46 protein-coding genes and 1 other RNA gene (1 of these 47 only partly in view) are annotated in these 57671 nt (G+C 60.6%); 23 read left to right on the forward strand and 24 right to left on the reverse strand.

Annotation, left to right across the window (positions count from 1 at the left end; genetic code table 11):
• Positions 1-39: 39 nt before the first annotated feature.
• Both otsB and U1A53_RS16780 read right to left on the reverse strand, forming a co-directional pair.
• Complete coding sequence (gene otsB / locus U1A53_RS16775) at positions 40-846, reverse strand: trehalose-phosphatase (protein WP_322282714.1); 807 nt, start codon at positions 844-846, stop codon at positions 40-42.
• Positions 827-2353 carry a trehalose-6-phosphate synthase gene (locus U1A53_RS16780; protein WP_322282715.1) on the reverse strand — a complete coding sequence of 509 codons (1527 nt, stop codon included), beginning with the start codon at positions 2351-2353 and terminating at the stop codon, positions 827-829. Before U1A53_RS16780 ends, otsB begins: the two co-directional genes overlap by 20 nt.
• Before the next feature lie 77 nt (positions 2354-2430).
• Between U1A53_RS16780 and U1A53_RS16785 the strand changes: the two genes are divergently transcribed.
• The 5 genes from U1A53_RS16785 (at position 2431) to U1A53_RS16805 (ending at position 8336) form a co-directional block, all read left to right on the forward strand.
• The gene (locus U1A53_RS16785; RefSeq protein WP_322282717.1) at positions 2431-4071 is read left to right on the forward strand and encodes a trehalase family glycosidase; all 1641 of its coding nucleotides are present in this window, start codon (positions 2431-2433) and stop codon (positions 4069-4071) included.
• A 186-nt stretch (positions 4072-4257) separates the two neighbouring features.
• On the forward strand, positions 4258-4749 hold the full coding sequence (locus U1A53_RS16790) for an N-acetyltransferase family protein (RefSeq protein ID WP_322282719.1): 492 nt from the start codon (positions 4258-4260) through the stop codon (positions 4747-4749).
• 81 nt (positions 4750-4830) lie between these two features.
• Positions 4831-6204, forward strand: coding sequence for a DUF1501 domain-containing protein (locus U1A53_RS16795; RefSeq protein WP_322282721.1), 1374 nt, complete (start codon positions 4831-4833; stop codon positions 6202-6204).
• On the forward strand, positions 6201-7910 hold the full coding sequence (locus U1A53_RS16800) for a DUF1549 and DUF1553 domain-containing protein (protein WP_322282723.1): 1710 nt from the start codon (positions 6201-6203) through the stop codon (positions 7908-7910). Before U1A53_RS16795 ends, U1A53_RS16800 begins: the two co-directional genes overlap by 4 nt.
• Before the next feature lie 3 nt (positions 7911-7913).
• Positions 7914-8336 carry a hypothetical protein gene (locus tag U1A53_RS16805; RefSeq protein ID WP_322282725.1) on the forward strand — a complete coding sequence of 141 codons (423 nt, stop codon included), beginning with the start codon at positions 7914-7916 and terminating at the stop codon, positions 8334-8336.
• A gap of 144 nt (positions 8337-8480) precedes the next feature.
• Here U1A53_RS16805 and rnpB read toward each other — a convergent pair.
• The 7 genes from rnpB to gcvT all read right to left on the reverse strand — a co-directional run bounded on the left by rnpB (position 8481) and on the right by gcvT (position 16344).
• An RNA gene (gene rnpB / locus U1A53_RS16810) (RNase P RNA component class A) lies at positions 8481-8916 on the reverse strand.
• A 37-nt stretch (positions 8917-8953) separates the two neighbouring features.
• Positions 8954-9424, reverse strand: coding sequence for a DUF3828 domain-containing protein (locus U1A53_RS16815; protein WP_322282727.1), 471 nt, complete (start codon positions 9422-9424; stop codon positions 8954-8956).
• A 44-nt stretch (positions 9425-9468) separates the two neighbouring features.
• Entirely contained in the window at positions 9469-10992 is a 1524-nt protein-coding gene (locus tag U1A53_RS16820; protein WP_322282729.1) for a sulfatase, read from the reverse strand.
• A gap of 25 nt (positions 10993-11017) precedes the next feature.
• Positions 11018-13846 (reverse strand): aminomethyl-transferring glycine dehydrogenase, encoded by a 2829-nt coding sequence (gene gcvP, locus U1A53_RS16825; protein WP_322282731.1) that lies wholly within the window; start codon positions 13844-13846, stop codon positions 11018-11020.
• Positions 13847-13899: 53 nt separating this feature from the next.
• Positions 13900-14724, reverse strand: a complete 825-nt coding sequence (locus tag U1A53_RS16830) for an aspartyl/asparaginyl beta-hydroxylase domain-containing protein (protein WP_322282733.1) — start codon at positions 14722-14724, stop codon at positions 13900-13902.
• 105 nt (positions 14725-14829) lie between these two features.
• A complete protein-coding gene (gene gcvH, locus U1A53_RS16835; RefSeq protein WP_322282736.1) occupies positions 14830-15210 on the reverse strand; it encodes a glycine cleavage system protein GcvH in 381 nt (126 codons plus the stop codon).
• A gap of 18 nt (positions 15211-15228) precedes the next feature.
• Positions 15229-16344, reverse strand: a complete 1116-nt coding sequence (gene gcvT / locus U1A53_RS16840) for a glycine cleavage system aminomethyltransferase GcvT (protein WP_322282737.1) — start codon at positions 16342-16344, stop codon at positions 15229-15231.
• Positions 16345-16471: 127 nt separating this feature from the next.
• Between gcvT and U1A53_RS16845 the strand changes: the two genes are divergently transcribed.
• Positions 16472-18592, forward strand: coding sequence for a M3 family metallopeptidase (locus U1A53_RS16845; protein ID WP_322282738.1), 2121 nt, complete (start codon positions 16472-16474; stop codon positions 18590-18592).
• Here U1A53_RS16845 and U1A53_RS16850 read toward each other — a convergent pair whose 3' ends face one another.
• The gene (locus U1A53_RS16850) at positions 18593-19801 is read right to left on the reverse strand and encodes an MFS transporter (protein ID WP_322282740.1); all 1209 of its coding nucleotides are present in this window, start codon (positions 19799-19801) and stop codon (positions 18593-18595) included. It lies immediately after the preceding gene.
• Between the two features lie 123 nt (positions 19802-19924).
• Here U1A53_RS16850 and trxB point away from each other — a divergent pair, with 123 nt between their 5' ends.
• The 5 genes from trxB (at position 19925) to U1A53_RS16875 (ending at position 23940) form a co-directional block, all read left to right on the forward strand.
• Positions 19925-20857 (forward strand): thioredoxin-disulfide reductase, encoded by a 933-nt coding sequence (trxB, locus tag U1A53_RS16855; protein WP_322282742.1) that lies wholly within the window; start codon positions 19925-19927, stop codon positions 20855-20857.
• Between the two features lie 70 nt (positions 20858-20927).
• The gene (locus tag U1A53_RS16860) at positions 20928-21542 is read left to right on the forward strand and encodes a L,D-transpeptidase family protein (RefSeq protein WP_322282743.1); all 615 of its coding nucleotides are present in this window, start codon (positions 20928-20930) and stop codon (positions 21540-21542) included.
• A 17-nt stretch (positions 21543-21559) separates the two neighbouring features.
• Complete coding sequence (locus tag U1A53_RS16865) at positions 21560-21904, forward strand: rhodanese-like domain-containing protein (protein ID WP_322282744.1); 345 nt, start codon at positions 21560-21562, stop codon at positions 21902-21904.
• Between the two features lie 76 nt (positions 21905-21980).
• Complete coding sequence (locus U1A53_RS16870) at positions 21981-22955, forward strand: magnesium transporter CorA family protein (RefSeq protein WP_322282746.1); 975 nt, start codon at positions 21981-21983, stop codon at positions 22953-22955.
• Between the two features lie 256 nt (positions 22956-23211).
• Positions 23212-23940, forward strand: coding sequence for a transposase (locus tag U1A53_RS16875; protein ID WP_322282748.1), 729 nt, complete (start codon positions 23212-23214; stop codon positions 23938-23940).
• 163 nt (positions 23941-24103) lie between these two features.
• On the opposite strand, the gene U1A53_RS16880 is transcribed toward U1A53_RS16875, so the two are convergent.
• The gene (locus U1A53_RS16880; RefSeq protein WP_322282749.1) at positions 24104-25612 is read right to left on the reverse strand and encodes an arylsulfatase; all 1509 of its coding nucleotides are present in this window, start codon (positions 25610-25612) and stop codon (positions 24104-24106) included.
• Positions 25609-25764, reverse strand: a complete 156-nt coding sequence (locus U1A53_RS16885; protein WP_322282750.1) for a hypothetical protein — start codon at positions 25762-25764, stop codon at positions 25609-25611. The genes U1A53_RS16880 and U1A53_RS16885 overlap by 4 nt, the downstream gene beginning before the upstream one ends.
• A gap of 70 nt (positions 25765-25834) precedes the next feature.
• On the opposite strand from U1A53_RS16885, the gene U1A53_RS16890 reads away from it, so the two are divergent.
• Positions 25835-27007 carry a right-handed parallel beta-helix repeat-containing protein gene (locus tag U1A53_RS16890; protein ID WP_322282751.1) on the forward strand — a complete coding sequence of 391 codons (1173 nt, stop codon included), beginning with the start codon at positions 25835-25837 and terminating at the stop codon, positions 27005-27007.
• On the opposite strand, the gene U1A53_RS16895 is transcribed toward U1A53_RS16890, so the two are convergent.
• The 5 genes from U1A53_RS16895 to U1A53_RS16915 form a co-directional block, all read right to left on the reverse strand.
• Positions 27008-28183 (reverse strand): serine hydrolase domain-containing protein, encoded by a 1176-nt coding sequence (locus U1A53_RS16895; RefSeq protein ID WP_322282753.1) that lies wholly within the window; start codon positions 28181-28183, stop codon positions 27008-27010.
• Positions 28180-28665 carry a tetratricopeptide repeat protein gene (locus tag U1A53_RS16900; protein WP_322282755.1) on the reverse strand — a complete coding sequence of 162 codons (486 nt, stop codon included), beginning with the start codon at positions 28663-28665 and terminating at the stop codon, positions 28180-28182. Before U1A53_RS16900 ends, U1A53_RS16895 begins: the two co-directional genes overlap by 4 nt.
• Positions 28666-28779: 114 nt before the next feature.
• Complete coding sequence (locus U1A53_RS16905; RefSeq protein ID WP_322282757.1) at positions 28780-29349, reverse strand: DUF2062 domain-containing protein; 570 nt, start codon at positions 29347-29349, stop codon at positions 28780-28782.
• Position 29350: 1 nt separating this feature from the next.
• Positions 29351-30154: an undecaprenyl-diphosphate phosphatase gene (locus U1A53_RS16910; RefSeq protein ID WP_322282759.1), complete on the reverse strand. Its 804-nt coding sequence runs from the start codon at positions 30152-30154 to the stop codon at positions 29351-29353.
• Positions 30155-30230: 76 nt separating this feature from the next.
• A complete protein-coding gene (locus tag U1A53_RS16915; protein ID WP_322282761.1) occupies positions 30231-30413 on the reverse strand; it encodes a hypothetical protein in 183 nt (60 codons plus the stop codon).
• Between U1A53_RS16915 and U1A53_RS16920 the strand changes: the two genes are divergently transcribed.
• The 4 genes from U1A53_RS16920 to U1A53_RS16935 all read left to right on the forward strand — a co-directional run bounded on the left by U1A53_RS16920 (position 30412) and on the right by U1A53_RS16935 (position 36300).
• The gene (locus U1A53_RS16920; protein ID WP_322282763.1) at positions 30412-31206 is read left to right on the forward strand and encodes a M23 family metallopeptidase; all 795 of its coding nucleotides are present in this window, start codon (positions 30412-30414) and stop codon (positions 31204-31206) included. The genes U1A53_RS16915 and U1A53_RS16920 overlap by 2 nt on opposite strands.
• Before the next feature lie 86 nt (positions 31207-31292).
• A complete protein-coding gene (locus U1A53_RS16925; protein WP_322282765.1) occupies positions 31293-32786 on the forward strand; it encodes an OmpA family protein in 1494 nt (497 codons plus the stop codon).
• 139 nt (positions 32787-32925) lie between these two features.
• On the forward strand, positions 32926-33675 hold the full coding sequence (locus U1A53_RS16930) for a hypothetical protein (protein WP_322282767.1): 750 nt from the start codon (positions 32926-32928) through the stop codon (positions 33673-33675).
• A 309-nt stretch (positions 33676-33984) separates the two neighbouring features.
• The gene (locus U1A53_RS16935; protein ID WP_322282769.1) at positions 33985-36300 is read left to right on the forward strand and encodes a tetratricopeptide repeat protein; all 2316 of its coding nucleotides are present in this window, start codon (positions 33985-33987) and stop codon (positions 36298-36300) included.
• A 6-nt stretch (positions 36301-36306) separates the two neighbouring features.
• Here the strand turns inward: U1A53_RS16935 and U1A53_RS16940 are convergent, their stop codons facing one another.
• Together U1A53_RS16940 and U1A53_RS16945 are read right to left on the reverse strand one after the other, a co-directional pair.
• Complete coding sequence (locus tag U1A53_RS16940) at positions 36307-36945, reverse strand: bifunctional nuclease family protein (RefSeq protein ID WP_322282770.1); 639 nt, start codon at positions 36943-36945, stop codon at positions 36307-36309.
• Positions 36946-37004: 59 nt separating this feature from the next.
• Positions 37005-37574 carry a gamma carbonic anhydrase family protein gene (locus U1A53_RS16945; protein WP_322282772.1) on the reverse strand — a complete coding sequence of 190 codons (570 nt, stop codon included), beginning with the start codon at positions 37572-37574 and terminating at the stop codon, positions 37005-37007.
• 134 nt (positions 37575-37708) lie between these two features.
• Here U1A53_RS16945 and U1A53_RS16950 point away from each other — a divergent pair, with 134 nt between their 5' ends.
• On the forward strand, positions 37709-37981 hold the full coding sequence (locus U1A53_RS16950; RefSeq protein ID WP_322282773.1) for an HU family DNA-binding protein: 273 nt from the start codon (positions 37709-37711) through the stop codon (positions 37979-37981).
• A gap of 56 nt (positions 37982-38037) precedes the next feature.
• On the opposite strand, the gene U1A53_RS16955 is transcribed toward U1A53_RS16950, so the two are convergent.
• Genes U1A53_RS16955 through U1A53_RS16965 form a run of 3 tightly spaced genes read right to left on the reverse strand, consistent with a single transcriptional unit; the run spans position 38038 to position 39022 of the window.
• Positions 38038-38328 (reverse strand): CopG family antitoxin, encoded by a 291-nt coding sequence (locus tag U1A53_RS16955; RefSeq protein WP_322282775.1) that lies wholly within the window; start codon positions 38326-38328, stop codon positions 38038-38040.
• 17 nt (positions 38329-38345) lie between these two features.
• The gene (locus U1A53_RS16960; protein WP_322282776.1) at positions 38346-38624 is read right to left on the reverse strand and encodes a BrnT family toxin; all 279 of its coding nucleotides are present in this window, start codon (positions 38622-38624) and stop codon (positions 38346-38348) included.
• Between the two features lie 20 nt (positions 38625-38644).
• Entirely contained in the window at positions 38645-39022 is a 378-nt protein-coding gene (locus tag U1A53_RS16965) for a VOC family protein (RefSeq protein ID WP_322282778.1), read from the reverse strand.
• Between the two features lie 98 nt (positions 39023-39120).
• Here U1A53_RS16965 and U1A53_RS16970 point away from each other — a divergent pair, with 98 nt between their 5' ends.
• The 6 genes from U1A53_RS16970 to U1A53_RS16995 all read left to right on the forward strand — a co-directional run bounded on the left by U1A53_RS16970 (position 39121) and on the right by U1A53_RS16995 (position 51671).
• Positions 39121-39879, forward strand: a complete 759-nt coding sequence (locus U1A53_RS16970; protein ID WP_322282780.1) for an SDR family NAD(P)-dependent oxidoreductase — start codon at positions 39121-39123, stop codon at positions 39877-39879.
• 100 nt (positions 39880-39979) lie between these two features.
• The gene (locus tag U1A53_RS16975) at positions 39980-45841 is read left to right on the forward strand and encodes an alpha-2-macroglobulin (RefSeq protein WP_322282782.1); all 5862 of its coding nucleotides are present in this window, start codon (positions 39980-39982) and stop codon (positions 45839-45841) included.
• Complete coding sequence (gene pbpC / locus U1A53_RS16980) at positions 45838-48099, forward strand: penicillin-binding protein 1C (protein ID WP_322282784.1); 2262 nt, start codon at positions 45838-45840, stop codon at positions 48097-48099. Before U1A53_RS16975 ends, pbpC begins: the two co-directional genes overlap by 4 nt.
• A gap of 125 nt (positions 48100-48224) precedes the next feature.
• Entirely contained in the window at positions 48225-48929 is a 705-nt protein-coding gene (locus U1A53_RS16985; RefSeq protein ID WP_322282786.1) for a succinate dehydrogenase cytochrome b subunit, read from the forward strand.
• A gap of 18 nt (positions 48930-48947) precedes the next feature.
• Positions 48948-50864 (forward strand): fumarate reductase/succinate dehydrogenase flavoprotein subunit, encoded by a 1917-nt coding sequence (locus tag U1A53_RS16990; RefSeq protein WP_322282789.1) that lies wholly within the window; start codon positions 48948-48950, stop codon positions 50862-50864.
• Between the two features lie 18 nt (positions 50865-50882).
• Positions 50883-51671: a succinate dehydrogenase/fumarate reductase iron-sulfur subunit gene (locus U1A53_RS16995; protein WP_322282791.1), complete on the forward strand. Its 789-nt coding sequence runs from the start codon at positions 50883-50885 to the stop codon at positions 51669-51671.
• Positions 51672-51699: 28 nt separating this feature from the next.
• Here the strand turns inward: U1A53_RS16995 and U1A53_RS17000 are convergent, their stop codons facing one another.
• Together U1A53_RS17000 and U1A53_RS17005 are read right to left on the reverse strand one after the other, a co-directional pair.
• On the reverse strand, positions 51700-55788 hold the full coding sequence (locus tag U1A53_RS17000) for a hypothetical protein (protein WP_322282793.1): 4089 nt from the start codon (positions 55786-55788) through the stop codon (positions 51700-51702).
• 1514 nt (positions 55789-57302) lie between these two features.
• On the reverse strand, positions 57303-57671 hold the 3' portion of the coding sequence (locus U1A53_RS17005; RefSeq protein ID WP_322282794.1) for a hypothetical protein. Its footprint extends 447 nt past the window's final position; the window shows 369 of its 816 coding nt (coding positions 448-816); its start codon lies beyond the right edge, outside the window; the stop codon is at positions 57303-57305.

Raw genomic sequence — 57671 nt, forward strand, 5'->3', positions numbered from 1 at the left:
ACGACAATCAAGGGATCAACTTGATGCGACGCAGCGGCATCAGGCGAACGCGTTTCCGAACCGCGCCGCAGTCCTCACCGTCGCCATCCAGTCCAACAAAGCCGCGCTGTCGCTCGGATCATGCAACCTGACACGGGCGGCTGAACCCAGGCCGTCACCGACAATGAACGTCCAGCCGCCCGGCAGTTCGCGAAACGCGTCGAGATCTGACGCGTCATCGCCCATGAAGGCGGTGGTGCCTGCGGTCACGCAACACTGCTCCATGAACCGGCGCAGCGCGGTTCCTTTGTCCCAGTCAATGGCGGGGCGGATCTCCCAGATGCGTTTGGCGGGCCGCACGACCAAGGGCGCGACAGCCTGCACGGCTGATTTCACCAGATGCTGCACCTCGGCGTGGCAGGATTCAGCCGCCTGCCGGTAGTGGACGGAGAGGGTCAGATGTTTATCCTCAATCCACACGCCGGGGAGGTGCGCCAAGACGGGAGAAAGCTCTGCCAGCACTTCGCGCAGGGCTGGCCCGGCGGCAGCGGCACCGGGAGCCAGAACCGTTGTGCCATCGGACCCTGACATCTCCAGCCCGTGATTGCCCGCATAGAGCACGCCGGCCAGATCAAGCCGCTGCTGCACATCCGCCAGGGAGCGGCCAGAGATCACGGCGAGAGTGACGCCCGGCTGCGAGACGAGGCGCTGCAGGATGGTCTTGGTGGAAGCCGGGAGACGCACTTCATCCGCATGAGACGCCAAGGGTGCGAGCGTGCCATCGAAGTCGCAGCCGATCAGAATCCGCAGACTGGCAAGCAGCCACTCTCGCAAGGCGTCGCGTTGTTCAGTCCAGTGAGGTGACATCGTTCAGGGCGGTCTCGGGAATGTCGAGTTTCATGAGCTGCGAGAGGATGCTGCCAGCCCAGCGATAGACATTGTTGTGGGCCACCTTCTCGCGCATGGCCTTCATGCGGCGCTCGCGCTCCTCCGGTTCCATGGTGAGCGCCTGATGAATGGCCTGGGTCGTCTCATGAATGGCAAAGGGGTTCACTCCCAGCGAGGTGTCCAGCTCGCGAAAGGCGCCGGTGAACTTGCTCAAGATGAGGACGCCGTCGTTGTCAGTTCGGCTCGCGACAAACTCCTTGGCCACGAGGTTCATGCCGTCGTGCAGCGAGTTCACAATGAAAAAGCGGCACAGCCGGTGCAGCGCCACCATGTCCGCCGCGCCATACTGCTGTTTCAGAAACACCACCGGCTGCCAGCCCAGGCGGCCCCAACGCCAGTTGATGTGATCAACGAGGCCCTCGATCTCATCCTCCTCCGCCTGATACTCCGGCAGATGCGAGCGGCTGGGGGCGGCGATCTGCACAAAGGAAAATTTCGCGCGCCACTCGGGATACGTCTCGATGAAGTAGTCCAGCGCGCGCAGCCGGTCAGGAATGCCCTTCGTATAGTCGAGCCGTTCAATGCCCGCACCCAGCAGACGGTCGCCCAGACGGAGTTTCCGGCGCCATTTTGCCATGGCGGCTTCAACCTCGGGGCTGGCCACCTGCGACGCAGCGGCCTCGAAATCGATGCTGATCGGGAATGGACACACGCTCGTGATGTGACCACCACGGGTGATCTGCCAGCGTTCGCGGTCCACCATCGCTTCGAGCGAGCGGTCCACGGTCTCAAAAAAGTTCTGGCAGTGATTTCGGATGTGGAAACCTAACAGATCGTTGCCCAGCATGCCATCCACCAGCTCCTGCGACCAAGGGCAGGTGCGAAACATCTCGGGGTTCGGCCAGGGAATGTGCCAGAACTGTGCGACGACAAGATTTTCGCCGCCCATCTCCTTCACCATGCGCGGCAGCAGGCAAAAATGGTAGTCCTGGATGAAGATGATGGCGGGGCCTGCGCCCGCCTCTTCGATCACCGCTTTGGCAAACAACCGATTTACTTCCTGATAGCTCTCCCAGTTTGCAATTCTGAAGATGGGACGCTTGAAAGCGATGTGGCACAGCGGCCACAGCCCTTCATTGGCAAAACCATAGTAGTAGCCTTCCTCCTGCTCCGGTGTCAGCCACACACGACGCAGCGTGTAGCTCGGATTCTGGGGTGGCACGGCCAGGCGGTCATGCTCATCCACGGTGTCGCGGTCGGCATTGCCCGCGCCGTGGGCGATCCAGGTGCCCTTGGTGGCGGCCAGGATGGGACGCAGGGCCGTGGCCAGACCGCCGGTGGTTTCGACACACTCAAGATCACCGCCGTCCCCATAACGGTGCATATGCGGCTCACGATTGGAAACCACGATGAACTTTACGCCGCCGAGACGTGTCTGGATCAGTTCACGCAGCAGTTCCTTGGTCCAAGTTCGGCTGGATATCATGGTGCGGCCCAGGTTGACTGGTGGAAGGATTTTTGTTGAAATTCACATCTGTCATCTGCTTGTGAATCGTTCATAGGATGAAACGTCCGCCACATGGCAAAGGGCGGCATAAAAACCTTCAGGCCGGCACACGCGTGAACAAGGAAGAACAACCATTCCCCTACACGGGTGACATCGCCCGGCTCGTGCATCACATCCAGTCGGAATGGCACGGCCTGAGCCGCGGGCTGCGCCAGGTGGCGCAGGCGATTTGCGATGTGAAACTTGGAGCGGAGCATGCATACACCTGCCCGATCTACATCTCGCCTTCCGAAGATCTCCCGCGCGTGCAGCGCATCTTTGAAAAATCGCTTGGCGACGATCAGATGACCACGCTTCGGCTCAAGGTGCTGCCGCCTGATCCTGCGCGCATCGAGGAACACGGCCTGCTGTTCCTGCCGGGACGCTATGTCGTGCCCGGCGGTCGTTTTAACGAAATGTACGGCTGGGACAGCTACTTCATGGCGCTTGGCCTGCTGCGGCAGGGACGCGTGCCCATGGCGCGGGCGATCGCGGATCAGTGCCTGTATCAAGTCGAGCACTACGGCACCGTCCTCACGGCCAACCGCACCTACTATCTCACGCGCTCACATCCGCCACTGCTGGGGCGGCTGGTGCTCGCGGTGTATCGCGCCACCGGTGATCTCACCTGGCTGCGACGCGCGCTGCCGCTGTTGGAAAAGTTTTACTACTATTGGACGGTGCCGCCACACCTCGTGTCTGGCCTCAATCTTTCCCGCTACTATGATTTTGCCCGCGGACCTGCACCGGAGGTGGAACGGGGCGAAGTCGATGAGCACGGCCGCAATCACTATGAGCGGTTGCGCATGAATCTCGCCGCAGGCGGTGAGTATGTGCAGGACGCCAGTGCCTTTCTCGATCCCGTGACCGGCATGCTAACCGCCCATGCGTACCACTCGGACCGCAGCATGCGCGAGTCAGGTTTTGACGTGAGCGGCCGTTTTGGTTTCGCGAATCTCGACGTGCTCGACATCCTGCCCGTCTGCCTCAACACACTGCTCTGGCGGCTGGAGGTCGATATTGCCAAAGTTCGTGCGTTTCTCGACGCCACCACCGAGCTCGACGTCTGGCATGATCGCGCCAGTCAGCGCGCCGCAGCCATCAACGAACGTTTCTGGGACGAGGAAGCGGGCTTGTTCTTTGATTATGACGGACGGGCAGGCCGTCGCCGTTCGTATCCGTTTGCCACCACGTTCTGGCCAATGTGGGCCGGGCTGGCGAGCAGGGAGCAGGCGGCGCGCATCGTTGCGAGTCTGCCGGAATTCGAAGCCGCCGGCGGCCTGCTCACCAGCCTGCACCTCAGCGGCTGTCAGTGGGACAAGCCCTTTGGCTGGGCGCCACTGAACTACATGGCCGTCATGGGGCTGCACCGGTATGGCTATCGCAACGAGGCACGGCGAATCGCGCGGCGTTTTGTGACACTGGTGACTTCCGAGTTCTGCCGCACCGGCTTGTTGTTTGAGAAGTATGATGTTGAGAACATGACCAGCGATGTGGAGGGCAAGATCCAGTTCGGCTATCCCACCAATGAAACTGGTTTTGGCTGGACCAATGCCTGCACGATGGAGTTGCTCGATTATCTGGGCTGTCTGGGCGATCTCGATACAGAGCAGACCTTCACCGCGAGGATTCAACTGCCACCGCAGGCACCGAAGTAGCCCAGGCAGTTTCGTGACATGAAGCAACGGTAAAGACGCCTTGAGGGAGATGCGCGCCTTGCCTCGCGACTCTCTCCCTGTAGGCGGCCTGCGGCGACCCGTGGCGCTGCACCCGGCTCGTCATTCGGATTTCGACATTCGTCATTTCAAAGCTTCTATTCCTGCCGAATCCCCGTTTCTTGTCCCATGCCCGTCATCACTCGCCCAGCCTCCGCAGCCGATCTCGACGCCATCAACGCGATCTACAATCACTACGTCGAGCACAGCACCTGCACCTACCAAACCGTGCCCAGCACCGCGCAGGAACGCCTCGTCTGGTTTGACGCGCACGGACCCGAGCATCCCGTGATCGTCGCCGAGGAAAACGGCCAGATCATCGGCTGGGGATCGCTCAGCCGCTTTCATCCACGTGAGGCCTACTGCCACAGCGTCGAAGACTCGGTTTATCTGCATCACGAGCATCGGGGCAAAGGCCTCGGCTCTCTCTTGCTCGCCGAACTGCTGCGTCTGGCGAAGGAAATCGGCCACCACACCGTCCTTGGAGGCGCTGATTCAGAACAAACCGCCAGCATCGCCCTCCACGTCAAATTTGGCTTCGAACAAGTCTCCCGTCTCAAGGAAGTCGGCTACAAGCACGGCCGCTGGCTCGATGTGATCTGGATGCAGAAGATGCTTTAGCGGATGGGGCCGGCTTTGGGACAGCATTGACGTTTGCTACCCAACCCGCTAGAACCGACCCACATCCAACGTCTTCACGCCATGCCCCGCGACCTTGCCCCGCTCTCCCGCCGCCGCCTCCTTGGCACGACGGCGATGGGCCTGTCCAGCGTGGCGCTTTCGTCCCTCATGGCCGAGTCGCGCTCGCACTTCCCGGCGAAGGCGAAGCGCGTGATCTGGCTCTTCATGCACGGCGGGCCGAGCCATGTCGATTTGTTCGATCCGAAGCCCGAACTCATCCGTCACGCGGGCAAACCGCTGCCGGAGAGCTACGGCACCGTCGAAACGCGGCGCAAGGTCGCGCAGAACCCGCTGCTGGCTCCAGTGAAGCCGTTTCGAAAGCACGGGCAGAGCGGCATCGAGATCAGCGACTTCCTGCCGCACATGGCGGGTATCGCCGATGAGATGTGCGTCATCAGGAGTTGCCATGGCGACAGCGTGAATCATCCGCAGTCGGTTTATCAGATGAACACCGGCTCCATCCAGATGGGCAAGCCGAGCCTGGGAAGCTGGGTGTCGTATGGCCTCGGCTCCGAGAACGCGGACATGCCCGCGTTCGTCGTGCTGCCCGATCCAGGCGGTGGTTTGAAAGGCGGCCCGCCCGCCTGGGGCAGCGGCTTTCTGCCCGCGACGTATCAAGGCACCACCATGCGTGCCGGAGACAATCCCATCTTGCATCTGCAAAGCCCGCAGAGCAGCGCCCGCCAGCGTGCCACGCTCGATCTCATCCAGCAGATGAACGCGCAGCATCAGGCCAAGCGCGAGGCCGACAGCGAACTCGACGCCCGCATCCGCGCCTACGAGCTGGCCTTCCGCATGCAAAGCGCCGCGCCGGAAGCCGTGGACATTTCGCGCGAAACCGAGGCCACGAAGCACCTCTACGGCATCGACGACCCGACGACGAAGGAGTTCGGCACGCGCTGCCTGCTCGCGCGGCGCATGATTGAGCGAGGAGTGCGTTTCGTGCAGCTCTACTCCGGCGACACCAACGGTTGGGACGCGCACGAGAACGTGATGAAGAACCACACCGAGTATTGCGCCCGCACCGACAAGCCCGTGGCCGGTTTGATTCGCGATTTGAAGCAACGCGGCCTGCTGGAGGACACGCTCGTCATCTGGGGCGGCGAATTCGGCCGCATGCCGATGAGCGAAAAGGGCGTGGGCCGCGATCACAACCCCTGGGGCTACACGACCGTGCTGTTCGGCGCAGGCGTGAAGCACGGCCACATCCACGGTGCCACCGACGACTTCGGCCTGCGTGCCGCTAAGGACAAAGTCCACATTCACGACCTGCACGCCACGATCCTGCACACCCTCGGCCTGGATCACGACCGCCTCACCTTCCGCCTCAACGGTCTCGACCAGAAGCTCACCGGCGTGGAAGAATGCCATGTCGTGAAAAGCATCCTCGCATGAAACCGGCCTGCATCGCCTTCACCCTGCTGCTGATCGCGAATCACGCGCACGGTGTCGCGATTCATGCTTCCGCCGATCCGGTGAAGGATGAACCGAAGATCTCCGCGAAGGATCGCGAGCACTGGGCCTTCAAACCGCTGCAAATCACGTCTGGCAAAACAGGCATCGACGATTTCATCCAGCCGCAGCCCAAAGCTGATCCTGCCACGCTTATCCGCCGCCTCACATTCGATCTCACCGGCCTGCCGCCCACACCGGAGGAGGTTTCATCCTTCATCCTTCAACCTTCATCTTTCGAGTCCGTCGTGGACAAACTGCTCGCGAGTCCACGCTACGGCGAACACTGGGCTCAATGGTGGCTCGATCTCGCCCGCTTCGCCGAAACCGACGGCTTTGAATACGACGCCGATCGCGGCCGCGCCTGGCAGTATCGCGACTGGGTCGTCGACGCGATGAACCGCGACATGCCGTTCGACGAATTCGTGCAGAAACAGATCGCGGGAGATTTGATGGGCGATGAAACGGCCACGGGATTCCTCTTTGCCTGCCCGGACATGCCCGACCTCAACAAACAAGACGAGCGCCGGCATGTGCTGCTCAACGACATCACCACCACCGTCGGCTCCGTTTACCTCGGCCTCACCGTCGGCTGTGCGCAGTGTCACGATCATGCGTATGATCCCATCAGCCAGGCCGATTTCTACCGACTGCGCGCCTTCTTTGACAACACGGTGCTGCCCAAGGAGCGCAAACCGCTCGGCCCGTTTGTGCGCGTCTTCACCGAAGGCGTGCCTGCCAGCACTGTCTTCGTGCGTGGCGACTTCAAACGGCCCGGTCCCGCCATTCAGCCCGCGTTTCCACGCCTTTTCGGCGAAACACCGCCGAATGCGGATCGTGCCGTGCTCGCAAAGTGGCTCGCAAGCAAGGACAACGCGATCTTCCTGCGCACGATGGCGAATCGAATCTGGCAGCAGCACTTCGGCAAGCCACTCGCCGCCATCCCCGGCGATCTTGGTCATCAAGGCGAAGCCCCAAGCGAACCCGCGCTGCTCGATTGGCTTGCTGCCGAGTTACCGCGTCAAAATTGGAGTCTCAAAAAGCTGCACAAGGTCATCGTGATGTCGAAACACTACCAGCAGGCCGCTCTGCCGCGCAAACGTCTCACCGGCGAGATGCTGCGCGATGCCATGCTGAGTGTCAGCGGCCAGCTCAATCTCAAAACGGGCGGTCCCGGCGTGAAACTGCCGCTGCCGAAGGAAATCAGCGACACCCTGCTCAAAAAGCAGCACGAGGTGAACCCCGATGCCACCGAGCACAACCGCCGCAGCATCTACACCTTCGCCCGCCGCAATTTACGAAATCCGTTGTTCGAGTTGTTCGACCGCCCCGACGCCCAAATCAGCTGTGCCCGCCGCAACGAGTCCACCACCGCCCCGCAGGCCCTCATGCTGCTGAATTCCGAGTTCGCCCACGGCATCGCCACCAAACTCGCCACCGATTTGAATGCAGCACACGGCTCCGATGCCGCCGCGCTCATCACTGATGCCACACAGCGTTGTCTCGCACGCCAGCCAACCAAGGCGGAGATCGAAGCCGGGCAAAAATTCCTCCAAAAGCAGACCGCGCTGACATCCAACTTCCAAGCCGCTCTTGCCGACTACTGCCTGGCCTTGCTGAACTCGAACGAGTTCGTGTATATCGACTGAATCATGGAAACACCCCTTCCTCCGCAGCGCGGAGCCTTCATCGCCAAACTCGGCGCGTGGCTGCAACTCGTACAATTGTATGGCGTCGCAATCGTGGTGGCGAGCATGAACAGGGCTTTTCGAGAACTCGGCAGCAATGGCGGTGCGGATCCAACCAAGTTAAGCGCTGCCATTGGTGAAATTCTAATCGGTGTTTTTAGCGGGATAATCATAGCCTTGCCTGGTTTGCTGTTGATCATCATTGCCATCACAGCACTCCGCTATCGTGCAGTGTGGATGTTCTGGTTCCTTTGCATCTACGGCGGCCTGATGACTTTCAGTTACCTTTTTCCTGTCGGCCTGTTCTTCCTGATCTACGCGTTGGTGAAGAAGGATGAGTTTCTGCGTCTGCAGCAACCGTCAGCGCCATCCATTCAATTCCCTTGAATAGCGAAGACCGTCGCGAAACGAACGCGAGTGTGTCGAAGACCACTCGCCACTTGCTGGTGAAGCGTTGGCGGTAGGAAAGTCAGGCGAGTAGAATACTCGCGCTCCAAAGGCGAAGGCGCCGGGGTTTCCCCCGACGCCTCCATGTGGATCGGCCCTCATAAGCCGGATTCTGTGTCCCCGACATCTTGCGACGCCTGGCTGTGATCATTTATCTGTCGGGCTGAGCGACCAGCCCGCCCTCGCTTGCGCGATGGTGCGACTATTACCCGGAGTCATCCATCCCTTGCGGGACTTGCGGCCAGGCGGGCCTTTCTCCTGTTCTGTCTTGCACCGCATGAGGTTTGTCGTGCCCCCTTCCTCGCGGTTGGGGCGGTGGGCTCTTACCCCGCCGTTTCACCCTTACCCTTCGTAGCTCGTGAGAGCGAAGAAGGGCGGTTTGTTTTCTGTGACACTGTCTGTGACCGCGGCTTGCACCGCAGCCCCCACGCTTTCACGTGGCATGCTGCCCTGTGGTGTCCGGACTTTCCTCTGGCATCCCGCCTTGCAGCAAAACACCAGCGATCACTCCGACCGACCCGCTGCCAGATTAGTGTTCGCTGCCACAAAGTCCAACCTCAATTCCCGGCGGCGTCTCTGTAAAGGCGGCTCAGCGTATGACCGGCCGTGTAGCGAAGATCACTGATCTTCCACACGCCGCCCTGCTGGACAAAAGTGAACGTGTTGCGCTTTTTCTGACCGGCATTTTCAAAAGTGACCAGCACGCTGGTCCGGCCTTTCACGGTGGCGGCCTGGTGAATGACAAAATCTTTGAGCAGCAAGTCCTGGGCGTCATAGAGAGGATCGGCACCAAGGGCACCAAGTTCTCCCTGCGATGCCACGGCATCCTTCCAGATCATATCAGCCAGCTCTTTGGCGAAGAAGCGATCCACCAGGGCACGATCCTGGTCCTGGAAGAACGGCGACTTCTGCGCGTCATGCGTCTTGTAAAGCTGTGCCACCAAAGCCTCGGGCGTCACCGCTTTGTCGGCGGCTGAGAGGTTCAGACTGAAGGAAACGAGCAGCAGAAAGAGCGAAAAGTGGCGCATGCGGTTGTTATCGCCGCAAAGCCGCCGAAGTCGAGATTCTCTGCTCAGTCTTCACACTTTTTCTTCTTTTTCGGCTCCTCCGGCAGCGGCTGACCTTTCTGTGCGGCCTCCCATTCGGCGTAGCCCTTGTTCTTGCGGTTGCCGAGATACTTGTAGGTGTCGAAGATCGCCGCATTACCGAGCACACGCGGGTCTTTCTCCTCCTTCAAGATGGACTCCATCTTCTCGCGCAATTCCTTCTTAGTGGCGGCGAATTTGGGATCAGCGGCGAGGTTCTTCAGGCACTCGGGATCGTTGGCGATGTCAAACAGCTCCTCCTCGGCGCGGTAGGCGAAGGCGAGATCGTAGAACGGCCCCTTGTTCTCGACGATCCACGCTTTGGTGGGGCCATCGTCACAGTTGCGGTAGCCGGTTTCAGGATTGCACGCAGGCCAGCGCTCGGGGTGGTAGTTGTGGCTGTAAAAGAACTCCGGCGTGCGAATGGCGCGCACGGGATAGCCCCAGTCGTTCGGACGACCGATGTCGTGACGCTCCTTCCCGGCGAGCATGATTTTGCGATCCTCAACGAAGCCGCTCTTGTCGCTGCGCAGAATGTTCACGAGGCTTTTGCCGCTCATCTGCTCGTGAACGGGCAATCCGGCGAGTTCGAGGTAGGTCGGCGCGAGATCGCGCACGTTGATAAAATCCTCGACGACGCGATCCGGCTTGATGCCCTTCCCCCAACGCATCGCCAGCGGCAGATGATAGCCGTCTTCGTAAATCTGGCCCTTCACGCGTGGGAACGGCATGCCGTGGTCGGAGGTGACGATGATCAGCGTGTCTTCGAGCAGGCCCTGCTTCTCCAGCATCTCCATCGCCCGGCCGATGTAGGCGTCGGCATATTCGACCTCGATGGCGTAATCGGCGAGATCACCGCGCACGGTGTCATTGTCGGGCAGATAGCCGGGCACCTTCACATCGCTGAGTTTTTTGCCCATGCGCACGCCGGAATCGAGCTCGTAGCCACGATGCGGCTCCTGGAAACCCATCCAGAAGCAGAAGGGCTTCTTAGCATCGCGTTGTTCGAGGAATTTGGCGAAGTTGGCCGTGTAGTCATTCTTGCCAATGCCAGAGGCTGGCGGCGTGGCTTTCACCTCATCAAAACTCGGCCCGGCAGGATTGCGCGTGCGGCCATTGAGCTTGAAATCGCCCGGTCCCCAGCCTTTGCCGGTCAAACCGATGTCGTAGCCGCCTTTCTCGATCAGATCAGGATACACGGCGAACTTCGGCGGGAAGATGCCGCCATGGCAGACGGCTTCCTCAAGCTGCCATGAGTTGCGACCGGTCAGAATCGTCGCACGGCAGGGACTGCACTTAGGATTGGAGGTGAAGGCGTTCTTGAACAGCACGCCCTCTTTCGCCACGCGGTCGAAGTTCGGCGTTTTGACCCAGTCACAGCCATAAGCCCCCGCATGCTGCCAGCCCCAGTCATCGAAGATGATGAACAGGATGTTCGGACGCGGCGCATCGGCGGCATGGGTGGCCGGAAGGAACGTGAAGATGACGAGAGCGAGCAGGAGGAGCTTCATGCGCGGTGAAACGCGCATGAGGAGATCAACTTGCAGCCGCTTCTTCCACACTCACACAGGTGCAGATGAGGTGGCGGTCACCATAGACGTTGTCGATGCGTGAAACGGGCGGCCAGTATTTGTCGTCCTGGACCCAGGGCAGCGGGAAGGCGGCGGCTTCGCGGGTGTAGGCGTGAGGCCAGTCACTTTTCATGACGAAGGCGGCGGTGTGCGGAGCCTGCTTGAGCGTGTTGTCGGTGGCGTGATACTGGCTGCTTTCGACTCCGATCATCTCGGCATGGATGCACTGCATCGCATCACAGAAGCGGTCCAGCTCGGCTTTGCTCTCGCTTTCCGTGGGTTCGATCATGAGCGTTCCAGCGACGGGCCAGCTCATCGTGGGCGCGTGATAGCCGAAGTCCATGAGACGCTTCGCCACATCTTCCACGGTGACTTTGTGGAAATGACTGAAGTCGAGGATGCACTCGTGCGCGACGAGGCCATTCGTGCCTTTGTAGAGCGTGGGGAAGTTCGCCTCGAGCTTCTTGGCGACGTAGTTGGCGTTCAGGATGGCGACCTTCGTCGCCTCGGTGAGGCGCGGCCCCATCATGGCGACATACATCCACGAAATCGTGCAGATGCTGGCGCTGCCCCACGGAGCGGAGCACACGGCGCCTTCGCGGCGGCCTTCCGCCCATGTGTGATGCCCTGGCAGATGCGGGCGAAGGTGAGCCACCACAGCAATGGGCCCGACGCCCGGTCCGCCGCCGCCATGCGGAATGCAGAAGGTTTTGTGCAAATTGAGATGGCAGACATCCGCGCCAATACGCCCGGGCGAGGTCAGCCCGACCTGCGCGTTCATGTTCGCCCCGTCCATATAAACCTGGCCGCCGTAATCATGCACGAGGCGGCAGATTTCGACGATGGACTCCTCGAACACGCCGTGTGTCGAAGGATAGGTGACCATCAACGCAGCCACCTTGTCTTTGTTGGCCTCCAGCTTCGCTTTGAGATCACCCAGAGCGACGTTGCCATGGTCATCGCACAAGACAGGCACCACTTTGAAGCCGCACATCACGGCACTGGCGGGATTCGTGCCGTGCGCGGAGGTTGGGATGAGGCAGACATCGCGATGATCCTCGCCGCGCGAGGCGTGGAAGCGTTTGATTGCGAGAAGACCCGCGTATTCGCCCTGCGAACCCGCGTTTGGCTGAAGCGAGACGGCATCGAAGCCGGTGCATTCGGCCAGCCATGCCTCCAGATCGCCAGACATCGTGCGATAGCCCTCGGACTGGTCGTGCGGGCAGAAGGGATGCAACCCGTTCACCTCCGGCCAGCTCAGCGGCATCATCTCCGCAGCGGCGTTGAGTTTCATCGTGCATGAACCGAGCGGGATCATGCTGCGATTGAGCGCGATGTCTTTGGACTCCAGACGATGCAGGTAACGCATCATCTCCGTTTCGGAGTGATACGAGTTGAACACCGGATGCGTCAGGTAGGCGGAACTGCGGTGATGCAGAGCGGAGCAATGCAGAGGACGTTCGTCATCGAGCGCTGGAGGCTGCTGCGGCTTGGAAATGCCGAAGGCTGTGAGCAGGTTGAGCAGTTCTTCCGCACGCACGCATTCGTCGAGCGCCACACCGACGATGGTGTCGTTGATCTTGCGCAGGTTGATGCCGAAAAGGAGGGCACGCTTGAGCACGTCGTCGGCATTGCGCACTCGCACGCTGATGGTGTCGAAAAAATCGTCGCTGAGCACGTCGAGGCCCGCGTGCAGGAGTTCTCCCGCGAGCCATGCCGCGGCGCCATGCACGCGCTGGGCGATGGTCTTGAGACCCTGCGGGCCGTGATACACCGCATACATCGACGCCATGACCGCGAGCAAGACCTGAGCCGTGCAGATGTTGCTGGTGGCCTTTTCACGGCGGATGTGCTGCTCACGCGTTTGCAGTGAAAGGCGATAGGCGGGCTTCCCTGACGCATCCTTCGAGACACCGATCAATCTGCCCGGCAGGCGGCGCTTCAGCGCATCTTTGACGGCCATGAACGCCGCGTGCGGACCGCCAAAACCGAGCGGCACGCCGAAACGCTGGCTGTTGCCGACGCAGATGTCCGCACCGAATTCACCCGGCGGGCGCAGCACGGTGAGCGCGAGCAAATCGGCGCTGACAACGAGCAAAGCGCCCGCCTCATGCACCTCGGTGGCAAGCTCTGAGTAATCATGGATGACCCCCTGGGTGTCGGGATACTGCACCAGCACGGCAGCGAGCCCCTTGGTGCCGTCGTGCTTCCATTGGAGCACGTCACCGACTTCCACTCGGATGCCATGCGCATCCATGCGCGTGCGCACGACTTCGATGGAATGAGGGTGGCATTTGTCCGAGACAAACACGCGGGATGAGCCGGCGACTTGAGCCACGGCAAGGCCCAGCGCCTCGGCGCAGGCGGTGCCTTCATCAAGCAGCGATGCGTTCGCGACATCCAGCGCGGTCAGATCGCGGATCATCGTCTGGAAATTGATCAGCGCCTCCAGCCGGCCTTGCGCAATCTCGGCCTGGTAGGGCGTGTAGGCCGTGTACCAGCCGGGATTTTCGAGGATGTTCCGCTGAATGACCGGCGGCGTGAAGGTGTCGTGATAACCGAGGCCAATAAACGAGCGCAGCACCTTGTTCCGGCTCATGATCTGACGCATGCGGCGCAACGCCTTTTCCTCGCTCAACGGCGGCGGCAGATTCAGCTTCTCACGGACGCGGATGCCTTCCGGCACCACTTTGTCGATGAGATCGTCGAGTGTTTTGAAACCGAGCGTTTGCAGCATGCTCTCAGCCTCGGCGGCTGAGGGACCAATATGACGGCGGGAGAAGTTCGTGGGCATTCGAAGGCAGGGCTTTTTCGGAAGCCCGGAAACTAACAAGCCGGAGGCCGGTGTCACTTGCCAAACAACGCCCAAAACTTTTTCTCCGAGGCTTTTTGCTTGCCCTTGGCTTCACGCAAAAAGGGAGCCAGCGCTGCCAGGTTCATGATCCAGTGGTTCAGCCAGTTCAGCGGCCAGCGCAGCGGACGGGCGAAATCAACGAACAGCACGACGCGGTAGCCGTCGGTGTCATTCCAGACCTCGTGATTGTAGGTGTCGTCAAAAATCACCGCCTTGCCCTCCTGCCAGGCATAAACTTGGTCGGCGATGCGAATGCGGCACTCATGACGAGGTTCCGGCACCATCAGGCCGAGGTGCAAGCGTAAAACACCCGCCCACGGACCGCGATGATGCGGGATGTGCTTCCGGGGCGACAGGATCGAGAAGAAGCCAGTCGTGCAGCCGGGAATCATGCCCAGCACCTTCATCGTCTCCGGGCAGTTGCGGGCGTTTTGCTCGCAGTCCATGCCAATCCCCTTCAGGAAGAAAGTCTTCCACTGGTCATCGCCCTGGATCATGCCGACTTCTTTGACAATGTCCTGGAAGCTCGGCATCGCGTCGCGGTATTGCATCACCGCATCGAGTTCCGCGCGCACCTTGGTCCAGTCGGCCTCGATCTGCGTCACCCACGGAAACTGCCGGGAGTCATAGATCGGCGGATCGCCATGGAGCGAACAGTGCGCGATGACGGTCTCGACGATGTCTTGCAGCCAGTTGGTGATCCGCTCCAGCAGGCCCCTGGCCGGAAAGGTGCGATGGCGACGGTGGTAGGCATCGATCGGCTTGAGTTCAAAACCGACGGGAACAGCAGCGACAGGAAATGAAGCTTCGGGTGGCATGGCTCAGATGTCCGTCATGAGTAACGAATCCGTCACCCAATGCAGCCAAAAATTGTATGCCGATTTTGCGAGCGGGCTTCTCCCAGCTTGCAGGCAGAAGCGTGCTTAGCCGATGTGCTTGCGATACGCCTCGGCGTTCATCAAAGCATCTGCCTCGGCAGAGTTCGAGGGCTTGATCTTGAAGATCCAGCCGCCGAGGTAAGGGTCGCGATTGAGGAGGCCGGGATCGTTGCTGAGCGTCTCGTTGACCGCCACGATTTCGCCCGAAACCGGAGCATAAATGTCACTGGCAGCCTTCACGGACTCAATCACACAGACCTGCTGGCCGGCGCTGACCTGGGTGCCCAGTTTCGGCGGATCAACGAAGACCACATCGGTCAGTTCGGCCTGCGCGTGATCGGTGATGCCGACAGGAGCCGGATCTTGCATGGGGTCGATCCATTCGTGGGAGTCGCGGTAGCGGAGGTTGTCAGGGACGTTGCTCATGAGGATGTCAGTTGAGAATTAAAGAGAAGGCTTGCGGTAAAACGGCTTTTTCACCACCTCGGCAGGAAAGCGGCGGCCACGGATTTCGATTTCGAGGGTGGTGCCGATCGCCGCAGCATTCAAAGGCACATAAGCCATGCCGATTCCGGCTGAGAGACTGGGCGATTGCGTGCCGCTGCACACTTCGCCGACGATCTGACCGGCATGCGCCACGGGGTAATGCGGACGCGGCGGCGGCGCGACACCGGTCATGCGGAAGGCGGCGAGTTTGTCTGGCAATCCGGCGGCTTTTTGAGCCACCAAGGCTTCACGGCCCGTGAAATCGCCCTTGTCGAGATCGACGAAGAACCCAAGCCCGGCCTGCAACGGCGTGCGATCTTCGGAGAGATCGTTGCCATTGAGAGGATAGCCCATTTCAAGACGCAGGGTGTCGCGTGCGCCGAGTCCGCAAGGCACGCCGCCTGCGGCTTTCACAGCATCCACGATTTTGCGGAACCACGTTTCGGCAATTTCGGCGGGCATGAAAAACTCAAATCCCTCCTCGCCCGTGTAGCCGGTGCCGCACAGCCACATCGGACCGTTGTCGGTCATCGTGACGAGAATCGTGTTGTGCTCAGGAAACGAACCGGCACTGCCAAAAACCGCAGCCGCCACCTCGCGGGCTTTCGGTCCCTGGATGGCCAGACCGGCGGTGAAGTCACTCGCGTTGGCCATCATCACATCATCATCCTTTGTGAGCTGGGATTCGAGGTGCTCCCAGTCCGCGTCGATGCGCGAGGCATTCACCACGAGGAAAAACTCGCGCTCGCTGGTGCGGTAGGCGATCAGATCGTCGATCACACCGCCCTTTTTGTTGAGGAGCAGTGTGTACTGGCCCTGGCCTGGTTGGAGTGAGTTGATGTTGTTGGTCAGTACCCGGTTCAGGAAGGCTTCCGCGCCTTTCCCGCTCACGATGAACTGGCCCATATGCGAGATGTCGAACACGCCGACGCTCTGCCGCACGACCTTGTGCTCTTCGACGATGCCTGTGTATTGAACCGGCATGTCCCAGCCGGCAAAGGGCACCATGCGCGCGCCCATTTCGACATGCACGGCGTGCAATGGGGTGCGGCGGAGCGGGGCGGGGTCGGACATCGTCCGCGCATGGTGTGAAGCGCCGCCGGTTTGTCAATCTGCGCGGCATTTTGAGCAAAGAACAACATGGCAATGTCGTTTGCCTCGCCCCGCAAACACTCCATACTCCGCCCGCCAAAACCCCACCATGGCAGCACCCTTCCTCACCCAGGATTTCCACATCCGCTGGTCCACGCTGACCCCCGAACACATCGAAGCCGACATCCGCGCCGCCTTGGAAAAGGCCCAGGCGAATCTTGACGCGCTCATCGATCAGGACCGCGGCAAGATGAAATTCGACACCGTCGTGCTCGGCCTCGACGAAACCACCCGCGATCTGAACGAAGCCTGGGGCCTCGTCACACATCTCGACGCATTGTGCAACTCCCCCGCCCTGCGCGAGGCTCACAACAAGATGCTGGCGGAGGTAAGCTCCTTCTTCGCCAAGATTCCGCTCAACGAGCATCTCTGGGACCTGCTCGTCACCTACAGCAAGACCGAAGAGGCGAAAAAACTCACGCCGGTGCGCCAGCGCGCGCTGCAAGAGGCGATGGAAGGTTTCATTCAGGCTGGCGCCGACCTGCCGCCGGAGAAGAAAAAACGCGTCGAGGAGATCGAGTCCGAGCTCTCCCAGCTCACGCAGAAGTATTCCGAGAACGTGCTCGATTCGACGAACAAGTGGGAACTCGTCATCGACGATGTGAACCGCCTCAAAGGCATGCCCCCTTCCGCCATCGACGCCGCCCGCGCCGACGCCGCCGCGAAAAATCTCGGCACACCGGAGAAACCGGCCTACCGCCTGACCTTGAAAGCCCCCTCGATGATTCCAGTCATGGAGTATCTCGAGGATGACAGCATCCGCCGCCAGATGTGGGAGGGCTCCAGCGCCATCGGACGCGGCGGCGAGCACGACAACACCGAGCAGGTGTGGAAAATCCTGCGCCTGCGCCACGAGAAGGCGCTGATCATGGGCAAGGCGAACTTCGCCGATCATGTGCTGGCTCATCGCATGGCCAAGACAGGCCAGAGCGCGACGCGGTTCATTGAAGATTTGTATTCACGCGTGCGTGAGGCCTTCGAGCGTGAAACGATCGCGCTGCAGGAATACCGTGCCGACAGCGCGCATCAGGCCACCAACTTGTTCCAACCCTGGGAAGTCGCCTTCTGGGCCGAAAAGCAGCGCAAGGCGAAGTACGACTTCGATGAGGAGGAACTGCGACCCTACTTCCCGCTCGACAGGGTTCTCGGCGGCATGTTCCGCCTCGCGGAGATGGTTTTTGACCTGCGTTTCGTCGGACGCGAGGTGATTTATGTCGAGCCAGGCAAAGAAGCCCCCGCCAACATCAGCACGCAGCCTGGCAAGCAGGGCCCCGTCGAAGTCTGGCACCCGGAGGTGAAGTTTTACGAGGTGCGCAATGAAAAAGGCGCCCACATCGGCTCCTTCTATGCCGACTGGCATCCGCGTGACTCGAAACGCGGCGGCGCGTGGATGAACTATCTCAAAATGGGCGTGCCTCCCAGCGGTGACCGTGACCGCCGTCTGCACCTGGGCCTCATCTGCGGCAACATGACGCCGCCCGTCGATGGCAAGCCCGCGCTCCTCACGCACGACGAGGTCTGCACCGTTTTCCACGAATTCGGCCACCTGCTGCACCAGCTCTGCGGCAACGTTGAAATTCCCGCGCTCAACGGCGTCAGTGTTTACTGGGATTTCGTCGAGCTGCCCTCGCAGCTCATGGAGAACTTCTGCTGGGAGCGCGAGAGCCTCGATCTCTTCGCCCGACATCATGAAACAGGCGAAGCCATCCCGCCGAGACTGTTCAAGAAGATGCAGGCCGCGAAAAACTACCGCAGCGCCAGCGACATCATGCGCCAGCTCGCCTTTGGCAAGCTCGACCTCGAACTGCACATGCGCCACGCCACCACCGAAGGCGCAGATCTCGACCAACTGGCCCGCAAGATTCTCGACGGCTATCTGATGCCGTTGAAGACCGAACAGCCCACCATCGCGCGTCGTTTCGGCCATCTGTTCAGCAGCCCCGTCGGTTACGCCGCCGGTTATTACAGCTACAAATGGGCCGAAGTGCTCGATGCGGATGCGTTCACGCGTTTCCAGAAGGAAGGCGTGCTCAATCCCGCCGTCGGTCGCGAGTTTCGTGAGCTGATCTTGAGCAAAGGCAACTCCGAGGATCCCGCGAAGCTCTTCCATGATTTCATGGGCCGCGATCCTGACGCGATGGCGCTGCTGGTGCGTGCCGGGCTGGCCTGATCACGCCGGAGTGCGCACTCGTCCGCGATACGCGACGGCAAAGAACACGCAAACCACGGCGGTGAGCGCCGTCTCACCCCACCAGAAGCGGGACCAGTCGGTGATGCCCAGCCTTGTGCAGGCGTTGTACCACCAGCCGCCGCCGAGGAAACCGATGAGACTGCCCACACCGCTCATGAGCAGCGCGAGCAGTGCCTGGGCACGCACACGCCATTTCGGGTCGATGCGCTCTTCGAGATAGATCTGCGTGGTGATGAAATAAAGCGTGAAGGCGAAACCATGCAGCAGCGTCCCGGCCATGAGCCAGGGCAGCGTGCCGAACGCATTGAATGAGTAGCGCACCACGCAGATGGCGATGCCGGAGAGGAAGACCCACTTCAACCGCACGCGGGCCAGAACGCCCGCCAGCAGCAGCATGACGAGGATTTCCGTGGTCTGGCCGAGCGAAAGCACGGCGGAGATGTTTTTCACGCCCAGATCGCTGAGATGGCGCGAGGTGTAGGGATAAAACGCGGCGAGTGGAATGCAGTAGAGCGCCGCTGTGATGAAGACGACGCGGTGATCGCGATGCTTGAGCAGTTCGAGGGCATCAAGGCCGAGAATCTGCCGCCAGGTGCGGTGCTGCATCACTTCGCCGGGCGGAATCATCGGCAGCCGCCAAGTCAGCGTCATCACGACCAGCCACAGTCCCGACGCCGTGACACCGGCCACCAGCGAAGCGTCCGCGCGCAACACGAAACTCACGATCCAGCAGCCGACCATCCATCCCATGGTGGCCCAGGCGCGCAGCGGGCCGAACTGGCTCTTCGCATCATGAAGCTGTGAAAAAACGATGCTGCTGGCCACGCTCCACACCGGCGTGGCCACGAGTGCCTGCGCCTGCGCGCAGGCCAGCACCGCCGCATCACTCCAGCCCCAGGCCAGCGAGCCACAGGTGATGAGCAGGGCCAGGCTGGTAAGCGCCGTGAGCCAGCGCAGCAGCAGCACCGGCGCGTGCTTTTGATCCGCCAGCGCCGCCACAAACAGCGGCGAGATGAAGGCGGCGATGGATGTCGTGGAAAACACCCACGGCACCAGATGGCCGCGGCCATGCGCGGTGAACACATTCGCCAGTGGCACGCTCCACATGCCCATCGGCATCGCCGTGCAGAAAAACAACGTCGCAAGCGAGGTGCGGCTGGCTTTGGCATCCGTGGCGGGGGCGGGCATCGTTGGGGAATAAACCGGGTTCGGCCAAACTCCAACGGCGAGACTGGAAAAAGCGCTCCTTGCGCCCCCGGCCCGCCTTTCCATCTTCCGCGACCTTCCCCCCTCCCCCACCCACTTTCTCTCATGGAAAATGTCATCATCATCGGCACCGGCTGCGCCGGCTACACTGCGGCGATCTACACCGGACGCGCGAATTTGAAGCCCCTGATCCTCTCCGGCAACATGCCCGGCGGCCAGCTCACCACGACGACCGAGGTGGAAAACTTCCCCGGCTTCCCCAACGGCATCATGGGACCGGAGTTGATGATGAACATGCAGACACAGGCGGAGAAATTCGGCGCACGCATCGAGTACTCGCTGGTCAGCAGCGTCAAAAAGACCGCCGCAGGCCATTTTGAAGTCACCACCGAAGGCGGCACGGTCTATGAGGCGCACAGCGTCATCATCGCCACCGGCGCCTCGCCGAAGCACCTCGGCATGCCCAACGAAAAATCCCTCATCGGCCACGGTTTGACCAGTTGCGCCACCTGCGACGGCGCTTTCTACCGCAACGTGCCTGTCTGCGTCATCGGCGGCGGCGACAGCGCCTGCGAGGAGGCCATGTTCCTCACGAAATTCGCCAGCACCGTCTATTTGATCCATCGCCGCGACACGTTGCGCGCCTCGAAGATCATGGCGGACCGCACGCTGGCCAATCCGAAGATCAAGCCCGTCTGGAACAGCACCATCAGTGAATACCTGACCGATGAAAAAGGCGAGATGCGCGCCGTGACCCTGCAAAACCTCGTCACCGGCGAAAAATCCGAGCTCGAGCTGAAGTGCGTCTTCGTCGCCATCGGCCACATTCCGAACGGCCAGTTCCTCGGTGACCTCGTCGATACCGACGAGAATGGCTACATCCTGCAGACGCAGGGCACCCGCACCAAGACGGAAGGCCTCTTCGCCGCCGGTGACGTGGCCGACCACGTCTATCGCCAGGCCGTCACCGCCGCCGGCCAGGGCTGTGCCGCCGCTCTGGAGGCCGAGCGTTATCTTGCCGAGCACGACGTGCATTGATTGACGCTGGACAGACACCCTGCGGCACGGCATACGTCGAGGTGAAAAACGCCCCCACGTATCCCCACGCATGAGCCAACTGGAGCCCTCCGCAATCATCCGCCTCACCCTTCTTTCCGCCCTCGCCCTGCTGGTATCCTGCCAAAGTGGCAGCACCAGCGGACAGACGCAGTACCTGGAAGCCTTCAATCCTGGCAGCGTGCCACATTCCTCCCTGTACAACGCCGACCAGGTGTCCTACTGGGATGGCGACGGCATGGGGGGCTCGCCGAGCATCACCATCGACCTCAGCGACCAGAAGGCCTACTTCTACAAAGGCGGAGCGCTGGCGGGAGTCTCCGCGCTTTCCACCGGCGACGAAAAGCACGCCACCAAGACCGGCAGCTTCAAAGTCATCCAGAAGGACCAGTGGCATAAATCCAACCTGTACGGCGACTTCGTCGATGGCGCGGGCAACGTGGTCATGGCAAACATTGATGTGACAAAGGACAAGGCGCCGCCCGGCACGCGCTTTGAAGGCTCGAAGATGCATCACTTCATGCGCTTCGTCGGCGGCATCGGCATGCACGAAGGATTTTTGCCGGGTTACGCCGCTTCGCACGGCTGCGTGCGCATGCCCGCCCACATGGCGGCCACTTTCTACAACAACGTCACCACCGGCACGCCGGTGACGGTGCGTCCCTGACCTTCCCCGCTGATGTCATGACACCGGAATCACCGCTCGAAATCGGCCCCACGGATGTCAGCTACTTGATGGGCCGTCCGGGCGAACGCGCCTTCCGGCTCATCGACTGCCGGGAAGAGAGTGAATGGCATGTCTGCCACCTGCCGGAAGCACAGCTCGTCCCATTGTCCCGCTTCGGCGAGCTGGCACCGCAGGTCTTCACGAACACACAGGAGCATCTCATCATCTACTGCCATCATGGCATGCGCAGCCTGCGCGCGGCGCAATGGCTGCGACAGCATGGCTTCGCTCATGCGCAGAGCATGCGTGGCGGCGTCGATGCGTGGGCGGACATGGTGGACCCGGACCTGCCGCGTTACTAAATCGGCCATCCGGCACTTTTGCTCTGGCGCGGCCGTGTGCCGCAGCTACCATTCGCGCCCTTCCCCCCCCGCACGCATGGTTCGACTCCTCACCCAGCAAGGACAGCTCATCGACTGGAACGACGAAAAGACGCATCCGTTCCCGGACAATCTCGTCTTTCTCGATCTGCTGAATCCAGCGCGCGCCGAGGAGCTGGAGGCCGAAAAGTGGCTCGAATACCAGCTCCCCACACGCGAGGAGATGCAGGAGATCGAGGAGTCCAGCCGGCTCTACATGGAAAAAGGCGCGCTCTACATGACCGCGTGGCTGCCCGTCGGCCTGGACACGCCGGAGCCGGACAGCACCTCCATCTCCTTCGTCATCGCGCCCGACTGCCTCACCACCGTGCGCTACGCGGACCCCATGGCCTTCCGTGTCCTCGTGGATCAGGCCAGGCGCCAGTGCAGCACGCCGCTGAGCAGCGATGCCGTGTTCCTCTTGCTGCTGGAATTGATCGTCGCCCGCATCGCCGACGCGCTCCAGGGCATCGAAGGCGACATGAAGAAAATCTGCCGCGACATCTTCAGCCTCGATCCGCACAAGGCACATGCCACCGTGGAGAAAGATCTCAGCGACGTGGTGAAGCTGCTCGGCCGCCGCAGCGCCCTCGTGGCGAACTTGCGTGAGAGCCTGCTCAGCCTCAGCCGTATGCTGCAATACTTCCTCAACAACGCCGCCACCTGGATGCGCGGTGATCTCGCAGCGCAGTTCCGCAGCGTCATGCGCGACATCAAGAGCCTGGACGAATACACCAACCAGCAAACGCAGGAGATGACCTTCCTGCTCGAGTCCACCCTCGGCCTCATCAACATCCAGCAGAACCAGATCATCAAAATCTTCACCGTGGCCAGCGTGCTCTTCATGCCGCCCACGCTCATCGCCAGCATCTACGGCATGAACGTGAAACTGCCTGTCCAGGACAGCATCTGGGCCTTCGGCTTGGTCATGATCATGATCGTGCTTTCCGCCATCGTCCCGATCATGTACTTCAAGAGCAAGCGGCTGCTGTGATCCCGCCGTGGCCCTCCGAACGTAGGCCGGATGTGTTGGGCGAAATCAAACACCGTTACGCCCACCATTCCCTTCGCCCAACTATCCGGCTCAGGACGCTCTCGATGGCCCCACAGCACGCGAACACCTCCAAACCCGCCGGATAGTTCGGCGAAGGAAACGGTGAAGGTGGCGATGTCAAACGCGCCGAACACATCCGGCCTACGGGCCTGCATTTCACGCTTGCCTCGCCGCGTTCTCCGCATCCACTCCGCGCATGGCCTGGCTGATTCCCACCCGCATCCCGCTGCCTGATGACTTCGTGGGCTTCGATCCCGACAGTCCGCTCACGCAGGATTTCGATGCCTATCAGCGCCATCTACCGCACTGGCGTGCTCCGGGCCGCTGCTACTTCCTCACCTTCCGCCTGCGCGACTCCATTCCCGCCGACGTGATGGCGGCGATGCAGACCGAGGAGCAGGTGTGGCAGAAACGCCTGGCCGCTGCGGCGCTTCAGCATGGTGGCAAGCTACCACCAGATGAGTGGGAAGCGTGGCAGGACTTCCAGCAGGTGCAGCTCCGCAAGCTCGAAATCGTGCTCGACGAAGGCCGTGGTGAATGCCTCCTGCGAACACCGGAGCACCAGCAGCCGCTTGTCGAGGCTCTGCATCACTTCGAGGGCGCCCGCTGTGAGATGCTGGCCTACGCCATCATGCCCAATCATGCGCATGTGCTGTGCCGCCCGCTCGGCGATCACACCTTGGAAAGCCTCACGCGCTCCTGGAAGCGTCACAGTGGTGATCGCATCCATCGTCGGCTGGGTCGCTCGGGATCACTCTGGCAGGAGGAAAGCTTCGACCGCATCATCCGGGATGCGGTGCATTACCGGCAGGCCGTTCGCTACATCGCCAAGAATCCGCTGAAGGCCCGCCTCCAGCCGCCCCAAGCCGTCGTGTGGTTGCATCCTCTCATCGTCGAAACGAATGCACCCGCAGCCGTAACGTAGGGCGGAAGTGACGGTGCCACGTCTGTCGTGTGCTTCGCCCAACTATCCGGATGCAAGGCGTATGCGGAGGCTGCACGGACCACTAACGCTCCGAAGCCAGCCGGATAGTTCGGCGAAGGAAACGGTGAAGGTGGCGATGTCAAACGCGCCGAACACATCCGGCCTACTGATCCAGCGCCGCCATCGGAAAATCCGCGCTGCGCGTGTGTTGCGCGGCCATGATCGCTTTCATCTTGGTGATGAGGTCAGGATGCTCGGCGGCCACGTTCTTGGTTTCAGCGGGATCGGTGGCGATATTGAAGAGCTCTTCAGTTGCGGTTGCGGATTTGGCCTTCGGCTTGCCTTTGCCGGTCATGTTCATGCGCACGAGTTTCCAGTCGCCCATGCGCAGGATCTGCTGGCCGCCGTAGCTGGGAAATTCGCGATACAAGAACTCGCGCTCCTGCTGTTTTTGGCCCAACAGCGTCGGCGCGAAGCTGATGCCGTCTGTTTTCGGTGTTTTGTCTTTGGAGCCGATAAGTTCGGCCAGCGTGGGCATCCAGTCTTCAAAGCCGGTGACTAGGTCACTGGTGGTGCCGGCTTTGATCTTGCCCTTCCAACGGACAATGCCGGGAGAACGGAAACCGCCGTCGTAGAGCGTGCCTTTGCCATCGCGGCGGCCTTCGTTGGAGTTGAAGAAGGCGCAGTCGGTGCCGGCGAGTCCTTGATGCGTGCCGCTGACGGGGCCGTTGTCGCTGGCGAAGATGAAGATCGTGTCGTCATCGAGGCCGAGTTCGGCGATGAGCCCCATCATTTTGCCGATTTCGCGGTCCATGCGCGTGATCATCGCTGCGTAGGCGGCCTTGGGCTTGAAGTGCGGCAGGTAACCTTTGCCGCCGGGATAGGGCGGGTCGTCAAACTTGCCGAGGTATTCCTGCAACGAATCGTCCGGCACCTGAAGCGCGACGTGCGGCACGGTGGTAGGCCAGTAGAGGAAGAAGGGCTTGTCCTTGTTGTCGCGGGCGAATTTGAGCGCCTGCTCCGCGATGAGATCGGCGGAGTATTCGCTGCCTTGGAAGCGCTTGTAGCTCTCGGGCTTCGCCGGATCTTCGTCGGGCTTGAGCTTGTCGTTGGAAGGGAACGGCGGGTTCTTGAGGTCGATGGTCTTGTCGTTGTCCCAAAGGTAGGTGGGATAGAAATTGTGGGCGACGCCCTGGCAGTTGTAACCGAACCAGCGGTCGAACCCTTGCTTCAACGGCTCGCCGGTCGATCCCGGACCACCGAGGCCCCATTTGCCGAAACCGCCGGTGGTGTGGCCGGTTGATTGGAAGACCTCGGCCAATGTGACGGTTTCCGGCGGGATCGGATGCTGGCCTTCATGCTCCGGTTTGCCCATGCGCGGCAGACCTTTGGCGTTGTCAGCCTGGCGGTTGTCACGAATAAACGCATGGCCGGGATGCAGGCCGGTCATGAGCACGCAACGTGAGGGAGCGCAGACGGCGTTGCCGGAATAGTGCTGCGTGAGACGCATGCCTTCCGCCGCCATGCGGTCGAGATTCGGCGTCTTGATGTACTTCTGCCCGTAGCAGCCGAGATCGCCGGGGCCGAGGTCGTCGGCGAGGATGAAGATGACGTTCGGCTGGCGTGCGTGGGCTGTGAGTGCCAGGGCGAGGAGGATCAGCAAGTGCTTCATGGTCGGCTTGAAACGTCGGCAGGGGCCTTTTCTTGTGCCGCAGGTCGTTTTGGGAGCGAATCGAGTTTCCACTGCATCCACAGCGTGAGCAGCAGCATCGCGGCAATGAGCAGGGCAATGATGTAGAAGCCGGGGCGGGAGGAAATCTTCATGCGCAGAGATGGGATGGCCGAAAGAAGGCGAAAAAAGCGAGTTTCACAGCGATTGAATCACTTCTTCACCATGAAACAGCTTTTGTGCCTCCTTCTGCTTCTGTCGGCCACTCAACCGGCCAGCGCGCTCCCCGAAGCAGAGATTCAGCGTTTCATTGATGACGCGATCAAGGCGGGTGGCGGCGAGGTGATCATTCCACCGGGTGTGCATCTCATCGAACGCGGCCTGATGCTGAAGGACGCGAAGAAGCTGCGCCTCATCGGCCTGGATGCGGAGGAAACCGTGCTCAAGCTGCCGCCAGTGGCCTATGCCATTGCTTCCGGTGTCACAGAGGGCGGTGCCACACGCATCGCGGTGAAAACGCAGCGTGGCTTCAAGCCTGGCATGCGGTTGAAAATTGAGGCCGATGGCGAAACGGATTCGTTCACGAAGAAACCGAAACCCTACCATCTCGCCATCGTCAAAGCGGTGGAGAGAGACGTGATCCTGCTCGAAACGCCGCTGAAATTCCCGGTTCCCGACGGCACCATGATCCGCCACGAGGATGCGCCGAACCTGATCGAGATCCGTGGTGCCAGCGAGGAGGTGCGCATCGAGAAGCTCACGCTCGATGGCGGAAGGATGGAAAGCGACCCGCCCATTCGCGGCCATGCGCAGCTCTGCGGCATCTTTGCTGCGGGAGCCTACAGCTATGAAAAAGGTCCGACGGGGCCACAGGTGAAAAAACTGCACATCTCACGCTGCTTCATCCAGAACTGCCACGGGCGCGGCATCGCGCTTTATTCGGTGGAGAGCGCGGAGATCGACGGCTGCACGATTCGTGACACCTCGGACGAGGCGATCGACTTTGATCACTTCACGGTCAAATCCATCGCCACGCACAATCACATCGCCCGCAGCTTGATCGGCGTGGAATTGAACGACGCCACGAACTGCCTCGTGGCCGGCAACGACTTCCGCGAATGCGCCACCGGAATCAATCTCTGGCGCTGGTGCAAACAACCAGGCCTGAACGAGGGTAATCTGATCGTGCAGAACGTGTTTGAGCGCACCAAGGGCAATGCCGTCCAGATCGCCACCGGCACCAGGGGCAACACCATCGCCCAAAACGAGATCAGCGGCAGCGGCAAGAACGGCATCGTCCTCTCAGGCGAAGGCCAGATCGTGAAGGCGAATCAAATCACCGGCAGCGGCATGAAGGCAATCGCGATCAACGAGGGGAAGCACGAGATAGTGGAGTGATCAGCTTCCGTACAGTGCCTTCACCAGCCCCTGTGCGCGCTCTCCCGGCAATGCACCGATCTCCATCTGGTTCATGACGTAGGCGAAGCCGATGCCGTTTTCAGGATCGGCAAAGGCGAGGCTGCCACCGGCGCCGGGATGGCCGTAGGCGAGACGGCTGGGGCCAAACAACTGGCGCAGCTTGCCGCCGTCGGACTCGGGGTCTTCGTTCATGGGATCCTGCATCATGCCGGCGGAAAAGGCGATGGGCGCAAGGAGCACGGAGTCATTTTCCTGCGTGAGCGTCTGCTCAAGACGACGCACGACGGACTCGGGAGCGATCTGCGCACCGTTCCAGCGCCCGCCTTGCGCGAGCATGGCATAGAACTTGGCCAGCCCCTGCGCACTGCCGACGCCGCCCATGCTGGCATAGCCGCGCGACCACATTTCACTTTGATTGAAGTCGCTGACGGCGTTCAGACCGAAAGGCGATGTGAACGTGCGCTGCGTGAGCGTGCCTGAAGTGTTGAAGGCTTTGATGAAGGCCTGGTCGCTGTTGGAGATGCTGATCTTGCCGGGATACACCGGCGAGACGCGGTCCCACTGCGCGCTGGGCAGGCCGATCCAGAAATCGAGCACCATAGGACTGCCAAAGACTTCGCGGAAGTATTCGCCAAGCGACTCGGTTTCGGCGAGACGGCGCACCACTTCATCGAGCAGGAAACCGAAGGTGCGCGCGTGGTAGCCCTGCCGCGTGCCAGGCTCCCACAGCGGGTGCTGACGTTCGAGCGACTCGACGACGGCGTCGTAGTTGTAGATGGGGACACGTTCACTCAGCGCGCACAGACCGGCGGTATGCGTGAGCAGGTGGATGAAGGCGACGTTGGATTTGCCACCACCGACAAATTCAGGCCACACTTCAGACACGGGACAATCCAGCGGGATGCCTGCCTCCTCAAGCGCGAGCAAGCAGCAGACAGCCGCAGGGCCTTTGGTGGCTGACCAGACGGGGACGAGGGTGTTTTCATTCCACACACGGGTACGAGCTCGATCGCAGTGGCCGTTGGAGAGGTTCAGGATTTCCTGACCGTGCTGCCAGATCGAAACCGAAGCGCCCATTTCCCAACGTGTGCGGAAACTTTCCTCGAACCAAGCGCGCACGGCCTGGAGGTTCGCGGGACTGGCGGGGGTGCTCATGCGGGATGGGACTCCAATTGGGCGCGCAGGCAGTCGAGATCGCGGTCCTTTTTGGCATGCTGGCGCAGTTCGCCATCCATCTCGAAGGCCCGCTCCAGATAGGTCATGGATTTGTCGTAATGACCGAGTCGGGCGTGGTAGCAGCCCATGTTATAGTAATAGACCGGCTTCGTGCGCAGCGTGGCGGGTCCACGAGAAAGAACATCCACCGCCTCAGCAGTGCGGCCGAGTTCATGCAGACAGAACGCGGCATGGATGAAGCCGCCTGGCTCCGCAGGCTCCTGCTGGCAGAGCCGATTGGCCAAAGCGAGCGCCTCACTCCAGCGATGCCCGCCCATCAGGCAGAGCAGGGTGATCTCGAGGACATCCACACGATCATTCATCTCCGCCGGCAGCGGAGACAGCTCCTCACGGGCCTCCTCATAGAGACCCAACTCCACGTAGCCCTGGGCGGCGATGATCCTGCGTTCGGCTTCGGTCATTTTCAGTGTGATGTGCGAATGAGAACGCAAAGCGCGCGTGGGAACAAGGTTTTTCATGACTTCGCAGCAGCCGGGGAGACAAATATCCAGGATTCGCCCCGTGCCGTCTCACCATCAAGCCGCCTTGGCCTCGCGCAGACGCTTTGCCACCTCAAGACGCGAGGTGACCTCCCAGATGCCCCAGGTGGCGACGTAGCTGACGAGGGCACCGATGGCACCGAGGATGATGCCTCCCACAAGCATAACTGGAGCGTGCTCTTTGAGAACCATCCAGGCGTCCACCATTGACTCAGGCAGATGATTGGGAAACGGCGTGGCGGGAACCGTCGTGTAGAGCGCCAGAAACCATTTGCCGATGGCATACTCCAGCCAGGCGATGAAGGGGATGGTGAACGGGTTGCTCAGCCAGCACAACGCGATGGCGATGGGGATGTTCACGCGGAAGATGGCGGACAGAATCGTGGCCGTGGGCATCTGGATGGGCAGCAGCTGCAGCGTGATGAACATGCCGACGGCCGTGCCACCGGAGAGTGTGTGCTGCGTGGGCTTCCACACGCGTTTGTCGAGGAAATGACGCGCGAACCAGCGCATGACCGGACGCTGGCGCAGCTTCCTCGGGTGCTTGAGGAAGCGGATGGTTTTGAAAACCGAGCGCCGGAACCAGCCTTGGAGCATCGCCATCATCTCAGTGCCCTCCTCCGGTGGACGCCCATGCGAGCAGCGCACCGCCGAGGGCGATGCGATACCACGCGAAACCGTTGAACGTGTGCCCCTGCACGAAGCGGATGAGCCACTTCACCACGATGAATGCGGAAATGGCGGAAACCAGCGTGCCGAGAACGACCATCGACCAGTCTTCATGACCTGCCTCACCCTCTTTAATCGCAGAGAGGATTTTGAACCCGCCGGCGGCCATCAGGGTAGGAATGCCCAGCAAGAACGAAAACTCCGTGGCCGCAGGCCGTGCCACGCCGAAGGCCATCGCCATCAGGATGCTGGCACCGGAACGCGAAGTGCCGGGAAACACCGCTGCAAGCAATTGCGCCAGCGCCACGGCGATCACAATGGTCCAGGTGATGTCAGGTGTGCCTGGCTTGCCTTTGTGCAGAAACTCCAGCACGAGAATGATCACGCCACCGATCAATGTGGCCCAAGCAACGGGCGGAATCGTTTCCGGCAGCTTGATGCCGAACTTTTTGACGGCCAGGCCGCCCACCGCCGTGATGATGAAGGAGACGAGCAGTTTTGCCAGATAATCACGCGTGGTGGCATCGCCCAGCGTGGTGGCCAGATATTTCACCCGCTGGGTGAACACCGCCAGCACGGCGATCACCGCGCCGCTTTGAATCACCACATTGAACAGATCGCTCTTTTTGGGCAGCCATTCCAGATTCTGCGGGATGAGGAGATGCCCGGTGGAGGAGATGGGCAGAAATTCAGTGACACCTTCGATGATGCCGAGGAGGATGATCGCGAGCCAGTCGGGCATGGGCGGGTTGGGAGAAGGTTCGAACAGGAAAGGTTGACTGTCGGGAGTGTGAAGCGGTTTGCAAGCACGCTGCACTTCACTCGATGCATTGAATCTGGAAATTTCGCGGCAAGACGGCCATCTCTTGCATGCCGGAGCTTTTCAAGCTGGCCTTTGCGACGATTTCGGCTACCATCGCGCCCCCTTTCGGCATGCCAGCCAGTGCCTCCAACCCAACCTCGACGCTTCTGTGCGGCCACCCTTCCTGGTGGGCGGTCATGATCTGTGCATGCAGCGCCTTGATGCTGCTGGCAACAAATGCCCCCGCACAGTCCGGATCGACGATGCGCGTGCGTCTGGCCGATGGGTTTGATTTCCCCGTGGGCAAACCGGATGCCGACGGCTACTACAAAGCACGCGGCTACTGGCCCAACGGCCACCTCGGCGAAGACTGGAACGGCCGCGGCGGCGGCGACAGCGACCTCGGTGTGCCTATTTACGCCATTGGCCGCGGCGTGGTGATTTTCTCACAAAACATCGGCGTCGGCTGGGGTAACTGCATCCTGGTGCGCCACATCTTCCGCGAGGCCGACGGCAGGATCGCCATGGTGGACTCTCTCTATGCCCACCTGAATGAGCGCAAAGTGAAGCTGCATGAGTTCGTGGAGAAGGGCCAGCTCGTCGGCACGATGGGCGGGAACAACGGCATGTATCCGGTGCATCTGCACCTGGAGGTGCGCAAAAACCTGCACATCGGCATGAACCGGTCCCAGTTCGCCCGCGACTCGTCGAACTACTACAGCCCGACCTCGTTCATCAACGCACACCGCGTGCTTTCCTCCAGCACCCAGAAATACGACGTGCCGGTGAACAACTTCGCGCCTTATGGCCGGGCGCTTGCTGACGTGCGCAGCGATGGTTCGAGCACGGCGAGTGTGGACGTGCCCTCATTTCAGAGCGGCGGCTCCGGCACGGTCAAGGATGAGCCCAAGCAGGGCGATGACTTCTGGTCGCGGTTGAAGGCGAAGATGCGCAACGGCCAGGCCACTCCCGGCACCGAGGAGAAACGCTGAGCAGGACGAGGCGCATAATAAGCCTTGATTCATCACCGCCCGTGGTGGCATCTTTACTGCTGTCAAAGGACAGCCTCCTCCCGGCCATGCAATCTTCGTCCCGTCCCCTCCCAGTCCGCTTCGCTTATGGCGGCAGCCTCGTGCCTGTTCTCATCGTTGTTGCCGCCCTCGCGCTCAGCACCGTCATCTTCTTCCTTTTCACCAAAAAGAAGATGATCGGGCAGGAGTCCGATCCTGCCACCACGGCGGGCGAGGTTAACCCCTCCAGCGCCTCTGCCAAAACAACCGCCGATGCCGCCAAAGCAGGCGCTCCGGCAGCACCGTCTCCCACCACGCCGGCGAAGACAGATCCCCCGCCTGTTCCACCTTCTGCGCCGACAGCCTTTGCCTTCGCCCGTCCGCTCGATCTGGGCAGGCAGCTCGTGCGCAGTCTCACCGCAGGTGATTTCGCCTCCGCTGGCAGGCTCGCCGCCGCCGCAGATGCTGTGCAATCCGACAGCGCGACGATGCTCTTCCAAAAACTCGCTGAAATGGGCTACAAGCCAGGGACCGAGGACCAGGTGGAGCTGCTCGGTCTGGTCGAAAACCGCACCCGCATCGCAATCCCTTTCATCAAGCCCGGCACCAATGAAACCGTGCGCATCCAGCTCGATCTCGAACGCGACGAGCGCATGGGCTGGAAGATCGCCAAAGCCACGCTGCCCAAGGCCATGAGCAGCGCCATCGTGGCCATGCCTGCCACGTCCGCTGCCAGTGTGGCCGCAGGGACACCCGGCGCACCGCCACCCGCCCCCGGCACACTCGCCCCGATGAAGCAGCTTTTCAGCGTGGAGGACGGCACGGACGCGCTGGCCTTTGCCAGTGATTTCGTCCGCCATCTCCTAAAGCACGACTTCATTGCCGCCCGGACGTTCGTGGATGACAAGAAGGTGCCGGTAGAGCGCCTCGTCGGCCTTTGCATCGTGTTTGAAGAAGGCCAGTATGCCCTGAATCCCGGCAAGCCTCTCATCATCACCATCGCCAATCCCGAGGTGTCCTGGGTCATTGCCCAGGTGCAATCGGAAGCACTCCAACAGAACACCGAATTTGGCGTGGAACTCAAACGCGCCGACATCGCGCAGCCGTGGAAAATTGTCGGTCTCAATCTCTCCGACATCCTCGGCTCCTTCGCCAAAAGCGCCTCGAAGCTCGGCGTGCCCTACACGCCCATCGTGAAGAACCCCAAAGGCGGCGAATCTCTCGCCCTCTACTTTGAATACGACCGCGCCGAGTTGCACCCACGCGCCCAAAAACAGATCGAGGTCATCGCAGCCCTCATGAAGGCCGATCCTTCCAAAAAACTGCGCATCGCCGGCCACACCGACGAAAAAGGCGAGGACCACTACAACATCAACCTCTCCCGCAATCGTGCCGAGACCGTGAAAAAGCAGCTCGTCGCCCTCGGCGTGCCCGCCACTCAGGTGGAAACCGCCGGCATGGGCAAGGCGCAGCCGCTCAGCCCGAATAAAAAATCCGACGGCACCGACGATCCTGAAGGCCGCAGCCACAATCGCCGCGCCGAAATCTATCTCGATTTCTGAGACCTCTCCGAGCGAGACTGCCCAAGTCGATGAAACGCTTCGGACTGAGTCCGCATCTCGTGTGTGCTGAACAACAACCAACTGTCAACCAGTTGCAGCCTGCCCCCCGTTCCCATCGAGAACTCAAATGATCCCGTCTATGAAATCGGATGTTACTCAGCATACGGCTTTAGCATGTAGATGTTTCAGCATCGTGTGCATAGCTTGGAGTTCGGCGTTTGGTCAGATGGCCTCATTGAATCACCCCTTGCAATCACATGTCATTCGCGCGGTGGAGACCAAGATTGAAATGGTTCCCAATTCAAAAACAATAAGAGTGACCATCACAAACCATGTGAAAGAGTCTCGGTACTTGTTGATGCCTCTTGATCTCATGTCGTATCGTATCAAACTGACCACGTCTGATGGAAAGGAACTGGAAATGACCTCTAAAGGTCGAAAGGAGCTGGTTGATCCATACCCAATTGGGAGTATGCGCTTGGCGACTCTAAAAACGGATGTCCCATGGAACGAAAGCATTAACCTCGAGCCTTTGTTCCAGTTCCCTGAGCAAGGAGAGGTTCGATGTGAGGTGAGCCGCCATATTCTTTTCACGCATCCAAACGATAAACCCCGTGATGCTGAATGGATTTCCTTTCCTCCCATAATGTTGCCGTCTGGAAACCCCGCCCCGAAATCCGTGGACCAAGCGAAGACGATATTATCCCCTGTGAGAAAAACCACAGAACCTCTGAGTACCAAGTCTTCCTTTACAAAACACGATACTCCAGAATCAACTCCTGCGGCTGCTAGTGAGAAACTGACCTCATCAATGCGGTGGAGAATCATCATTGTCTTGATCGTGGCGGCAACTGGTCTGCTGTGGTTGATGCTCAAGAAGCGGAAGTGACCGGCCTGCAACGTCATGGACACCCACGTGTCGCTCTTGATCACCATAAGCGGTGGCACGCCCACCAGCAGCGGTAGCTATGAGGTGAGCTTCAGCGCCACGGACAGCGCCGATCCGCCGTGAAAAAAGATGCCAGGCGTACAGTACATCATGCTCGCGGCAAAGCACTGAGGTCCAAGGCTTTGACAGGAGGTTCTCGAAGACTGACGCAGCGCGCAGGGAGCAGGTCAGTTTCATTCGCCACACCTTTGCGGGACGGGAATCCTCGCGTCTTGCGTGATCCGCGCGTCCGCCTATTCTGGCGCACGCATGAAGAAGTCCGTCCCGCCAGCTCCCGAACCGCCCGCATCATCGTGGCAGGCCGGGATCATCCTCGGTGGAGGAGCATTGGCTCTTGTGGCATTGATCGCGTGGGCCTTCTGGCCGCAGAAAAAATACACGCCGCTGCCCGTTTCGGCGGTTGTTTCCCTCGCCAAGGCCGAGCCGTTTGTCATGCCGGATGAAAAAGCCGCCTTCGCCCAATATGCAGGCTCGGAAAGCTGCAAGGAGTGCCACGCCGATCAATTCACCAAGTGGCTCGGTTCGCATCACGGCCTCGCGGAACGCAAACCGGACCCGAAACTCGACGATCCAGCGTTTGTTCCCACGCGCAGCTTCAAACACGGTTCGCAAACGACGGAAACACGCAAGACCGGCAGCGACTATGAACTCATCACCCTCGGCTTTGGCGACAAGATCACGCCTTATCGAGTCGAACACGTGATCGGCCACGACCCGCTGCGCCAGTATTTGGTTGATGGAGGAAATGGCCGTCTTCAGGCCATGGAAGCCTGCCTCGATCCGCACAAAAACGAATGGTTCAATGTGTACGGCAACGAAGACCGCAAACCCGGTGAATGGGGTCACTGGACGGGCCGCGGCATGGTGTGGAATCAAATGTGCGCCACCTGCCACAACACCCGCCTGCGCAAAAACTACGACGCTGCCACCGACAGCTACAAGACCACCATGGCCGAGATGTCCGTGAGCTGCGAGTCCTGCCACGGCCCGATGAAGCACCACAACGAGTGGCAGCACGCCAATCGTGGCGTTAAAGGCGATCCCACCATCGTGAAATGGTCCCGCGACCAGCACATCGAGAACTGTGCTGGCTGTCACGCGCGACGCGGCGAGATCACCGGCGACTTCGTGCCCGGCGAATCCTTCTGGGACCACTACCACCTCACCATCACCGACCAGAGCGACACGTTTTATCCTGACGGCCAGATTCGCGACGAAAACTACGAGTTCAGCAGCTTCTTCAGCAGCCGCATGCACCACGCCGGAGTGCGCTGCATGGACTGCCATGACATGCACAGCATGAAGACCATTCTGCCCGGCAACCAGCTCTGCATGCGCTGCCACACGCCTGGCGGCTTCCCCAACGCACCGGTCATCATGCCCGAGGCGCACAGCTTCCACCAAACCGCCAGCACTGGAAACCAGTGCGTGAACTGCCACATGCCGCAGACCGTGTACATGCAGCGCCACCCGCGCCACGACCACGGCTTCACCATTCCTGACCCGCTGCTCACGAAGCAGTTCAACGTGCCGAACGCCTGCAACAAATGCCACACCGACAAAACCACCGACTGGGCGCTCGAAGCCACGCAAAAATGGTGGGGGCCAAAGATGGAGCGCAAAACCCGCCAGCGGGCCGTTTTGATCGCCAAAGCGCGTCAGGGAGACGCCGAGGCACGCGATGGGCTCATCGATCTGCTCGGCAGCGATGAAATTCCGCACTGGAAAGCCAGCGCCACGCTGCTGCTTGACCGCTGGATTGATCAACCCGCCGTTCAAACCTCCATCAGCGCCCAGTTGCAGCACGCGCACCCGCTCGTGCGTCAAAGCGCCATCCGCACACTCGAACCTGTGCTGCAAAACGGCTCCATTCGCTCCACCATCGAGCCGTTGCTCAACGATCCGGTGCGTGGCGTGCGTGTGTCCGCCGCCTGGGCCTTGCGCGAGTCATTGAATCTCGATTCCGCCGCCGGAAAAGACCTCCAGCACATGTTGAACTGGAATGCCGACCAGCCCAGCGGCCAGATGCAGCTCGCCCAGTTCCATTTTGCCCGGGGCAACAACTCCGATGCCATCAAGAGCATGGAAACCGCGATCCGCTGGGATCCCAATTCCCCACCTTTCCACCACGATCTCGCGATGCTGTACAGCACCACCGGCCAGACCCCGCTTGCCATCACCAAACTACGCGACGCCATCAAACTCGCGCCCAACCACGCCGAGTATCACTACGAACTCGGCCTCGCCCTCAGCGAAACCGGCGACATGCAGGCCGTGATCAGTTCCCTTCAAGAAGCCGTGCGCCTTGATCCATCCCTTGCACGCGCCTGGTACAATCTGGGCCTTGCCAGGAACGGTTTGGGCGACATACCCGGTGCTCTGGAAGCCCTGCAACGCGGTGAACTCGCCAATGCGCGCGATCCCGGCATTCCCTATGCCCGCGCCACGATTCTCGCGCAGCAGAACCGCAAACCGGAAGCCATCGCCGCGCTAGATCGAGCCTTGAGTATCGCTCCAGGTTATGGAGAGGCGCTGCAACTGCGCGCGGCCTTGATGCAGCGTTGAGCTGGCTCAGCCATCCGCCTTCTTCCACTCCTCGCCCTCTTCGTCATCGTCATCGCCGAAGCCGTCGTCATACTCGTCGTCATCCTCGCCTTCACTGATGCCGGCGATAGTGTTGATGTCCTCATCACTGAGCTCTTCAACCTCGTCATCGTCATCATCCCCTTCTTCCTTCGGAGCCTCGGACGCCTGCTGGGCCTCCAGCCCCTTCTTTTCGATCTGGGCGAGCGTGTCGCTCACATCCTCGACCGACTCCCACACCTTCTTTGCCACGAAGATCGGCGCGCTCTGCTGCACCGCCATCGCAATGCTGTCGCTCGGCCGCGCATCAAGCTCGATCATCTTTCGCGTCGTATGCAGCTCGTTCTCGGCGGAGATGATCAGGCGCGCGTGGAAGACACTGCCATTGATGTTGTTAATGATGACGCGCTCCACCTTGGCGCCGAAGGCCATGAGCAGGTGCCCGACGAGATCGTGCGTCAGCGGACGCTCCTTCGACACGCCGCGCATGAACATGGAGATCGCCGTGCCGACGGACTCGTCGATGTAGATCACGAAGACCTTCGATTCATTGCCAAGAAACACCGCGAAGCTGCCTTCCAGCGGCAGCACCGCGCGCACCTGCACTTCGATGACATCCTTGTTCATGCGCCAATTTAAAACCGCGTGCGTGCCGATGGCAACACGCGCCGTGGATTATTCTGCGTCTAAATTGGCCTTCCTGTCACCCGGATGACTTCGCCGCCGAGTCCCAGCGCGAGATAGCGCCGTGACACCTCGACATACTTCAACGCGAGCCTGGCATTCGCCTGCCGCTCTTCGGATGACAGCGCGCGCACCACACGTGCCGGTGATCCAACGACCAGCGAACCCTCGGGAATAATCATGTTTTTCGTCACCAGCGCGCCGGCGGCGATGACGCTGCGCGCACCGATTTGGGCGCCGTCCAGAATGATCGCCCCCATGCCCACGAGCACCTCGTCACCCACGGTACAGGCATGCACCACGGCACGGTGGCCCACGGTCACACGTTCTCCCAACACGCAGGCACAATCATCACTCACATGCAGCACGCTGCCGTCCTGCACGTTGCTTTGCGCACCCACGATGATGCGGTTGATGTCGCCTCGCAAGACGGTGCCGTACCACACGCTGGACTCGGCATGCAGCTCCACCGCGCCAATCACAATGGCGCCGGGCGCGATGAAAACACCGTTCGCAACGGACGGATTCGCCTCAGGAAGCAAGAACTTTTTGAGGGATTGATGGCCTTCCATGCCTAGTAGAATCTGGGGTTGAGGGATTTTTGTGTTTGAGTAATAAAGGCGTAGCGCCATAAAATCAGGCCGCTTCGCCTTGTCATTCTGGCGCGGTCCACAGTCAATCCAACAACGAATCCACTCACAATCTCATGAACAAAGCTCAACTAATCGAAGCCGTGCAGAAAAATCTCGGTGGCGACACCTCCAAACGCGCCGCCAGCGACGCCTTGGATGCCGTCCTTACCGCCATCGCCAAGGGCGTGAAGGCAGGCAACGTGCAGCTCATCGGCTTCGGTACCTTCAAGGTCGCCAAGCGTGCCGCCCGCACTGGCCGCAACCCAAAGACCGGCGCAGCGATGAAGATCAAGGCCTCGAAGACCGTGCGCTTCGTCGCCTCCTCGGCGCTCAAGAACTCGCTATGATCCAGCATTCCCCTTTCACCCGCGCTTCGTCCCAAGGAGCGCGGGTTTTTCATGCCTCAATCCTTCAGCTCCTGCTCCATCCGCTCGCTCAGCCACTGCTTGATCATGCTCTGGTAGTTCAGGTAGCGGCGGCGGGCCACGCGCTTGATACGGCTCAGCATGCGCGGGTCAAAGCGCAGCGTGATCGTGGTGGACTCACGCACATCCGCGCGATGGATCGAGGACTGCATCAGCCGCGCATCAAGCTGGTGCGCCGCCCAGAACTTCACCTCCGCCTCCTCGGAATCAAAGGCGGGAACGTCCTTCCAGGCGCGGATCAGTTTCAAATCAGGTGATGCGGTGTCCATGGTCGTGATGGGTGAACTCAAATATCCTCCGCCTTCTTGCGCTCGAAGAAATCATGCTCTCCCGGAGTCATCAGCCGCGCGAAGACGACGCGGTAACGCTTCCCGTCCGTCCAGAACACGCTGAACACCGGCTTGCCTTGCAGCGACTTGCCCAGGTGGTAGTAACGGGCCTCCGCGTCCTCACTCTGGCCGTCTGGCAGAAATTTGAGCGCGAACGGATCTTCAAACGACTCCTCGATGTCCTTCGGCGGAAGTTGGGTGAGGTCAAAAGCAGCGCCGAGCCAGTCGAAGTCCATGAGTTGGGTTGGGAGGAGGTTTATTTCCGGTATTCGATCAGTTCTATCTCATAACCTTCCGGCGCGTCAATAAAGGCGAATACGCCACTGGAACTCGGTGTCGGTCCATCGGAGAGCGGATGGCCAAGGGACGCGGCATGTTTCGCAAAGGCCTCAATGCTCTCCACCTCGAAGGCCAGATGCGTCAGGTCGCTGCAAAACGTCACCGGCCCGCTGGCGGGATAGCTGCAGATCTCGATGAGCTCATCGCTGTTCGGCGTCTGCAGGAACACCAGCTCTGAGCCACGCGGCGACTTGTGGCGGCGTACTTCCTTCAAGCCGAGCACCTGGGTGTAAAAGTTGATCGTCTTTTCGAGATCATTCACCCGGTAGCGGGTGTGGAGGAGTTTTTTGACCATGACTGCACTTTAATGCCACAGTCTGCCAGACGTGGCAAACGATCCTCCATAAGGCAGAAAGCTTGATCCATTGAAGCCCGTCTCGTAAAACCTCACACATGATTCCAATCGACCTCACAGGCAAAGTCGCCCTCATTACCGGCGCATCGCAGGGCATCGGCTCACAGGTGGCTCGCACTTTTCATCAGGCAGGCGCCACTGTCGTCCTCAACCACCTCGGCAGCCCTGGCACCACGGTGAACGCTCAAACCCTCGCCGATGAGCTCAACCTCGCCCGCACCGACAGCGCCAGCATCATCGCCGCCGATGTCTCGCAGCCTGATCAGGTCCAGACGATGATGGGAGACATCCAGGCACGCCACGGAGGCCTTGATTACCTCATCAACAACGCCGCCATCATCAAGGATCGCACCATCGCCAAGATGGGTCTCGATGAATGGGACGCCGTCATCGACGTGAACCTCTCCGGCGTCTTCTACTGCTGCAAATACGCCCTCGAAATCATGCGTGAACACGGCGCCATAGTCAGCTTTGGCAGCATCGCCGCCATCCAGGGCTTCTTTGGCCAAGCCAACTACGCCGCCGCCAAATCCGGCGTGCAGGCCATGATGCGCGTCCTCAGCCGCGAAGCCGCCCGCAAACAAATCCGCGCCAACGCCATCGCCCCCGGCGTCATCGACACCGCCATGGCCGCCACCATTCCCGAAAACGTCCGCGCCGAGATGCTCAAAAACGTCCCCCTCGCCCGCTTCGGCACCACCGAGGAAGTCGCCAACGTCGTCCTCTTCCTCTGCTCGCCGCTGGCGAGTTATGTGACCGGTCAAACCATCGAAATCAACGGCGGCTGGAGAGGCTGATGCGTTCCCCGCCCTCATAAATCAAGGCCGCCAGCACAATCTGCGTGGTCGATTTGCTTTGTGCGGGCTTGCCCATACAATCCGGGCACTGCTCACCACCATGAATCTTCGTCGTCTTGCGGCGTTACCGCGTGCTATCGGCCAACTAGGCAGCGCGGTGTTTGGAAATTTTCAATGGAGGCCGCCGGGATGGGCGCGGAGGCTTTGTGGCAGTCTCAAGGCACATCCACGCGGCTATGCTTTCGCGCTGATCATCCTCGGTGCGCTCACCTTCGCGGGGATGAAGGGCTGGAACTGGTGGGAGGCACACCGTGCGCGGCCGCGTGAACTCACCGCGATGCGTGAGGCCACGGTGAAGCTCGTCGCGCCAGGATTGGCGACGATCGTGAACGATCAGCGCGTGCCAACAAAGCTGCGGCTCGACTTCAGTGTCTCCGTCGCGCCGTTGAAGGCCGTCGGAGAGCCAAATCCTCCAGGGCTTTCGCTCTCACCGGATCATCCAGGCAAGTGGCGCTGGGTGAATGACAAGTCACTGCTGTTTGAGCCGACGAACGACTGGCCCGCCGATACGGAGTTCGCGGTGACCTTCAAATCGGACGCGGTGGCGAAGGAAGTCATCCTCAAGCAGACGGAGTGGAACTTCACCACACCGAAACTCGATGTCTCGTTGCCGAGCGTGGCCTTCTACACCGATCCGCAAGACCCCACCGTGCATCAAATCGTCGCGGAGGTGAAAACGAGTCATCCCGTGGCACTCGCCGAGTTGGAGCAGCGCGTGAAGGTCGAAGTGCTCGGCGGCACGCCCGTGTTCGCATGGAAGGGGCAGACACCAGCTTCGCTCTTCAAAATCACCGAGGGCAAGCACCAACAGCAGTTCTGGATTCGCAGCACGCGCATCGCGGTGCCGGAGAAGGAAGATTTTGTCAAAGTCACGGTGCAAAGCGGCCTGCCGACTCTCAACGGCGGCAAGGCGCTCCTCGCCGATCAATCGGACAAGGCGCGTGTGCCAGACACCTTCAGCGGCCTGCGCATTCAAGCGGCGCGCACCGAAATCATCCGCACGGAAGAAGGCGAGCCCGAACAGTTCCTCTTCATCGACACCACCGGCTATGCGGCGAGCAGCAAGCTGGCTGAGCACGTCGAAATGTGGCTGCTGCCGAAGGACAAACCGGCGGAAGGCAAAAAACCGGTCAGTCCCGATCACGACTGGCAGGCCGGCGAGGTTTCGCCCGCGATCATCGCCGCGTCGAAGAAGGTCACGCTGACTTCCGTCGAGTCCGCTGCGCCGTTCACCGAGATGCACGCGTTCAAGTTCCTGCTCGAAGACAGCGGCAGACTCTATGTGCGCGTGCGCGGCGGCTTGGAAGGTCTGGGCGGCTTCAAAGTGGCCGACGATGTGAAACTACTCGTCAACGTGCCCGATTTTCCGCAGGAGATCGATGTGCTGGGGCGCGGTGCGGTGCTCTCGCTCAATGGTGAGCGCAAACTGTCGGTGAAATCGCGTGGGCACAGACATCTGCGCTACACCTTGGCTCGTGTGCCCGCAGGACAGGTCAATCATCTCATCACGCTGACGGAGGGAGATTTCGAAGCACCGCAGTTCCTCGACAAGTGGGCCTTCAACGAAGAAAATATCGCCCGCATCCGCCGCGAGGTGCTGCCCGTGGCGATGAAGAACAGCTACCAGGCCAACTACAGCATCTTCGACTTCACGCCGGAGATCGGCCGCACCGACATCTCCGATCCCGATGCTTCACGCGGCTTGTTTTTCCTCACCGCCGAAGGCGTGCGCCCGCGCACCGACGACGATGGCGAGGCGGAGGAAGATGACGACGACCCGAAGTGGATTCGCGAAGGCAACGATGAGGAAGGCGTGACGAGACGCTTCGTGCTCGTGACCGACCTCGGTTTGCTCGTGAAGCAAAACGCGGACGGCTCGCGCGAGGTTTTCGTGCAGTCGATTCAAAACGGCGGCCCCGTGAATGGCGCGCGCGTCATCATCGTGGCCAAGAATGGCGAATACCTCGCCGAATCGACCACAGCAGACGGTCACGCGCATTTTGACGATGTCTCGAAGCTCAAGCGTGAGAAGCAGCCCGTCGCCATCCTCGCGCGTCTCGGCAACGATCTGGCCTTCATTCCCTTCGAGCGCGTGGATCGTGCGCTGGACTTCTCGCGCTTCGACACAGAAGGCGTGCTCGCTTCCGAAAAAGAACGCCTCGACGCCTTCGTCTTCACCGAGCGCGGCGTGTATCGCCCTGGTGACACGGTGCATGTTGGCGCGATCGTGCGCAGGCTCGACTGGCAGGGCGCGCTGGCCGGTTTGCCCGTGGAAATCGAAGTCACCGATGCGCAAGATCGTGTAATCGACACGGAGCGCCTCTCGCTGCCGCAGGATGGTTATCTGAACTGGGATTTCGACACCAACGAAGCCGATCCCACCGGCGTGTATCGCGTCTCGCTCTACTTGATGAAGAAGAATCGCGAGGAGGAGTATCGCGAACGCATTGGCCGCACGGTCTTCCGTGTGGAGGACTTCCAACCGGATCGCATGAAACTCGCCACCGAGTTGAGCAAGCCTGCGGGCGCGGGCTGGGTGCAACCGGGTGATTTGAATGTGAAGGTGAACTTGCAGACACTCTTCGGCTTCCCGGCGGAAGGCCGCCGCATCGTGTCAAAGATGGATTTGTCGCCTGCGGACTTCTTTTTCGAGCAGCATCCCGGTTTCACCTTCCACAATCGTCTGCGCGATGAATCGAAGAACGTCGCGGGCAAAACCATCGAGCTCGGCGAGACCAAAACCAACGCCGAAGGCCATACCGAGGTCGATTTGAGCCTCGAACGCTTCGGCAACACCTGCTTCCGCATGAACCTGCTCGTCGAGGCCTTCGAGGCCGATGGTGGTCGCAGCATGCGCGGCGGCTTGTCCGCGCTCGTTTCGCCGTTTGCGCATGTGATCGGTTACAAAGCGGATGGTGATCTCGGCTACATCGGCAAGGACAGCGCGCGCAATGTGAAGCTGCTGGCCGTCGATATGGCCCTGAAGCCCGTGGCGGTGCCGCAGGTAAGCTGGCGCGTGATTCGCATCCGGCATGTGTCCGTGCTCACGAAGCAGGAAAGCGGCAGCTATGCCTATGTCTCGACCGCACGCGAAGAAACCGCCTCCGAAGGCCCGCTGACGCTCACGGAGACTGGTGCGGACTTTGCGTTGCCCACGACAGACGCAGGCGAGTTTCGCCTCGAAGTGCGCGATGGCGAAAACCGTGTCGTTTGTGCCTGTCCCTTCAGTGTGGTGGGCAAAGGCGAGGCGGATCGCAGCCTGGAACGCGAGGCGGAGCTCGAAATGAAACTCGCCCGCGACACCTGGAACGATGGCGAGAGCATCGAGCTGAGCTTGAAAGCCCCCTACACCGGCGCTGGCCTCATCACCATCGAGCGCGAAAAGGTGCTGGCCTGGCAGTGGTTCACCAGCAGCACGACGAGCAGCGTGCAGCACATCACGCTGCCGCCGGGGCAGGAAGGTACGGCTTATGTGAATGCCGCGTTCGTGCGTGCGCTGGATTCGCCGGAGGTTTTCATCAGTCCGTTGAGCTACGCCGTCGCGCCCTTCACCGCCAATCCTGATCGCCGCCGCATGACGGTGGAACTGGACGCGCCCAAGATCGTCAAACCGGGCGAGGTGCTGAAAATCGGTCATCGCAGCGCCGAAGCCTCGCGCATCGTCGTGTATGCCGTGGATGAAGGCATTCATCAAATCACGCGCTACAAGCTGCCTGAGCCGCTGCCGCATTTCTTCCGCAAGCGCGCGCTCGAAGTCGGGACCGCGCAGCTTCTCGATCTGATCATGCCGGAGCTTCGCTTCATCACGAAATCCAGCGCCTTCGGTGGCGACGAGGACGAGCCACCGAAACTCCACCTCAATCCCTTCAAGCGCCGTCGCGAGGCGCCAGTCGTGTTTTGGTCCGGTGTGATCGATTCCGGCCCGGATCGCCGCGAGGTGACGTATCAGGTGCCGGACTACTTTGCGGGCAGCCTCAAGATCATGGCCGTGTCCGTCGCTGCCGAAAAAATCGGCCAAAGTGAGATCCAGAGCACCGTGCGCGGTCCTTTCGTCCTCACGCCAAATGTGCCGGTCTTCGCCGCGCCGGGCGATGAATTCACCGTGAGCCTCACCGTGGCCAACAACCTCGATACGGGCGATCAAATCGCTCTTTCGCTCACTTCCAGCGAGCATCTCGAAGTCGTCGAGTCCGCGCCCCCCACGCTGCAAGTGGCCCCAGGCCGCGAAGCGACCACGCGCTATCGCTTGCGTGCCAAAAACATGCCCGGCGGAGCCGAGATGACCTTCCGCGCCGAATCCGGCGGCCAGAGCATTGAGCGCCGAGCGACGTTGAGCGTGCGTCCAGCATCACCTTACATGACGCAGGTGCAAAGCGGCTGGTTCAGGCTGGCAAATCAGGATTTGAAGGTGCAACGGCAGATGTATCCGCATTTCGCCAAACGCGAAGCGACCGTGTCCGTGCTGCCACTCGGCCTCGCACGCGGTCTGGATGCTTACTTGCGGGATTACCCGCACGGCTGCTCGGAACAAATCACCAGCCGCGCCATGTCACGCCTGCTGCTGGCTGATGAAGCCGATTTCGGCTTTTCGCGAGCCGAGGCGGTTCAGCAACTCGATGATGCCTTCTCGCTCCTCAGCGAGCGGCAGAACAGCAACGGTGGATTTGGCTACTGGAGCGCCAGCACAGACGGCCCTCTCGACTTCCTGAGCATCTACGTCACCAGCTTCCTCACCGAGGCACGCGACGCGGGCTTCGCCGTGCCGGAGGATTTGCTCGTCGGTGCCCGCAAGCATCTCAAAGACATGGCACGCGCGAAGATCACCACGCTTGATGAAGCCTGGCTGCAAGCGGCGGCGATTTACCTGCTCACACGCCACGGCGAGGTCACCACGCCGCAGCTTCTCAATCTGCGCGACACCTTGCAGGACAAACTAAAAGTGGATTGGAGGCACGATGTCACCGCCGCTTACATCGGCGCGACGTATGCGCTGCTGCAAAAGCCTGAGGAAGGCCGCGCCATCATGCAGACTTACCAAAGCGCCAGCCGCAAACCGCCGCAGCGCTGGAATGGCGGCTATCACGCCGATCCGCAAGTGCGCAACGCGCTCGCCTTTGCCCTGCTCTGCCGCCATTTCCCCGAACTCGCCTCCGCGCTGAACTACGAGCAGCTCTCGGTCATCACCGATCCGATCTCGCGCGGCCAGTTCAACACGATCACCAGCGCCTGCACCATCCTCGCGCTGAAAAACTACTCAGCCCTCGCCAAGAACGGCGGCCTGAAAGTGAGTATCATGTCCACCCTGCCCGGCAATCCCGAGCCACAACCACTCACCGCCGAGTCTGGCGGCATCCTGACCGCCAAGTTCGCCGAAAACGCCTCCTCGCTCCGCTTCCATCTTACCAAACCCGACGGCGCACCTGACCTCGGTGCCTTTTATCAAGTGATCGAAGCCGGTTTCGACAAAGTACCGCCGCAAGCCGCCGTGGCGGACGGTTTGGAAGTCATTCGCGATCTGCTCGGCCCCGATGGCAAACCGATCACCCAACTTCACACCGGCCAAAGCGCCACTGTCCGCATCCGAGTGCGCAACACGAGCGGGCGAGGCATCGAAGACGTCGCCGTGCTCGATCTCATGCCCGGCGGGTTCGAAATCGAGCCCGACAATCTCAAACCCGGCGCAGGCACGATGCCCGGAGCCGATTTCACCGAAGTCCGCGAAGACCGCAACGCCTTCTTCCTCCGCCTCGCCACTGGCGAGATGAAAACCTTCGAATACCGCATCAAACCCGTCTGCGCAGGCATGTTCATCATCCCACCCGTCTTCGCAGAGTCGATGTATGACCGTGCGACCAAAGGCAGATCGCTTGGCGGCACGATGGATGTGATTCCGGCTCCATGAAGCGATTGCTGAGAGTTCTGGTGTGCTTGATTCTGGCCACGTGCATCACATGGCTGCTGCTGCCGCGTTGCGAGTTGTATCCTGAGAGCGTGACATGGTCGCGGGTGATGCTGGATCGTGATGGCGACGTGCTGCATCTCACACTGGCGGGAGACGGGCGTTATCGGTTGAAGACACCGTTGAAGGAGATTCATGAAGATGTGATCGGAGCGACACTGACGCATGAGGACCGGTGGTTTCGCTGGCATCCGGGCGTGAATCCCGTTTCGCTGATGCGCGGAATGATTGGGCTTGTGGCTGGTCAGAGGCTCGGTGGTGGTTCGACGGTGACGATGCAGTTGGCACGGTTGCGGTTCGGACTGCGCACGCGGTCGCTGATGGGGAAGTGTGAACAGATTTTTCGCGCGTTGCAGTTGGAGCGCCATCATTCGAAGGATGAAATCCTGGAGGCGTATCTGAACCTCGCTCCCTACGGCGGGAATGTGGAAGGCGTGGGCGCGGCTAGCATCTTGTGGTGTGGAAAGCAGGCGGGCGAGCTTTCGCTGCGTGAGGCGGTGACGCTGAGTGTGCTGCCGCAAAGTCCGGCACGGCGCAGGCCGCGCGCGGATGCGGACAACGCGCACCTCGCGGCAGCGCAGGTGCGGTTGATTCGTGAATTGCAGCAGGAGCGCGAAGTGCGCAGTGATCCGCTGGATGAGGCGTTCACGCTGCGCGCACCGGTGCAACCGCCGCGCGAGGCACCGCATCTGGCGCGGCGGCTGTTGAAGCAGGAAGTGCGGGTGCAATCGACGGTGGATTCGAATCAACAACGGATCGTGGAGCGGTCGCTGGCGGATTACATCAGCCGGAAGCGCGAGGTGGGCATCGAGAATGCCTGTGCGCTGCTGGTGCATGCACCGAGTCGCGAGGTGCTGGCGTATGCGGGATCAGCGCGGTTCTTGAGCAGTGATATTCACGGTCAAGTCGATGGCATCACAGCACGGCGGTCACCGGGATCGGCGTTGAAGCCGTTCATCTATGCGATGGCGTTGGATCAGGGATTGATTCATCCGCGCAGCCTCGTGAGCGACATGAAAGCGAGCTTTGGCAGCTACAATCCGGAGAACTTTGATCGCGGATTCGCCGGACCGATCACGGCGGCGGACGCGCTGTTTCGCAGCAGGAACATCCCCGCTGTCACACTTGCGCAGCAGGTGACTTTGGATCGTTTGTATTCGTTCCTGAAACACGCGGGTGTGGCGTTTCCGAAACCAGCATCGCATTATGGCCTCGCGCTGCCGCTGGGTGGCGCGGAGGTGAGCATGGAGGAACTGGCGTCGCTGTATGTGATGCTGGCGAACGGCGGCGAAGGGCCGCAACGGTTGCGTCTGGACAAGAACGCGGCCGATTCGACCGAGATGCGGCCCTTGCTGACACAGGAGGCCGCCTGGCTGGTGCGTGAGATGCTGCGGCAGCCCGATGTGGAACTGGGCGCGGATGATCCGGCGGTGAGCTGGAAGACGGGCACGTCGCATGGCTTTCGTGATGCGTGGGCGGCGGGAATTCGCGGCGAGTATGTGCTGGTGGTGTGGATTGGCAATTTCAGCGGGAAGCCGAACCCGGCCTTTGTGGCGCGTGAATGTGCCGCGCCGTTGCTGTTTGAGACGTTTCAGCGCCTGAACCTGCCGTGGAAGAAAGCGCCGATGCCTGCCGGGCTGCGCGAGATCGAGGTGTGCGCGATCTCGGGGCAGTTGCCGACGCCGCTGTGCCAGCATCACACGCGCTGTGGTTTCATCCCCGGCGTGTCGCCGATCCAGCCGTGTCAGATCCATCAAGAGGTCTTCACCGATGCCACAAGCGGCCTGCGCGCGCGCTGCGACGATGGGCGACCCGGTTTGAAGCGCGACATCTACGAATGCTGGCCTCCAGACATGCTGGCGCTGTTTCGACAGGCCGGATTGCCGCGCCGTGAGCCGCCTGCGTTTGAAGCGGATGCGAAACTGATGGTGATGGACTCCGGCAACGCGCCGCGCATCACCTCACCGCGTGAATCGCTCGTCTATTCAATCCGCGAGAGCCAGAAGTCGATCCCGCTGAGCAGCGAGGCCGCGCCAGGCGTGAAGAAGGTCTATTGGTTCGCCGGACCGCAGTTTCTCGGCACCGCATCACCAGCGGAGCCGCTGATGTGGCCCGCGTCGCCAGGCAAATGGACCGTGCAGGTGCTCGATGACCGAGGACGCAGTGCGAGCTGCCGCGTAAACGTGGAGGCGGTGGAGTGAGGCTGATGCCTATCGCTTCTTGCATGATTGCGGCTGCATCTTGCGGGGACCAGTTCTTAGAGAGCAAAAAACGCACGCACGGCTTGCACAGGCTCATCGTATCTCCATGATGAATTCCTCCCCACATGAGCGCTGTTTTTGACTCCCTTTCGCGATTTTACGCCTCCTCCATCGGCAAGAAGATTTTAGTGGCCCTGACGAGCCTCGTACTGGTGGGGTTTGTCCTCGGCCACATGATTGGCAACCTGCTCGTTTTTGTCGGCAGGGACGCCATCAATGAATATGGGTACCTGCTCCAGACCGCGCTGCATGGCGGCGGCGTCTGGATCGCGCGCATCGGCCTGCTGGTGGCGGTGGTGATTCACATTGTGGCGACGATTCAGCTCACGAAGGCGAATCGTGCAGCCCGCAAAGAGGCCTACGGCCAGCACAAGGCACAGGTGAGCAGCACGGCCTCGCGTACGATGATCTGGAGCGGCCTGACCATCCTGGCCTTCATCATTTACCACCTGCTGCACTTCACGGTGCGCGTGGGCAATGACTACGACACCTACAAGACCGTGCTGCATGGCGAAACGGTGCATGATGTCTATAAAATGGTCATCGCGGGCTTCTCCTGGGCGCCGGCGTCGATTTTTTACATCATCGCGATGGTGCTGCTCTCCAGCCACCTGAGCCACGGCTTCAGCAGCCTCTTCCAGACCCTTGGCATCAGTACTGACAAGACGGAGCCGCTGTTCAAGAAACTCGGTTATGCCTTCGCGGGACTGATTCTCGTCGGCAACTGCTCCATCCCCATCGCCATCCTCTGCTTCGGTTACGGCCGTTAATTTTTTCCGCGATTCGCCATGTCACTCGATTCTCACATTCCCGCCGGCCCGATGGCCATGAAGTGGTCCAAGCACAAGCAGGACTCGAAGCTCATCAATCCGAAGAACAAACGCAAGTTCACCGTGCTCGTCGTGGGCAGCGGCCTGGCCGGTTCCTCCGCAGCGGCGACGCTCTCGGAACTGGGCTACAAGGTGAAGTGCTTCTGCTTCCAGGATTCAGCCCGTCGTGCGCATTCCATCGCGGCGCAGGGGGGCATCAATGCGGCGAAGAATTATCAAAACGACGGTGACAGCGTGCATCGTCTTTTCTATGACACGGTCAAAGGCGGCGACTTCCGCGCACGTGAGTCGAACGTGCATCGCTTGGCCGAGGTCAGCGTGAACATCATCGACCAGTGCGTCGCTCAGGGCGTGCCGTTTGCCCGAGAATACGGCGGCATGTTGGCAAATCGCAGCTTCGGTGGTGCACAGGTGAGCCGCACGTTTTATGCGCGTGGTCAAACCGGACAGCAGCTCTTGCTGGGTGCGTATTCGGCTTTGAACAAGGAAATCGCTGGTGGCGGTGTGCAGATGTTCCCCCGCACGGAAATGCTCGATGTCGTGACCGTGGACGGCCACGCGAAGGGCATCGTCACTCGCGATCTGGTCACGGGCAAAATCGAATCGCACGCGGGTGACGCGGTGCTGCTTTGCACCGGTGGTTACGGCAACGTCTTCTATCTCTCCACGAACGCGATGGGTTGCAATGTGACCGCCACTTGGCGTGCGCACCGCAAAGGCGCGTTCTTTGCCAATCCGTGCTACACGCAGATTCATCCGACCTGCATTCCGGTGAGCGGTGAGTATCAGAGCAAGCTCACGCTCATGTCTGAGTCGCTGCGCAACGACGGTCGCGTGTGGGTGCCGAAGAAGAAGGAAGATTGCGGTAAAACGCCGGATCAAATCCCCGAAGCGGATCGCGATTACTACTTGGAGCGCAAGTATCCGAGCTTCGGCAACCTCGCCCCGCGTGACATTTCCAGCCGTGCGGCCAAGGAAGCCTGCGACGACGGACGCGGCGTTGGCCCTGGGGGTCGCGGTGTCTATCTCGACTTCGCGGAAGCCATCGGTCAGTTCGGTCAGAAGACGATTTCTGAGCGTTACGGCAATCTTTTCGAAATGTACGAGAAGATCACTGGCGAGAACGGCTACAAGCAGCCGATGCGCATCTATCCTGCCGTGCATTACACGATGGGCGGCCTGTGGGTGGACTACAACCTCATGAGCAACCTCCCCGGCCTGCATGTGCTCGGCGAGGCGAACTTCTCCGACCATGGCGCAAACCGTCTCGGTGCCAGCGCGCTCATGCAGGGTCTCGCGGACGGCTATTTCGTCATCCCGACGACCATCGCGAACTACCTCGTGCATCAGAAGCCCGGCAGTGTGACCACCGAGCATCCCGAGTTCAAGAAAGCCGTCGCCGACTGCACCGCTCAAACGAAACGCTTCCTCAACATCAAGGGCAAACGCAGCGTGGACAGCTTCCACCGCGAACTCGGCCTCCTCGTGTGGGACAAGTGCGGCATGGCACGCGACAAAGCGGGCCTTACCGAGGCGATCAAGCGCATCCCCGAGTTGCGTGAAGAATTCTGGCAGAATGTCACCGTTCCCGGCAGCGGCGATTTCACCAACCCCGAACTCGAAAAAGCCGGTCGCGTGGCCGATTTCATGGAATTCGCCGAACTGCTCTGCCTCGACGCCCGACATCGTGAAGAGAGCTGCGGCGGTCACTTCCGCAGCGAGCATCAATACCCCGATGGCGAGGCAAAACGTGACGATGAAAACTTCAGCTATGCCGCCGCCTGGGAGTACACCGGCGATCTCGGCAAACCCACGCTCAACAAAGAGCCGCTGGCCTTTGAAGAAGTCCACCTCGCCGTCCGCAGCTACAAATAACGCTTTTTTCACGTCCCCATGTCCCAACTCAATCTGCACCTCAAAGTCTGGCGTCAGAACGGCTCGCAGCCCGGCCATTTCCAAGACATCGACGCGCCTGACATTCCCGATCATGCCTCATTCTTGGAGATGATGGACATCATCAACGAGCGCCTCATCTCGAAAGGCCAGGATCCCGTCGCTTTCGATCACGACTGCCGTGAAGGCATCTGCGGAGCCTGCTCCATGCAGATCAACGGCGTGCCGCATGGCCCGGCCAAGGCGACGACGACCTGCCAGCTTCACATGCGCAAGTTTCAGACGGGTGACACGATCTGGATCGAGCCCTTCCGTGCGCGTGCCTTCCCGGTGCTCAAAGACCTCATGATTGACCGTGGTTCGTTTGACCGCATCCAGCAGGCCGGTGGTTTCGTCACCGTGCGCACGGGTGCGCCACAGGACGCGAACGCCCTGCCCATCGGCAAAGAAGTCGCCGATGCTGCGATGGATGCCGCCGAATGCATCGGCTGCGGTGCCTGTGTTGCCGCGTGCAAAAACGCCAGCGCCATGCTCTTCGTCTCCGCCAAGGCCGGTCAGCTTAATCTGCTGCCACAAGGCCAGCCTGAGAAGGACCGCCGCACGCTCGGCATGGTCCGCCAGATGGACAAAGAGGGCTTCGGCAACTGCACCAACCAGTACGAGTGCGAAGCCGCCTGCCCGAAAGAAATCAGCGTCCGCTGGATCACCAAGCTCAACCGCGACTACGCGATTGCGGCTGTCAAAGATGCCTTTGGCAATTCGTCGAAGGTCGCGGGCGGCGGGGATTGATCGTTCCTCGCAGGATATCGATGCGTTCTCAAGGAACGACCTCCGGGGGACGCACCGACACTTGTATCTTGAAGAATTTCTTGGAGGGTGCCGACGGAAGGGTGATGCCACCTCCAAGGCCGAAGATGATAATGCCGCCGCCGATGCTGTCAGGCATGCTCCAGGTCACACGCTCTGTGAGGCCGTCTGGGTTGGGCACCACGGTCTCAGACAGGTTTGTGACGGGCGACCAGCTTGAAAGGTCGGTGCTGGATTGCGGCTCAAATTTTAAGTCGGTGTCGATACCACGACGCCGCTCAAAGGACAGCACCGTGCTGCTCCAAAATGTCCCGGGTTGACGTGCTATTACGTCCATGACGGTGCTCGTGCTGAGCGGATGCGAGCCGCGAGCCATTTCCATGAAGTTGTTCATGCCGTCATGGTCTGGATCGCCAAGAGGGCCGATGTCCTCGGTTGATAAGCCGGAGACGAGCAACCCGGAACTCTGCTGCCACTCATCAGAAAGCGAATCCGAGTTTGCATCGGTAAGGCGGACAAGGGTGATGATTAGCTGAGACGTTTGGCCCACGGCATCGGTGGCTGTAACCGTTGCCTGGGCGCTGCCGCTTGCGGGCATGTTGATTTGGGAAGTCCAAGCGCCAGTCCAACCTTCCCCCGTCTGTTGGGCGATAGTGGAATTGAGAATTCCAGGCACTGTGGCCGAACAGCTTAGTCCACCCGGTGAAGTTGAGTCGACATAACTTGCTCTGATCGAGATGGCAGGGCGGCTGGACTGGATTTCACCCTGAACCGTGAGATTCGAGACGGTCAGAGCGGGCACATTGTCATCCTGTGTGGATGAGGTAAATGAACTCCACGCGCTTTCCACGGCAGGATCGTCCGCCCGGCGGTTTTTCACGCGGTAGTAGAACGCCGTATCATCGGCCAGACCGGCAAAGAGATGGCTAGTGCCGGCGATCCAGTCGCTATCGGCAAGGACAGAGCTAAAACTCGAATCCGACGCCTGTTGAACCAGATAGGCTCCCGCACCCTCCACGCCTTGCCAGGCGACGGTGTTGGAGAGTCCTGCGGTGTAAGATGGCTCGGCGATAAAAACAGGCACGGCGAGAGGAAGCCTCCCAAGCTCAAAGCTGGCGCTGCGTCCTGTGGCAGAACCCGCCGCGGCCTGAAGCACCACGCCCGCCGAACTTGTTCCATCCAGCGTGAGTTCCCCGGACCAAACGCCATTCACGAAGGAAGATGTCGTCAGAGGTGACACGCTGACCAGACGACCAAATTCGAGGCGAATATCCGGCCGCAAGGCGTAAGAGGGAGTCGGCGATGAATTCGCCCACGTCGTTGGCGGGCCGTAAGAACTGCTCGTCGAACCAAACTGCATGGCACGGGAGCCGGAAGCATACGTCTCCATGCAGAGCAGGGATTGTGAGGGTGCGTCATTGGCGAAACTGACGTCCACAAGCAACGAGGAGACGCCGTCATAATCAAACGGAACCAGCAGTGGTATGAGCACCCAACCCATTGAGAGTGGCATCCATGGGCCGCTGCGCACCGTCGTCCACCCGGAGGATTCCCATGTGGGCGCGGGATAAAGCGTGAGGCTTGTGTGCTTCAGGCGGATCGTGAGGTCATCAAAAGCACGCGACGGCAGACTGGCGAGATTCAGGGAGATCGCAGTGAGCTTTCCCGCGGCTCCCACCTCAAAACTTCTCAGGAGAATCTGAGAACGAGCGTGAGTGAAGGCGGTGTTCAAAACAGGATTGGAACCGCCGAAACTGGAACCACCGCCGATCTGGGCTTCGCGCTGCGGAGCACGAGCACTGAGACCAGCCGTGCCATTGAAACTGGTTATCGCGTTGCCAAAGAGATCGAAAGCATGGATCTGGGCCGTGAAAGGGGTGTTTTGAAGTACCGTCGAAGGAACTCCTGACCATTGAAATCCCCCAGCTTCACCCGCCACAACTTCGACAGGCGGCGCGGTGGCCGTGATGCTGCCCAAGGTGGCCGTGAGCGTCGTCGTGCCCGCCTGAAACAGCCGCATCGCCACAGCGCCCGTCCCCGTTTGGGTGAGCGGAGAAAGAGGACGACCTCCAGCGCTGAAAGTGATCTGCCCGTTATAGGTCAGCGGATCTCCATCGATAGTCTGCGCTGTTATCTCTGTGTTCAAAACAGCTCCAGCCGTCACCGGCCCGCCAACGTTTCCCCATACCAGAGCACCCACTTCATTGTCACGAATGATTGCTGTCTTGGTGGCCGCGGTGAAACCCGGCGCGGAGGCTGTGAGGGTCAAGTTTTGCACCCCATCGATGAGGTCGTCATCGATGATTTTCAAATATACCGTGACAGATTCGCTGCCGGCCGGGACGGTGACTTGGGACTGCTCAAACTCCATTTCTGTAATGTCAGAACTGGACAGGCTAACGGTGAGTGGGGCAACGAGTGTGCCACCAAACGTGAGATACAGCCCCAAGCCCGCACCGGCACTTTCACGCACTTCCACAGGGTAGCTCATGAAATCCAGCGCCGGAACTTCATTGTCTTGGACAACAAGCGCGGCGGTGGCTGCCGACCACCCAGGCACGGTGGCGGTGAGCGTTACCGCCTTGTCACCATCCAAAAGGGAGTTGTCATTCACACCGAGACCAAAGGTTACCGAGGTCTGGCCGGCCGGGATTGTGACGAGGGCGCTGGTTGTCGTCGAGTAAACCACGCCGAGCACTGTGGGATGATTCGAACTTACGAGCACCTGCAGCGGCGCTGGCAGGGCCTGGCCTATGCTTAGCGAACCCGCCGTGAATGAATAACCCGCGTTTTCGGCCAGCATGGCGGGTACGGAGAGAGTAATGACAGTGCTCTGGACATCTGTCACCCAAGTAATCGCCGTCGTGGAGGTGAACAAATTCGCCGAGCCGGTAATGGCGACCTCTTTAGGCCCTGTGAGGGACGGGTCAGAGATCGGGGTGATGTCAAAACTGGCCGTCAACGCCCCGGCTGGAATGATCACCGTGGCAGGAATCTGTAGAGCAGTTGGATGTGAGGACACCAGATTCACCGTTAATGGAGAGGACTCCGGTCGCGGGATGCTAACACTGCCACCGGCGATCATTGTGTTTCCATTTTCAGCCAGGCTCTCAGGCAGGGTGACCGTGACCGGCGGCGGCGGAATGAAGCCGGCATGTTCACTGAAGACCAGTTGGGTGGACGAGGCAGTGACAAGTCCATAATCACCCCAGCGGAAGATGCCGCCATAAGCATCTCCGCGTTGAGAGCCATAAAACCAATTCTTCTGGGAGATGCCCGAGGGAGCAGAGATGATGTCCGTGTTGAGCTTTCCTGCATATGCGTCGAGCCAGTAAAGCCGGTTCAACGATGGATCAGGCACAGCTCCCTCCACCTGCGCACCGCCAAACGGAGGTGGCGTCCCATAGAGTGCCGTCGCCGTGTCTGAGAGCAGCGAAATGCGGTACTTGTGGTAGAAACATGTGTCGGTCGAATAATGCAGCACACCATGGAGTTCACCTGCAAGCGCCACCTCCCGCTGAAGGAACAGCCCGGAGGTTCCCAGCGTGTAGCGCATGAGCTTCGAACTCTGGTAGTTCACAAAACGCACGCCCAGCACACGCCCGGCACCACCCGTGACGACTTGATTGCATGCTGCCGCGGTATCCGGCAGCATCACACCGCCTTGGATGGCACATAACGGAGCCAGGTCCCCTGAATACCCCGCGTCCTGACGGGCTACGAGAAGCGTCTCCAATGCGGTACCGTCCGCCACGGCGAGGTCGATGGGCTTCATGGGCCGTCCGTCGGCACTCGTACCCACCGAACGTCCTGGTTCCCAAGCTTGCGCATTCAGCGCGCGGCTCACGATCGTCCCCCGGTTGCCCAGGCCGACATGAATGCGTCCATCTTTGACGGTAAAACAGCTTCCCATCGCAGGAACCGCATGGAAAGAAGTGATGCGCTGCTGTTCCGGCTGCATTTCCACCACCTGACCGGCCCAGTAGCTCACCCGACCGTCCCAGAAGTAGCTTTCGGCCGTCGAACCGAGCAGCGAGAACAACCTCCGGCTCGCCTTGTCGTAACGTGTTTGGAGATTTTGGGGCAGTTGTTGCGCCATCCATGTGTTCCCGCCATGTCCGAGGCTGCCAAGCTGGATGGCATGCGTGTTGTTGGTCGTGCTCGACTCGGTCGTCGAGCAACTTCCCGTCGCGGTGACTGCGGTGACGCCCGCAGGCCATGACGGGAGCTGGATGGTCACCGTGGCTTGTTCATCTGGTGCCAGAGCACCGAGGGCCACGCTCACATCCCCTCCACTGACCTGCACGCTCCCCAGCGTGCTCGTGACCTGGCCGGCGGATGCCACCGGCATGCCGCTCCAGTTCAACTGCGTGGAAGCCGCCGTGGCGCGCCCGGCATTCCGTACCAGCACTGAGAAGGAAACAGGCTGTCCTTGCACCAGATAAGAAGGTCCGGGCATCTGGCGCACCACGAGATCCGCCTCCTCCGGCTTTGGAACCATCCGCCAGTCGCGAAAACGGAGGCCTTCCGGTTTGCAGAGAGCAATCCGGTCTCCGCAGAGCACGAGGGTAGACGTGCCGCTCTCCGGCGGGTCACGCTCCTCCACGGCAGCCATCGTGCGGGCATCGAGCGCCACGACACGCTCATCGCTGGAGCTGTTTCGAATGGTCATCACCACGCGGTCAGAAGCCGCATCATAGTCCCCGGCGCTGCCATAATTGAAAAGCGACCCGTTTTGCAGGCGGGTAAAAGCATCGAACCAATAGATGTCGATGAGCAATAACCGGCCTTTCCTCCGAAAGGTGTGGCTGCCGTTAGGCGTCGGAAATGTGCCCATGCTTTGCGGAGCGCTGATAGTCGAACCGGAGACCTGAAAGCGCTGCATCGTGCAGGGGCTGCTCAGTTGATCGGACAGTGCGAACCATTCGCCATCCGTATTCCCCGGCACAATCAAGGCCGTGCCGGCCTCCTGGGCGGTTGAGGCGATGAGCACGCCGTTTTCAAAAACCTGGTAGCCTTTTGCGCCGCCAATGGAAGACAGGGTCACCGTTGCCACCCGTCCCGGTGCTCCGGGCAGGGCGGCCACCGAATAAAAAACTTTTTCTCCGTTCGCATCCGTGCCGGCCGACCAATCTGCCACCACCGAACCGGAAGCCAAATTGACCTGGGCCAGTCTTTTGCCGCCATCGTGGCAAACATACAACTGACTCCCAGCCGATGCGCAGTCCATGCGGTCTCCCATCAGGCTCGTGGTGGTTGTGACAACGATCGGTGCTTCGAGTGCACCCGTGGCCGGATTTACCGGTGTGATACTTCCACCCGTGATGCAAAAAAGCCGGTCGGTGGCCACATCATAAACTCGTGCCGTGTGAGGGAGTGCCACATCCCCATCAGCCCGGGCCGCCGTCATGCCAAGAGCATGGGCAGAAAGCCAGATTAGAACGGTGCGACGCATGAAAATTGCCTATCATGAACGGCATTCAGCATCCACACAAATCTACACGCCTGTCACTGACCTATGAGGCATCCGCCACGTTAAAGCAGACGCCATTTCTACCCCGAAGTCACGGGCGGCAGCGGTGAGAAGCATCAAATGAGTTATTTATGGGCTCACTACAGCTTGGTGGGCGGGACGTCTTCCTTCTTTTCCGGCTCAGCTTTCCCGTCTTCTGGGGGACGACGGAAGCCATCCCTGCCATCCTTGGACTCCGACTTCTCACGGAATTTCATGAACTCCTGACCCGCGACTTCGCGGTAGGTGTCGCGCAGCTTTTTGAAGGCTTCCATGCGTTGATCCGGCGGCAGTTGCTCCAGTCTGGCCAGCGCCTCTTTCACACGCGGCAACTGCATGATGCGATCATGAAAGCGCCGCGTTTCCTCACGGCGTTCCGGTTTGGACACGGACATCATCTCAGCCCCGAGACGGATCGCCGCCATGCGCCCAAACTCCGGCGACTCCGGCTTTGGCATCTCCGGCAGACC

The sequence above is a fragment of the Prosthecobacter sp. genome (assembly GCF_034366625.1).
Classification (GTDB): domain Bacteria; phylum Verrucomicrobiota; class Verrucomicrobiia; order Verrucomicrobiales; family Verrucomicrobiaceae; genus Prosthecobacter.

Excerpts from the sequence above, each read along its gene's own strand:
- otsB (WP_322282714.1), bottom strand. The coding sequence starts at position 846 with ATGTCACCTCACTGGACTGAACAACGCGACGCCTTGCGAGAGTGGCTG.
- U1A53_RS16780 (WP_322282715.1), bottom strand. The coding sequence starts at position 2,353 with ATGATATCCAGCCGAACTTGGACCAAGGAACTGCTGCGTGAACTGATC.
- U1A53_RS16785 (WP_322282717.1), top strand. The coding sequence starts at position 2,431 with ATGAAACGTCCGCCACATGGCAAAGGGCGGCATAAAAACCTTCAGGCC.
- U1A53_RS16790 (WP_322282719.1), top strand. The coding sequence starts at position 4,258 with ATGCCCGTCATCACTCGCCCAGCCTCCGCAGCCGATCTCGACGCCATC.
- U1A53_RS16795 (WP_322282721.1), top strand. The coding sequence starts at position 4,831 with ATGCCCCGCGACCTTGCCCCGCTCTCCCGCCGCCGCCTCCTTGGCACG.
- U1A53_RS16800 (WP_322282723.1), top strand. The coding sequence starts at position 6,201 with ATGAAACCGGCCTGCATCGCCTTCACCCTGCTGCTGATCGCGAATCAC.
- U1A53_RS16805 (WP_322282725.1), top strand. The coding sequence starts at position 7,914 with ATGGAAACACCCCTTCCTCCGCAGCGCGGAGCCTTCATCGCCAAACTC.
- U1A53_RS16815 (WP_322282727.1), bottom strand. The coding sequence starts at position 9,424 with ATGCGCCACTTTTCGCTCTTTCTGCTGCTCGTTTCCTTCAGTCTGAAC.
- U1A53_RS16820 (WP_322282729.1), bottom strand. The coding sequence starts at position 10,992 with ATGAAGCTCCTCCTGCTCGCTCTCGTCATCTTCACGTTCCTTCCGGCC.
- gcvP (WP_322282731.1), bottom strand. The coding sequence starts at position 13,846 with ATGCCCACGAACTTCTCCCGCCGTCATATTGGTCCCTCAGCCGCCGAG.
- U1A53_RS16830 (WP_322282733.1), bottom strand. The coding sequence starts at position 14,724 with ATGCCACCCGAAGCTTCATTTCCTGTCGCTGCTGTTCCCGTCGGTTTT.
- gcvH (WP_322282736.1), bottom strand. The coding sequence starts at position 15,210 with ATGAGCAACGTCCCTGACAACCTCCGCTACCGCGACTCCCACGAATGG.
- gcvT (WP_322282737.1), bottom strand. The coding sequence starts at position 16,344 with ATGTCCGACCCCGCCCCGCTCCGCCGCACCCCATTGCACGCCGTGCAT.
- U1A53_RS16845 (WP_322282738.1), top strand. The coding sequence starts at position 16,472 with ATGGCAGCACCCTTCCTCACCCAGGATTTCCACATCCGCTGGTCCACG.
- U1A53_RS16850 (WP_322282740.1), bottom strand. The coding sequence starts at position 19,801 with ATGCCCGCCCCCGCCACGGATGCCAAAGCCAGCCGCACCTCGCTTGCG.
- trxB (WP_322282742.1), top strand. The coding sequence starts at position 19,925 with ATGGAAAATGTCATCATCATCGGCACCGGCTGCGCCGGCTACACTGCG.
- U1A53_RS16860 (WP_322282743.1), top strand. The coding sequence starts at position 20,928 with ATGAGCCAACTGGAGCCCTCCGCAATCATCCGCCTCACCCTTCTTTCC.
- U1A53_RS16865 (WP_322282744.1), top strand. The coding sequence starts at position 21,560 with ATGACACCGGAATCACCGCTCGAAATCGGCCCCACGGATGTCAGCTAC.
- U1A53_RS16870 (WP_322282746.1), top strand. The coding sequence starts at position 21,981 with ATGGTTCGACTCCTCACCCAGCAAGGACAGCTCATCGACTGGAACGAC.
- U1A53_RS16875 (WP_322282748.1), top strand. The coding sequence starts at position 23,212 with ATGGCCTGGCTGATTCCCACCCGCATCCCGCTGCCTGATGACTTCGTG.
- U1A53_RS16880 (WP_322282749.1), bottom strand. The coding sequence starts at position 25,612 with ATGAAGCACTTGCTGATCCTCCTCGCCCTGGCACTCACAGCCCACGCA.
- U1A53_RS16885 (WP_322282750.1), bottom strand. The coding sequence starts at position 25,764 with ATGAAGATTTCCTCCCGCCCCGGCTTCTACATCATTGCCCTGCTCATT.
- U1A53_RS16890 (WP_322282751.1), top strand. The coding sequence starts at position 25,835 with ATGAAACAGCTTTTGTGCCTCCTTCTGCTTCTGTCGGCCACTCAACCG.
- U1A53_RS16895 (WP_322282753.1), bottom strand. The coding sequence starts at position 28,183 with ATGAGCACCCCCGCCAGTCCCGCGAACCTCCAGGCCGTGCGCGCTTGG.
- U1A53_RS16900 (WP_322282755.1), bottom strand. The coding sequence starts at position 28,665 with ATGACCGAAGCCGAACGCAGGATCATCGCCGCCCAGGGCTACGTGGAG.
- U1A53_RS16905 (WP_322282757.1), bottom strand. The coding sequence starts at position 29,349 with ATGATGGCGATGCTCCAAGGCTGGTTCCGGCGCTCGGTTTTCAAAACC.
- U1A53_RS16910 (WP_322282759.1), bottom strand. The coding sequence starts at position 30,154 with ATGCCCGACTGGCTCGCGATCATCCTCCTCGGCATCATCGAAGGTGTC.
- U1A53_RS16920 (WP_322282763.1), top strand. The coding sequence starts at position 30,412 with ATGATCTGTGCATGCAGCGCCTTGATGCTGCTGGCAACAAATGCCCCC.
- U1A53_RS16915 (WP_322282761.1), bottom strand. The coding sequence starts at position 30,413 with ATGACCGCCCACCAGGAAGGGTGGCCGCACAGAAGCGTCGAGGTTGGG.
- U1A53_RS16925 (WP_322282765.1), top strand. The coding sequence starts at position 31,293 with ATGCAATCTTCGTCCCGTCCCCTCCCAGTCCGCTTCGCTTATGGCGGC.
- U1A53_RS16930 (WP_322282767.1), top strand. The coding sequence starts at position 32,926 with ATGAAATCGGATGTTACTCAGCATACGGCTTTAGCATGTAGATGTTTC.
- U1A53_RS16935 (WP_322282769.1), top strand. The coding sequence starts at position 33,985 with ATGAAGAAGTCCGTCCCGCCAGCTCCCGAACCGCCCGCATCATCGTGG.
- U1A53_RS16940 (WP_322282770.1), bottom strand. The coding sequence starts at position 36,945 with ATGAACAAGGATGTCATCGAAGTGCAGGTGCGCGCGGTGCTGCCGCTG.
- U1A53_RS16945 (WP_322282772.1), bottom strand. The coding sequence starts at position 37,574 with ATGGAAGGCCATCAATCCCTCAAAAAGTTCTTGCTTCCTGAGGCGAAT.
- U1A53_RS16950 (WP_322282773.1), top strand. The coding sequence starts at position 37,709 with ATGAACAAAGCTCAACTAATCGAAGCCGTGCAGAAAAATCTCGGTGGC.
- U1A53_RS16955 (WP_322282775.1), bottom strand. The coding sequence starts at position 38,328 with ATGGACACCGCATCACCTGATTTGAAACTGATCCGCGCCTGGAAGGAC.
- U1A53_RS16960 (WP_322282776.1), bottom strand. The coding sequence starts at position 38,624 with ATGGACTTCGACTGGCTCGGCGCTGCTTTTGACCTCACCCAACTTCCG.
- U1A53_RS16965 (WP_322282778.1), bottom strand. The coding sequence starts at position 39,022 with ATGGTCAAAAAACTCCTCCACACCCGCTACCGGGTGAATGATCTCGAA.
- U1A53_RS16970 (WP_322282780.1), top strand. The coding sequence starts at position 39,121 with ATGATTCCAATCGACCTCACAGGCAAAGTCGCCCTCATTACCGGCGCA.
- U1A53_RS16975 (WP_322282782.1), top strand. The coding sequence starts at position 39,980 with ATGAATCTTCGTCGTCTTGCGGCGTTACCGCGTGCTATCGGCCAACTA.
- pbpC (WP_322282784.1), top strand. The coding sequence starts at position 45,838 with ATGAAGCGATTGCTGAGAGTTCTGGTGTGCTTGATTCTGGCCACGTGC.
- U1A53_RS16985 (WP_322282786.1), top strand. The coding sequence starts at position 48,225 with ATGAGCGCTGTTTTTGACTCCCTTTCGCGATTTTACGCCTCCTCCATC.
- U1A53_RS16990 (WP_322282789.1), top strand. The coding sequence starts at position 48,948 with ATGTCACTCGATTCTCACATTCCCGCCGGCCCGATGGCCATGAAGTGG.
- U1A53_RS16995 (WP_322282791.1), top strand. The coding sequence starts at position 50,883 with ATGTCCCAACTCAATCTGCACCTCAAAGTCTGGCGTCAGAACGGCTCG.
- U1A53_RS17000 (WP_322282793.1), bottom strand. The coding sequence starts at position 55,788 with ATGGCGCAACAACTGCCCCAAAATCTCCAAACACGTTACGACAAGGCG.